Genomic DNA, 56,942 nt, shown 5'->3' on the forward strand with positions numbered 1-56,942 from the left:
CGCGCCTGCGCGCGAGCGTCAGTCCAGGGCCGAGGACAACTCGCGACGAGCCTGCTCCGAACGCGACCACTGGCGCTGCTGTCGCCGGCGAGGTCGGGAGTTGTCCTCGCAGAACGCTCCGTCGCTCCCGCTCACGGTGTTCATGGTTGGCTTCGCTCCTTCGCTACTCGCCGTCTTCCCTCCTCCGTGCTCGGCGCTGGCGCGCCTGCGCGCGAGCGTCAGTCCAGAGCGGCGAACGCTCCGTCGCTCTCGCTCACAGAAGCTTGTCGAGGGTGATCGGCAGGTCGTAGATCCGCCGGCCGGTCGCGTGGAAGACCGCGTTGGCGATCGCGCCGGCCACGCCCGTGATGCCCACCTCGCCGGCGCCCAGCACGCCCAGCGGCATCGTCGGGTCCGGATCGTCCAGGCAGAGCACCTCCATGCGCGGCACGTCCGCGTGCACGGGGACGTGGTACTCCGCGAGGTTCGCGTTCATGATCCGGCCCGTCGCGCGGTCCACCAGCGTCTCCTCGCCCAGCGCGAGCCCGATGCCCATCACGATCCCGCCGCGCAGCTGGCTCGTCGCCGTCTTCCGGTTCACCACCGTGCCGATGTCGAACGTCCCGACCCACCGCGACACCCGCGTCTCGCCGGTGTCCGGGTCGACCCGCACCTCGCAGAACTGCGCGCCCGCCGCGGCCTTCACCCAGCGTCGGCCGTCCTTGATGAACTTGGTCATGAACCGCGCCTGCTCGGCCAGCTGACCCAGCTTCGACTCCGAGCCGACCACACCGTCCACATGCGAGCGCCCGGCCCGGGCGAGGATCGCCGCGTAGGTCTCGCCCGCCTCGCCCACGAACAGGCCGCCGTCCCGCGCCTCGAGGTCCGCGAGCGAGCGGCCGTGCAGCGGCGAGTCCGAGGCCGCCAGCTCGTGCACCGCACGCCGCACCTTCGCGCACGCCTCCAGCAGGCTCCCCGCCACGCTGGCGGTCTGCGCCGAGCCGCCCGCGCCCGGCCCCACCGGCAGGTCGCTGTCGCCGTGCTCGACCCGGACCGCGGACACCGGCACGCCGAGCGCGTGCGCGGTCACCTGCGCCTGCGCGGTCGCCGCGCCGACGCCGATCTCGTGGAACGCGCACCGGACGAGCACCGAGCCGTCCGCGGACAGCCGAACCGTCACGTTCGCCGGCAGCTGCCACGCGGGGTGGTACGCCGTGGCCATGCCCATGCCCACCAGCCACCGGCCGTCGCGCATCGAACCCGGCTCCGGCGTGCGCTCCGCCCAGCCGAACCGCTCCGCGCCCAGCGCGTACAGCTCCAGCAGCCGGCGGTGCGAGAACTCCTTGCCGTCCAGCGGGTTGCGCTCCGGCTCGTTGCGCCTGCGCAGCTCGAGCGGGTCGACGCCCAGCCGGTAGGCCAGCTCGTCCATGGCCGCCTCGATCGCGTAGGACCCGATCGACTCGCCCGGCGCGCGCATCGACGAGTTGGACAGCGCGTCCAGGTCCACCTGGCGCTGCTCGACCAGCATGTTCTCGGCCGCGTATAGGTGCCGCGACTGGGACACGATCTGCTCGGGGTGCCCGCCGATGTGGCCCAGCTGCGCCACGCTCTTGTGGATCAGCGACGTCAGCCGGCCATCCGCGTCGGCGCCCAGCGCCACCCGCTGGATCGAGGGCGTGCGGCCGCCGACCGTGCGGTACACCGCCTCGCGGATCAGCATCAGCCGCACCGGCCGGCCGGTCGCGCGGGCCGCCAGCGCGGCCAGGATCGTGCCCGCCCAGACGACGCCCTTGCCGCCGAATCCGCCGCCGACGTAGGTGGAGATCACCCGCACCTTGTCGACGGGCACGCCGAACCGGTGCGCCAGGTGCCGGCGCGTCCAGTCGATGTTCTGAGTCCCGTCGTGGACGGTCAGCTCGTCGCCCTGCCAGGCCGCGGTGGTGGCGTGCGGCTCGAGCGCGTTGTGGCTGTGCATCGGCGTGGTGAACCGCAGGTCCACCGACACCGGCGCGGCCGCCAGTGCCTTCTCCGCGTCGCCCTTGCTGCCGCCGCCCGGCATCAGCATCGCGTTGCGCCGCTGCGGGTGCGAGTCCGGCGCCGCCGCCGCGAAGTCCACAGTGGACGGCAGCTCCTCGTAGCGGATCCGAACCAGCTCGGCCGCGGCGAGCGCGGCGTCCAAGGTCTCGGCCACGGCGACCGCGACCGGCTGGCCGTTCCAGTGCACCTCGTCGGTGTTGAGGTAGTTCACCGTCGTGCCGGCCGCGAGCGTCGCCAGGTTCAGCGGGGTCGGCTTCTGCGGCGGCTTCAGCGAAGGCGAGTTGTGGTGGGTGAGCACGGCGAGCACGCCCGGCAGCGCCTCCGCCTCGGCCGTGTCGACGGCGACGATGCGGCCGCGGGCGACGGTCGAGCACACGAGCGCGGCGTGCGCGATGTTCGGGTAGGAGTACTCGGACGAGTAGCGGGCGGCGCCGGACGTCTTGGCCGTGCCGTCGACCCGGTCGAGCGGGCGGCCGAGCACGCCGCCGGTCCGCCGGTGGAGGACGTCGGTCATGCCGGGCTCCCTTCGGTGGTGAGACGCAGGAGCGTCGCCGTGATCGTTCGCCTCGCCAGCTCGATCTTGAAGCCGTTCTCGCTCTGCGGCCTCGCCGCGGCGAGCTCCGCGTCGGCCGCCCGGCGGAACTCGGCCTCGGTCGCCGCAGCACCGGTCAGCACCCGCTCGGCCTCGACCGCCCGCCACGGCCGGGCCGCGACGCCGCCGAGCGCGAGGCGGACCGCGGCCACCTGGCCGTCCCGCACGTCGAGCGCGGCGGCCACCGAGACCAGGGCGAACGCGTACGAGGCGCGGTCGCGCACCTTGCGGTAGCGCGAGTTCGCCGCCACCGGCACGGCCGGGATCTCGACGGCGGTGATCAGCTCGTCCGGCTCGAGGGCCGTCTCCACATGCGGCGTGTCCGCGGGTACCGCGTGGACGTCGCGCAGCGGGATCCGCCGGGTGCCGCGCACACTCTCCACCTCGACCGTGGCGTCGAGCGCCGCGAGCGCGACGCACATGTCCGACGGGTGGGTGGCGATGCAGCTCTCGCTCGCGCCGAGGATCGCGTGCATCCGGTTGAAGCCGCCGATCGCCGCGCAGCCGCTGCCCGGCTCGCGCTTGTTGCACGGCTGGGTGCCGTCGTAGAAGTACAGGCAGCGGGTGCGCTGGAGGATGTTGCCGCCGACGGTGGCCATGTTGCGCAGCTGGCCGGAGGCGCCCAGCAGGACGGCCTGGGCGAGCATCGGGTAGCGGGCGCGGATCGTCGGGTGGGCGGCGAGGTCGCTGTTGCGCACCAGCGCGCCGACCCGCAGGCCGCCGTCGGGCAGCTCCTCGATCCCGGTCAGCGGCAGCCGGCTGATGTCGATCACCGTGTCCGGCGCCTCGATGCCCTCGCGCATCAGATCGACGAGGTTCGTGCCGCCGCCGAGGAACTTCGCGCCGGGCCGGATCTCCCGCACCGCCGTGGCCACGTCGGTCGCGGCCACGTATCCGAAGTCCTTCACCGCACCGGCTCCTCGATCTCGCGGGCCGCGCCGTGCGCGACCTCCTCGATGGCGCCGACGATCCCGTTGTAGGCGCCGCAGCGGCAGATGTTGCCGCTCATCCGCTCGCGGATCTCGTCCTCGGTCAGCTCCGGCGTCTCCTCGACGTGCTCGGTGACCGCGCTCGCCGTGCCCTCCTTGTGCTCGGCGAGCATGCCGATCGCCGAGCAGATCTGACCGGACGTGCAGTAGCCGCACTGGAAGCCGTCGTGCTTCACGAACGCGCCCTGCAGCGGGTGGTCGACGCCTTCGATCGTGGTGATCTCCCGGTCGTCGTACTGCACCGCGAGCGCGAGGCAGGACACGATCCGCCGCCCGTCGACGAGGACCGTGCACGCGCCGCACGCGCCCTGGTTGCAGCCCTTCTTGGTGCCGGTCAACTCGAGGCGCTCGCGCAACGCGTCGAGCAGGCTGACCCGGGGTTCGAGCTCGACCGCGGTGGCGGTTCCGTTGACGTTGAGTCGCACTTCGACCATGGCCGCGACATTAACAGAACAGTGTTGAACTAACAAGAGACCAGCGTTCTGTTATCTTCGCGGCGAGCGCCGGAACCGTTGCTGCGCCGCAAAGACGGCAGGGTTGGGCCGAGCGGCGCAATTCGGGGAAACGGTTGCTCGTGGGAATGCGACTGGAGCGCGCCCGGTACGCGAACCGGAACCCGAGGATTGGCGCAACGGCGATATGGGTAGTCCCGCACCAGGAGTGCCGAACTTGGAGGTGCAGGAAGCATGCTGATTCTCGGCTTGCTGCTGGTGGTGGTGAGTGGCGCCGCGGCCGCGGTGCTGATCGCGTACAACAGCGGGGGCGCGGCCGAGACCGTGTCCGCGTTCGGTCGCGACCTCACCGACGTCACGTTGATGCAGGCGTTCGTGGCCGGGATCGTCGTCGCCCTGGCGTTCTTGCTGGGCCTTTGGCTGGTCGTGTCCGCCGGGCGGCGCGGCCGTGAGCAGCGGACTCGGTACCGCGAGGCCCGTCGTGAGGCCAAGGTCGCCGCCAAGGAGCGCGACGAGCTGGCGGACCGGATCCGCAAGGACGAGGAGCACCGGTCGGACCAGGAAACCGTGGCGCTGCCGGTGATTTCGGGCAAGGGCGCGCAGGCGGGCGACTCGACCGAGACCGGGCGCCACACGCAGCCGACCGACCGGCACCAGCAGCCGGTCATCACGAACATCCACGAGGGCCAGGCGCCGACCAAGTAGCGGAGCCGGCCCTGGGGCCGGTCACGATCTTGCGCTCACCCCCGGCGCGGGTCGTGACCGGCCCTTTTCGTGTTCAAAGGACTACAGAAAGCAGCGTGGACACACGAGTGGGTTAGTCCGTTTTATCCGGACGACACGCCGTAGGGGGTATCCCGGTGAAACTCGCCTGCGGAGGGTGGATAACCTGTCACCTCATCGTGGCTGTTGATCGTCGCCGGGCGGTCAACAGATCTTGGTCCCCCACCCTGCTTTTAGCCGGAGGCATACATGGCACACACCTCGACCGCGCGCCGCCGGTTCGGCGCCGCCCTCACGACGCTGGGCGTCGGCGTCGTCGCCGCCGCGGCGCTAGTGGGCATGGCCGGTACGGCCAGCGCCCACAAGCCGGAGATCAAAGCTGAGTGCACCGACGCGGGCACCGTCCTCGAGGTTCACCTCAAGCAGTACAACGGCAACGGCGAGAACTCCGTGACTGTCATGGACGGCGAGGAGGTCCTCCTCGAGAAGACCGTCTTCCAGTCCGACTTCGACCAGAAGTTCGAGGGCCTGGACGCGACGGTCGAGCACACGTTCACCGTCGACGTGAAGGCGCACGACGACCCGAGCGGCGAGCAGGGCTTCACCAAGGTCATGACCGCGACCGCCGAGGCCTGCGTGACCCCGCCGCCGTCGTCCGAGACCCCGCCGCCGCCGCCGTCCTCGGAGGCCCCGCCGGCTCCGCCGACCACCACGACCACTGAGGCGCCCGCGCCCCAGGGTGCGGCCCCGCCGCTGGCCGAGACCGGCGCCAGCATCGCGATCCCGCTGGGCATCGGCGCGCTGCTGCTGGTCGGCGGTGGCGTGATGCTGTTCGTCGTGCGTCGCCGCGGCCGCGCCTGACGAGCTAGCCGTACGACACGAAGGGGCGGGCCCGGACGGGCCCGCCCCTTCGTCGTCGTTCGCCGCGGTTTCGTTGGCACGCGGTCAGTTGCTGTCGGTCACGCAGTTGGCGGTCATGGCGGTGCTCCTTCCTGCTGCCAGCAGGTTTAGGGCACGGCGGTTGTTCAGTGTCCGACGCTGGACGCTGAACAACGGGTTGTGAACAATGAGGCCTGTTCGAAACACTCCGCACCGTCGGCCTCATTCCTCGATGGCGACCTGTTTCGAACAGGCCTCACGGCCTCACCTGCCCCTGAGGAGGTGGCGCGGTGCCTCGTGGGGAGAGGCCGCTCGGGCCTGGCGCCGATGTGCTGGTGCGTTTCGCCGGTGATCTCCGGCGGCTGCGGGAGCATGCCGGCGGTCCCACCTATCGCGAGCTCGCCACCCGCGCGCACTACTCCGCCGCGGCGTTGTCCGAGGCGGCCGGCGGACGCAAGCTGCCCACACTCGCGGTCACCCTGGCCTACGTCACGGCGTGCGGCGGGGACCCGGCTGGCTGGCTGGCGCGGTGGCGGGAGACCGCGGCCGAGCTGGCCGGCGAAGAGGCCGAGCCCCTCGCGGACTCAGCCGGCGCGCCCTACGTCGGGCTCGCCGCGTTCCAGACCGCCGACGCGGGGCGGTTCTTCGGCCGCGACCGCCTCGTCGACGAGCTCGTCGAGCGGGTGCGCGCCGGCCGGTTCCTCGGTGTCTTCGGCCCGTCCGGGTACGGCAAGTCCTCGGTCCTGCGGGCCGGCCTCGTCGCGCGGCTGGAGCCGGACCCGGTCGTGGTGTTCACGCCCGGCGCGCACCCGATGGAGGAGTGCGCGGTGCGGATCGCCGGCCACCTCGGCGAGTCCGCCGCCGCGCTGCGCGCCGAGCTCGCGGCCGACCCGGCGAACCTGCACCTGCGCGTCCGCCAGGCGATGGGCGACGGCGACCTCGTGCTCGTCGTCGACCAGTTCGAGGAGGTCTTCACCCTTTGCGCGGACGCCGATGAGCGGGCCTGGCTGATCGACGCGCTGGTCACCGCGGCGCGGGCGGAGACGAGCCGGACCCGGGTCGTGCTCGGCGTGCGCGCGGACTTCTACGGGCACTGCGCGCGCCACCCCGAGCTCGTCGCCGCGCTGCGCGACTCGCAGGTGCTGGTCGGCCCGCTCGACGAGGAAGAGCTGCGCGACGTGATCGTGAAGCCGGCCGAGCAGGTGGGCCTGCGCGTGGAGACCGCGCTCGTGGCCCGGCTGATCGCGACCGGGGCGACCGAGCCGGGCTCGCTGCCGCTGCTGTCGCACGTACTGCTGGAGACGTGGCGGCGCCGGCGCGGCACGACGCTCACGCTCGGCGGCTACGAGTCCGCCGGCGGGCTGCGCCACGCGCTCACCCGCACCGCCGAGGACGTCGTCGCCGGGCTGGACCCCGCCGGCCGGGCCGTCGCGAAGCAGCTCTTCCTGCGGCTGTGCGCGCTCGGCGACGCGACGGAGCCGGGCGTCGTGGCGACCAAGCGGCGGGTGAGCCGCGAGGAGCTCGCCGACCTGCCCGGTGCCCCGGAGCTGCTCGACCGGCTCGCGGCGTCCCGGCTCGTCACGGTCGACCGGGACGACGTCGAGCTGGCCCACGAGGCGCTGATCCGGCACTGGCCGCGGCTGTCGGGCTGGCTCACCGAGGACCGCGACGGGCTGCGCACCCACCGCCAGCTGACCGACGCCGCGCTCGCGTGGAAGTCGCTGCACCGCGATTCGGGCGCGCTGTACCGGGGTGCCCGGCTCGACCGCGCGCAGGAGTGGGCGGCCGGGCTGCAGGACGGGGCTGGGTCGGCTCTTTCCCCGCTGGAGCGGGAGTTCCTGCACGCGAGCAGCGCCGCGCTGGCGGCCGAGCGCCGGGCCGAACAGCTGCGCGGACGGCGTCAGCGGCGGCTGGTCGCGGTGCTCGTGGTGCTGGTCGTGCTCGCGTCGGTCACCACGGTCTCCGCCGTCCTCGCCCAGCACGACGCGACCGAGCAGCGCAACGCGGCCGCCGCGCAGCGGGTGATCACGCAGGCGACGCTGCTCATCCGCACCGACCCGGCGCTCGCCGAGCAGCTGGGCCTCGCCGCGTACCGGCTGGCGCCGACCCCGGAGAACAAGGACAGCCTGCTGCGCATCGTCGCCGCGACCGGCGAGCGCCAGGTCGAGCTGGCCGGCTTCGAGCCGGGCGGGCGGATCTGGGGCGTCCACGTCGGCGAGACGTCGGTGTCCGTCGGCGACGTGACGTCGCCCGAGCAGTCCGGCGACGGGTACCCGCTGACGCCGCCCACCGACACCGACGAGGGGCCGAAGGCCGACGCGATGGCGTTCGCCCCGGACGGCCGCACCCTGGCCACGGTGACTGACGAGCGGCGGGTCCAGGCGTGGGACCTGACCGCACTGCCGGTCCGGACGCCGCTGGCGTCGTTCGTGGCGCCGGCCGGCGTGTGCGAGCCGTCGTGCTCGCAGCTGGCGGTCCACCCGCGCGGCCGGCTGATCGCCGTCGCCAGCAGCAAGGGCGGCGCGAGCCTGTGGCGGATCGGTGAGCGCACCGGCGTGCTGGGGCACGTCCCGTCGACCGGGGGCGGCGTGCGCGCGGTCGCGTTCAGCCCTGACGGCACCACGCTGGCGACGGCGGAGGACGCCGGCCGGATCCTGCTGTGGGACGTGGTCGACCCGACCACCCCGGCGCTGCTCGGCATCGTGAAGACGGGCTCGGTGACCTACGCGCTCAACGGTTCCTGGATCGCGTTCAGCCTCGGCACGCGGCTCATCGCGACCGCGGGCCCGGAGAACACCACGGTGCTCTACGACATCTCCGACCGGCGCCGGCCGCGGCACGTCGTCACGCTGGGCGGTCACGAGAAGTCGGTGACGTCGGTGTCGTTCAGCCCGGACGGCAGCACGCTGGCGACGGCGAGCGCGGACCAGACGACGGCGTTGTGGGACCTGACCCAGCCGCCGCGCCTGGTCGGCCGGCTGCGCGCGGACCTGGAGGTGCCGCACCGCGCGTCGTTCGCCCCGGACGGCCACACGGTCGCCACGGTAGGCACGGGCCAGCGACTCCTGTTGTGGGAGACCGACTTCACCCGCCTGACGGCCAGCATCTGCACCGGCGTGGGCCCGATGGACCGCGACCGCTGGAACCGCTACTTCCCGGGCATCGAGTACCGCGATCCGTGCCCGTAGAGCACGGCTGGTGCCTCGCTACGCGCCGACCGTGCCGTCGACGCCCTCGCGGAGGAGGTCGGCGTGCCCGTTGTGCCGGGCGTACTCGTGGATCAGGTGCAGCAGCACCCACCGCAGCGAGACCACCCCGCCGTGCCGCTTGTTGGGCGCCGTCACGTCGAGGGACTCCGCCTCCCGCTCGATGCGCCGCGCGTGCTCTACCTCGGCCTGCCACGCCGCGAACGCCTCCGCGCGCGTCGAGCCCGTCGGGTCGTAGGCCACCTGGTAGTCGTTGTCGGCGGACCACACGTTCGGGATGTCCTCGCCGGCCATGACCTTGCGGAACCAGGTGCGCTCGACCTCGGCCAGGTGGCGCACCAGACCCAGCAGCGACAGCGTCGACGGCGGCATCGAGCGGCGGCGCAGCTCCTCGTCGGACAGGCCGTCGCACTTCCAGGAGAGCGTCGCGCGGTGGTAGTCGAGGAACCCGCGCAGCGTCTCGCGTTCCCCGCCGGTCACGGGTGGGTCGATCCGTTCGGTGGACATGGCGTGATCCTCTCAGCCGCCGCTCGTCGAGACTTCCGACCCGCACGGTCGTTGGTGAGGTGTGAGGATGTCGGTAGTGGACGGCGACGGACCGGCCGGCCGGTCGGCGTGGACGGCGGGGCAGGTGGCACGGCACCTGCGGATCGCCGAGTCGACACTGCGGTCCTGGCACCGCCGCTACGGCGTGGGCCCGCAGGCGTCCCGCCCGGGCAGCTACCGGCGCTACACCGCCGAGGACGTCGAGCGCCTGCGGCACATGCGCGACCTGATCTCCGCGGGAATGCTGCCCTCCGAGGCCGCCGGCACGATCAGCACGCCGGTCCCGCGGCCGCTCGAAGAGGCGCTCGACGAGGTGCTCGCCGCCGCCCGCGACCTGGACAACTCCCGCTGCCTCGCCACGATCGAGCACTCGCTGGCCGCGCGCGGGGTCGTCGAGGTCTGGGAGCGGCTGTGCCGGCCGGCCATGCTCGCGATCGACGCCGACCAGCGGGCCGACTCGGACTGCGTCGACCGCGAGCACGTGCTGTCCTGGGCGATCGCCGCGGCGCTGCACCGCGTGGACCGGCCGGCGGCGGACGGCCCGCGCACGCTGCTCGCCTGCACGGAGGCCGAGCAGCACACGCTGCCACTGGAGGCCCTGGCCGCCGCGCTCGCCGAACGCCGGCAGACGGTGCGCATGCTGGGCGCCGCCGTCCCGACACCGACGTTGGTCCACGCCGTCGCCGCGGCCCGGCCCGACGCCGTCGTGCTCTGGGCGCAGAGCCCGGCGACCGCCCGGCCCGAGGCCGTCCGCGCGCTCGGCGTGTTCCCGCTGCGCCGGGTCACCGCGGGGCCCGGCTGGCCTCGTCGCCGGCTCTCGGGCACCGAGCGGTTCAGCAGTCTGACCGGGGCGGTCGCCGCGCTGACCGCTCCCACGCAGTGAGATCCCGGCGCCCCGGCCGGGGGAATTCAGCGGCGTTCCACGGGCCCTCCTGGCATCCTCTACGGTCGAACGGTAACTTTGTGTGCAGGGTCGAGAGGCGCTGCAACGGACTGATGTCCGCCACGCTCGGCCCTGGGACCGAGTTCAAGGGCGCCTCCCAGACCAATGGGAGGTGCACTGTTGAGCAAGTCCGACATCGGCGCGACCAAGGCTCTGCGACAGCTACTCGACCAGCGGATCGCGGTGCTCGACGGCGCCTGGGGAACGATGCTGCAGGGTGCGGGTCTGGAGCCCGCCGACTACCGCGGCGACCGGGTCGGCGACGACCACCCCAAGGACGTCACCGGTGACCCCGACCTGCTCAACCTGACCCGTCCGGACGTCGTGCTCGACGTGCACCGCCAGTACCTGCGTGCGGGCGCGGACATCACCACGACCAACACGTTCACCGCGACCAGCATCGGCCAGGCCGACTACGGGCTGGAGTCGCTGGCCCGCGAGATGAACGTGCGTGGCGCGCAGCTCGCCCGCGAGGCCGCCGACGAGGCCGGCGACCGGTTCGTCGCGGGCTCGATCGGCCCGCTCAACGTGACCCTCTCGCTGTCCCCGCGCGTCGAGGACCCCGCCTACCGCGCGGTCTCGTTCGACCAGGTCTACGACTCCTACGCCGAGCAGATCGCCGGGCTGGCCGAGGGCGGCGTGGACCTGCTGATGGTCGAGACGATCTTCGACACGCTCAACGCGAAGGCCGCGATCGCCGCCGCGCGCGCGGTCGCCCCGCACCTGCCGCTGTGGGTCTCGGTGACCATCGTGGACCTGTCCGGCCGGACGCTGTCGGGCCAGACCGTCGAGGCGTTCTGGAGCTCGATCGAGCACGCCGACCCGATGGTCGTCGGCGTGAACTGCGCGCTCGGCGCGACCGAGATGCGCCCGCACGTCGAGGAGCTCTCCCGGCTCGCCGCGAGCTACACCGCCTCGCACCCCAACGCCGGGCTGCCCAACGCGTTCGGCGGCTACGACCAGACACCCGAGGAGACGGGCCGGCTGCTCGGCGAGTTCGCCGACGAGGGCATGGTCAACATCGTCGGCGGCTGCTGCGGCACCACGCCGGCGCACATCGCGAAGATCGCCGCAGCGGTCAAGGGCATGACCCCGCGCAAGGTGCCCGCGATCGAGACGACCACGCGCTTCTCCGGCCTCGAGCCGTTCGAGATCGGCGCCGACACCGGCTTCGTCATGATCGGCGAGCGCACCAACGTCACCGGCTCCAAGCGGTTCCGCCGGCTCATCGAGTCCGACGACCACCAGGCCGCCGTCGACGTCGCGCTCGAGCAGGTCCGCGGCGGCGCCAACCTGCTGGACGTCAACATGGACGCCGACCTGCTCGACAGCGAGCAGGCGATGACCACGTTCCTGAACCTGATCGCCACCGAGCCCGAGGTCGCCCGCATTCCTATCATAGTGGACAGTTCCAAGTGGACTGTCCTGGAGGCCGGGCTGAAGTGCGTGCAGGGCAAGGGAGTCGTCAACTCGATCAGCCTCAAGGAGGGCGAGGAGCCCTTCCTGGAGCACGCCCGCAAGATCCGTTCCTACGGTGCCGGCGCGGTCGTGATGGCCTTCGACGAGCAGGGCCAGGCCGACACCGCGGACCGCAAGGTCGAGATCTGTGCCCGCGCCTACGACCTGCTCACCCAGCAGGCCGACTTCGCGCCCGAGGACATCGTCTTCGACCCGAACGTGCTCGCCGTCGCGACCGGCATCGCCGAGCACAACGGCTACGCGAAGGCGTTCATCGACGCGCTGCCGCGGATCAAGGAGCGCTGCCCGGGCGCGCGCACCAGCGGCGGCATCTCGAACCTGTCGTTCGCCTTCCGCGGCAACGACATCGTGCGCGAGGCCATGCACTCGTCGTTCCTGCTGCACGCCGTTCGTGCGGGGCTGGACATGGGCATCGTCAACGCCGGCCAGCTCGCGGTGTACGAGGACATCCCGGCCGACCTGCTCGAGCTCGTCGAGGACGTGCTGTTCGACAGGCGCGAGGACGCCACCGACCGGCTGGTGTCGTTCGCGGAGAACGTGCGAGGGAGCGGCACCAAGCGTGCCGTCGACCTGTCCTGGCGCGAGGCCTCGGTCAACGAGCGGCTCGCGCACGCGCTCCTGCACGGCATCGTCGACTTCATCGAGGACGACACCGAGGAGGCCCGCCAGCAGGCCACCCGCCCGCTCGACGTGATCGAGGGGCCGTTGATGGACGGCATGAAGATCGTCGGCGACCTGTTCGGCGCCGGCAAGATGTTCCTGCCACAGGTCGTGAAGAGCGCGCGGGTGATGAAGCGCTCGGTCGCCTACCTCGAGCCGTACATGGAGGAGGAGAAGGAGCGGGCGCGCCTCGCCGGCGAGCTGACCACCGACCGCGGCCAGGGCAAGATCGTGCTGGCCACCGTGAAGGGCGACGTGCACGACATCGGCAAGAACATCGTCGGCGTCGTGTTGGGCTGCAACAACTACGAGGTGGTCGACCTCGGCGTGATGGTGCCGGCCGCGAAGATCCTCGACACGGCGATCGCCGAGGGCGCGGACGCGGTCGGACTGTCCGGGCTGATCACCCCGTCGCTGGACGAGATGGTCGGCGTCGCCGGCGAGATGCAGCGGCGCGGGCTGGAGCTGCCGCTGCTGATCGGCGGTGCCACGACCTCCCGCCAGCACACGGCCGTGCGGATCGCGCCGGCCTACACGTCCACGACCGTGCACGTGCTCGACGCGTCCCGGGTCGTCGGCGTCGTCTCCGACCTGCTCAACGACGACCGCGCGAAGACACTGGACGCGGCGAACCGGGTCGAGCAGGCGCGGCTGCGCGACCAGCACGAGCACCGGCACGCGAAGCCGCTGCTCACGCTCGCCGACGCGCGGGCGAACCGGGAGCAGGTGGAGTTCGACGAGCTGCCGGTGCCGGCGTTCACCGGCGTGCACGCGGTCGAGCCGGAGCTCACGACGCTGCGCGAGCTGATCGACTGGCAGTTCTTCTTCATCGCCTGGGAGCTCAAGGGCAAGTACCCGGCGATCCTGGACACCAACCCGGCCGCGCGAGAGCTCTTCGAAGAGGGCAACGAGCTGCTGGACGAGATCATCGCGGCCGGCCACTTCCGGGCGAGCGGCCGGTACGGCTTCTGGCCCGCGCACGCGGTCGGCGACGACGTCGTCGTGGTCCAGGACGGCCGCGAGGTGGCGCTGCCGATGCTGCGTCAGCAGACCACGAAGCCGGAGGGCCGACCGAACCGGTCGCTCGCCGACTACGTGGCACCCGCCGGCGACCACCTCGGCGGGTTCGCGGTGGCGATCCACGGCGCGGAGGAGCTGGCCGCACGGTACGAGGCCGACAACGACGACTACCGGTCGATCATGGTCAAGGCACTGGCCGACCGGCTCGCCGAGGCGTTCGCCGAGCACGTCCACCTGCAGGCCCGACGCGAGTGGTTCGAGCCCGAGGCCCAGCCGGCGCTCGCGGACCTGCACGCTGAGCGCTTCCGGGGCATCCGGCCGGCGTTCGGCTACCCGGCGAGCCCGGACCACAGCGAGAAGCGGGAGCTGTTCGACCTGCTCGACGCGTCCCGTGCGGGCATGGCCCTGACCGAGTCGTTCGCGATGACCCCGGCGGCAAGTGTCAGCGGGCTGATCTTCGCGCACCCGGAGTCGCGGTACTTCACGGTCGGCCGGATCAACCGGGACCAGGTCACGGACTACGCCGACCGGCGCGGCATGGCCGTCGACGAGGTCGAGCACTGGCTGCGCCCGAACCTGGCCTACGAGCCGGAGTAGTGCTCCTGCTCGTCGTAGGCGGCGGCCACCGTCTTCGGCACGACCATCCGCCAGCCGTCGACGATCAGCTCGTGTAACTCGTCCACGTCGACGGCGTCGAGGCGCAGCCGCACCCAGTGGTAGCGCATGTCGCCCTTGGACGGTAAGGAGAACTTGTCGGGCTCGGCCGCCACGAGGGCGGCCCGCTCCTCCTTCGGGAAGGCGAAGCCAAGCGTCTGCTCGTCGCGGGACAGGGCGAGGTAGACGATCCGGCCCACGTTGAACTTCACCCGGTCCTGCACGAGCCGCTCGACCGTGCGCGGCAGGCTGCGGGCGATCCGGCGGACGTCATCGGCGGTGGCCATGCGGATACCTCACCACGACCCACCGACATTTCACGGCTGCTCGTAAAGGTCCCCGCTCAGGTATTTCAGGCCGCTGTCCACCTGGACCGTCACCACCCGGTGGCCGGGCCCGAGCCGCGCGGCTACCCGCAGCGCCGCGACCAGGTTCACGCCCGTCGACGGGCCGGAGAAGACGCCCTCGGTCCGGGCGGCCCGCCGGGCCATGGCGAACCCGTCGGCCTCCGGGATGGCCATGACCTCGTCGAAGTCGTCGGCGCGCAGCTGCGGTGGCCAGTAGCCGACGCCGCCGCCCTCGACGTGGTGCGTGCCGGGCGACCCGCCGGACAGCACCGGCGACTCGGCCGGCTCGAGCGCGACCCGGTGGAGGTCGGGCAGCTTCTCGGCGAGGGCTCGGGTCACGCCGAGGAAGCAGCCCGCGGTGCCGATGTAGCCGCAGTACGCCGCGATCGTGGGCGAGCCGGGCAGCTGCTCCAGCAGCTCCTCGCCGAGGCGGCGGTAGCCGGCCACCATGTCGGTGTTGTTGAACTGGTCGGTCTGGAACGCGCCGGTCTCCGCGGCGATCTCGCCGGCCCGCCGGATCATCGACGGGATTAGGTCGGGCGTGATCCCGCCCGGGCTGTGGATCAGCTCGACGTCCGCCCCGAAGGCACGCATCGTGCGGATCTTCTCCTGCGCGAACGCGTCCGAGGAGACGATCCGCAGCGGGTGGCCCTTGACCGCGCAGACGAACGCGAGCGAGGAGCCGGTGCTGCCGCCGGTGTACTCGACGACCGGCTGCCCCGGCGCGAGCCGACCGTCCCGCTCGGCCTCCTCGATCATGGCGAGCGCCATCCGGTCCTTGTACGAGCCGGTCGGGTTCGCGCTCTCCAGCTTGACCCACACCTCCGCGGAGTCGTCGCCGGCCAGGGTCCGTAGGCGCACGACGGGCGTGCCGCCGATCGCGTCGATGCCGCTCACAGTCGAAGGATATGCGCGCTCAGGCCGCGGCCAGCACGCCGACTCCGCACAGGCATGCCGCGATCCCGATGCGTTGCCAGCCGGCGAGGCGCTCGTGCAGCACGACGCGGGCGAACCCCATCGTCACCACGGAGTGCAGCGCGGCCAGCACGGCGACCACTCCGAGCAGGCCGATCGTCGTGGCGACCGCGTACATCGTGTCGGCCGCCGTGGTGAGCAGGCCGATGGACATCAGCAGGGGCAGGTCGGCCCGACCGGGTCGCGGGCGCGGCCGGACGAGCAGGACGCCGACCACGACGACGGCCACCGCCGCCGCCCGGGCGCCGAACAGGGCCCAGACCAGATCGCCCTCGCTGGCCACGTCCATGGCGACGTAGAACGCGCCGAACCCGATCGCGGACAGGATTCCGTAGCCGATGCTCGGCCCCACACGGCCGGCGCCGTCGGTGGCACGCGAGGCGAGCGTGACCCCGACGACGACGAGCAGCAGCCCCGCGCTCTGCGCCGGTCCCGGCACCTCGCCGAGCAGCAACCCCGCGACGACCGGCACCGCGGGCGCGGCGGCCGAGATCGGCGCGACGAGGCTCATCCGCCCGACCGCGAGCCCGCGGTAGAGCGCCGCGGCCCCCGCCAGCTCCGCGATCCCCGCGGCCACCGCGGCCAGGAGGAACTCCGCGGCCGGCGGTCCGGCTCCGCCCACGAGCGTGGCCACGGCGAGCATCGCCAGCGAGGTCGACTGCGCGACGAGCAGGACACCGAGCAGCGCGATCGAGCGGCTCTTGAGGCCCGCAAGGAAGTCGCCGGCGCCCCAGCCGAGGCTCGCCCCGAGCGCGAGCAGCATCGCGAGCAAGGTCATCCGGCGAGGGCGTCCCGCAGCGCGCGGAACTCGTCGACGAGGGCCGGCAGCTGGTAGTGGGCGTTGAGTCCGCTCGGGTTGGGCAGCACCCACACCCGAGTACTCCCGATCCGGTCGTCCTGCGCCCCGATGACCGCGTCGGGCCGCCCGAACGCCGTCCGGTAGGCGGTGATCCCCACGACCGCCAGCACTCGCGGCTCGAGCCCCCGCACCAGGTTCGTCAGCTGGAGAGCCCCGTCCCGCAGCTCGTCGCCGGTCAGCTCGTCGGCCCGAGCGGTGGCCCGCCGGACGATGTTGGTGACGCCGAGCCCGAACGCGAGCAGGTCGTCCTGCTCGTCCGGCCGCAGCTGCCGATCGGTGAAGCCGGCGCGATGCAGGGCAGGCCAGAACCGGTTCCCGGGCCGAGCGAAGTGGTACCCGGTGGCGGCGGAGTAGAGCCCGGGATTGATGCCGCAGAACAAGACGTCCAGCCCAGCCGCGACGACGTCGGGAAGGACCTCCTCCCGAGCGGCGGCCAGCTCGTCCGCCGTAGGTCTGCGCACCATCACCTCTCTCGCCCGCGGATGCCCAGCCTAGTCGGCCGAACGCAACCACCTGCCCCTCGCGACGTCCCGTCAAGGTGGGTACCAACAGGCATCTGGACTGGCAGGGCTCCTACAACGTGCGCGACCTCGGCGGGCTGCCCACGAGGGACGGCCGTCGAACCGCCTGGCGGGCCGTGGTGCGCGGCGACGAGCCGAACGGACTGACCGACGCCGGTTGGGCCGCCTTGTGTGCCTACGGCATCAGGACGGTCGTCGACCTTCGTGACCACACCGACCAGGCGGCGGAGTCCCAACCGCCCGGGCCGACGACGGTGCGGGTGCCGTTGGACGACCACGAGGACACGGAGTTCTGGCAGCGCTGGGGGAGCGGCCTGGACTGCACGCCGCTGTACTACCGGGCGTTCCTGGACCGCTTCCCCTCCCGGATCGCGCGGGTGTTCACCGCCGTCGCCGAAGCTCCGACCGGCGGCGTTCTGATCCACTGTGGCGGTGGACGTGATCGGACCGGCCTGATCGTGGCGCTGCTGCTCGCGCTCGTGGACGTCCCCGTCGAGGAGATCGCGGCCGACTACGCCCTGAGTGCGTCGCGCCTCGCCCCCGCCTGGCGCGATCTCGATCTAGGTGACCAGAACGGCCGAGTCGACGCGATCCTGCACCGCCACGGCACCACCGCCACACAGGCGGTCGGCACCGCGCTCGATGGCCTCGACGTCCGGGAGTACCTGCGTGGCACCGGCCTCACCGAGCCCATGCTTCGCGCGATCGGGGTTCGCCTGCTCGGCGAGTGAGGCGTCAGGACGGTTCGACGGGCACCCACAGCTCGCAGGTAGCGGTGCTGAAGTCGTCGGCCCGCTCGAGCACCGCGACGATCTCCGGACCGGGTCGCAGCCGCCAAGGGTTGGCGGGGAACCATTCCGTAGCGGTCGCGGCCCAGGCCGTCTGCAGCGCCTGCGGATGAGGCCCGCTGGTGCGGAAGACCGCCCAGGTGCCCGCCGGGACCTCGATGGCGTCGAGGTCGTCGGGCACTGGCGTGCTCTCGGCGATGGCGACCCCGTGCAGGTAGGTCAGCTCACAGCCCTCGGTGTGATCGGGGTCGAGGTCGTCGCAGACCGAGAGCAGGCCGGCCGGCTCGGTGTCGCCGAGGCTCTTGAGGCGTTGGTGTTCTTCGCTGGGCAGTGCCGTGATGTGCTGCTGGATGTGCGGGTTGACGCCCTCGTGGATCAGCGGCACCCGGGCCGCGTGCCCAACGAGCTTGAACGCGGCGCGCTCGGCGATGCGGGTGTCCATGGGGATGCTCCCTTCGACGGTCAGGCGGAACCTGAGCTGTGGTTGTGTGCGAAGGGGACCTCCGTCGCGGCGCACGTCGCTGGGCCCGGTGCCGTGGACGGCGCGGAACGCACGCCCGAACGCCTCGGTCGAGCCATACCCGTACCGGACGGCGATGCTCAGCAGGTCGTCCGCACCCCGAACCACGTCCGCGGCCGCAACGGTCATGCGGCGCCGGCGCACGTACTCCGACAGCGGCATGCCCGCCAAGGACGAGAACATCCGCCGCAGGTGGTACTCGGTCGTGCCGAGCGAGCCGGCCAGCTCCTTGACGTCGAACTCGTCGCTCAGACGTTCCTCGACAAGATCGACAAGCCGGTTGAGTGCCGAGATCATGAGGCCTCCTTCGACATCAACCCTCGCCGACGACCGCCCGGCAGCGCCCGACCGCAGCGAACCGATCCGATCATGATCCTGTTGGCCACGTCAGGAGAAATACGCCCGATGACGTCGGACAGCACGGACTCGGCCTTGTTGGCTGGTCCAGAACTTCGGGTGAGCTTGCCGTTGCCGAAGGCAGGGCCGGCCCGGACGAGCGCGGCGGCAGAAACGAGAACGCCCGCGCAGGCCGCAGGCGCTCCCGTACGGATGCAGTACGCGCCCCCGGCGGGAGTACCTAAGGATGGGAACAGGGCTGACCAGCGGTTTCAGAGTGGTTGCTTGGTGGTGCAGGCCAATTTCATGTTGTAGTCAGGTGACGCTCGTGTCCGGTGACGCGCTATGTGGGAGACGACGGGATGGTGCCTGCGGACCTGGTTGAAGGTGACGTTCGTCCTGGCCGTGCTCATCGGCGTCGCGGCCATGGTGTGGGGTGTCGGCTCACGGCCGTTCGTCCTCACGGTGGTGGCCGCAGTGGTGCTCGAACTACTGACGATCCGTGGCCTGCTCCGGGAGTGGGCGTTCGACGCGCGGGGCCGCTGGTGGTGGTTCTGGTGAGCCACCCCAACGCGATGACGGTCAGCGGCAGCGGGACCGTCATGACGACCACGAGCGGTCACACCGCACGCGCCGTCGACGAACGGGAGCCGTACGGGCGATGGCGGGTCTCCTGGCTGCCGGGGCGAACCGTGAGCCGCAATCAGGCGACCACCGCGCTCGTCCTCGCCGAGTTCGTCACGGCCGGCGCGACGAGACCGGCGCACCGCCACTGGCCACACGTTCAGGGCTGGGCCGCCGAGCTGGACCTGACCGGCGCTGAGGCCGTCGCCGCGGTCCGCGTCACGGGCTGACGGGGGAGCGATGATGCGCGCTCGGCTCGACAACGTCATCCGGATCGGCGTCGCGACCGTGCTCGGCGGGATCGGCGCGGCGGCCGGCTTCACTCACACCCACGACTGGGCCGCGAACCACGGGCAGACCGGTTGGCTCGCATGGGCGACCGCCGTGGTCATCGAGGGCATCGCGATCGTCGCGGGGATCGAGATCCACCACGATCGCGCCGCCGGCCGGCCCTACCGGTTCCCGATGGTCGTGCTCGTCTTCGGTGTCCTCGTACAGATGACCGCTCAGGTCGCCGAGGCGGAACGGTCGCCGGCCGGCTGGCTCGTTGCCGCGATGCCGGCGCTCGGCTTCCTCGCAGTCGTCAAGCTCCTCATGCGACGTATGCCCGAGCCGTCCACACCGGACGAACCGTCACCCTCGCTCGCGGATCCAGTGAGCACTGTGCGGGTCAAGCTGCCGGCGGACATCACCGCCCGGATCGAGGCCGCGATCTCCACGGCCAGGGCAGAGGGGCGCGAACCCTCCGTCGAGGACATCCAGCGAGTTGCGCGCGTCCCTGCCGACCTCGCGCGGCGCGTGCTCGTCACTGATCAGTAGTTCTACCAAAGGATGTGATGCCGTTTGTACACACTGGACGATCGGATGGCCGCCCGACTCCGCGCCGGCGACTACCAGGACTGGCGTGCTCGCGTCGAAGCGATCGGCGGGTGCGCCAAACCGATCAGGCTCGTTGGCGGCTCGACGCTCGTGCACGCGTTGACCGGCAAGGTCGTCGACGAGTACGGCGGGACCGCATGGGTTCCGTGCGGAAACCGTCGTAGCACGGTCTGCCCGACCTGCTCGGACCGCTACGCCGCCGACGCCTTCCACCTGATCCGCGCCGGCTTGTCCGGCGGTTCCAAGGGCGTACCGGAGTCGGTCACCGACCGCCCGCGCGCCTTCGTCACGCTCACCCCACCCTCGTTCGGTGCTGTGCACAACCGAGCCTTCAGCGCGGCCGGCCGGCAGCGGCGCTGTCCGTGTGGCGAGCGGCACCACGAGCACGACCCGCGGATCGGGACGCCGTTGGACCCGGCCGGCTACGACTACGTCGGCGCGGTGCTGTGGCAGGCCCACACGGGCGTGCTGTGGCACCGGTTCATCACCCGGCTGCGTCGCGAGCTCGCCAAGCAGGCCGGCATCCCGATCCGCGGCTTCGGACGGGTCGCCCGGCTGTCCTACGGCAAGGTGGCCGAGTACCAGCGCCGCGGGCTCGTCCACTTCCACGCCGTCGTCCGCCTCGACGGACCGGAAGGCGCGACCGATCCACCGCCCGCATGGGCAACGCCCGAGCTGCTCGCGGAATGCGTCCGCCTGGCGGCGGCCACCGTCGTGGTGAAGACGGTCCGGCCAGACGGCGAACCGCTGCGGTTGGGCTGGGGCGGGCAGGTGGACATCCGACCGATCACCCGCGAGTACGAGCTGGAGGACGACGACGGGCGGATCAGCGAGCAGCGGCTGGCCGGCTACATCGCGAAGTACGCCACCAAGGGCACCGGCAAGACCGAGGCGGCCGACCGGCCGATTCGCTCACAGCTCGACATCGATCACCTGCGCCTGTCCGACCACCACCGACGGATGATCCAGACCGCCTGGGATCTCGGCGAGCTCGACCAGTACGAGCCGCTGAACCTGCGGCGCTGGGCGCACATGCTCGGCTTCCGCGGCCACTTCCTCACCAAGTCCCGCGCCTACTCGACCACCTTCAAGACCCTCCGCGGCGACCGCCAGGCGCACCGGCTCGCCGAACGGCTGACCGCGCTCGGCATCCCGACCGACGAGCTCGCCGACATCACCGTGATCAACGACTGGGAGTTCACCGGCACCGGCTACGCCGACGACGCCGAACGCGAGCTGGCGGCGGCCATCGCCGACCGCACCAGACAAGCACGCCTCACCAGGCACCGACGAGAACAGGACCAACCATGACCACGAACAGGCTGTGGGGCGTCAAGGAAGTCGCCGAGTACCTCGGCGTGCCCGAACAGACCCTCTACCAGTGGCGCACTCGCAAGTACGGCCCACCGGGGCGCCGGGTCGGCAAGTACGTCAAGTACCGCCCGGCCGACGTCGAGCGCTGGTTCGAGAGCCTGCCCGCGGAGGTCGCCTGATGCCACGTCCACCGCTGCCGATCGGCACGTGGGGCAAGATCAACACCTACCGGATCGGACCGAACACCTGCAAGGCCGAAGCCAAATACCGCGACTTCGACGGCGTCACCCGACGCGTCGGCCGCGTCGGCGCCACAGCGAACAAGGCGGCCGACAATCTGCGCGCCGCTCTGCGGGACCGTGGCAAGCCAGTCACCGACGGCGAGATCACGCCGGATTCGCGGTTCGCCAAGGTGGCCGAGCTGTGGCTTCGCGACCTCGCCGAATCCGGCAAGGCCACCCGAACGAAGGAGACCTACACCGAGGTCTGGCACAACCTGCTGGAGCCGGCCGCGGCCGCGCTACGGGTTGCAGACTTCCGGAAGGTGTCGACGGCCGACCGGATCATCCGCGCGATCCGAGACGCGAACGGCATCGGCCGGGCTCGCCACGCGCGGATCGTGCTAGCCGGGATGTGCTCGCTCGCCGTCCGGCTCGACGCGCTCGACGACAACCCGGTCCGCGAGCTGACGCCGGCCCCGCGCAAGCGCAAGTCCGAGCGACGTGCCGATCGCAAGATCGTCCTTACCGTGGACAGCGTGTCCAAGCTGCGGGCTCACATGGCCGGGTCCACGAGCGCGGCGCGCAACGACCTCGTCGACGTGGTGGACGTGCTGACCGGCGTCGGCTGCCGCATCGGCGAGCTGCTCGCGCTGGACTGGTCGAAGCTCGAATTCGAGGCCGGCACGATGTCGATCGAGGGCACGGTCATCCGCGTCAAGGGCGTGGGCCTGATCGTGCAGCCGCACACGAAGTCTGAGGCAGGCATGCGCACCATTCGCCCGGCGTCGTGGGTGATGGAGATCGTCAAGGGTCGGTATGCCGAGCGGACGTGCGACTGGGTGTTCCCGTCGTCGGCCGACACCCTGCGCGACCCGGACAACCTGCGCAAGCAACTTCGCAACGTGGTCGCCGAGACGGAGTGGGCCGGCCTGCACCCGCACGCCTTCCGGCACTTCGTCTCGACCCGACTCGACGAGGCCGGTTGGACCGCCCGCCAGATCGCCGACTACCTCGGCCACGACCGGATCTCGACCACGCAAGACGAGTACATGGACCGGCACGTGGCAGGGGAGGGCAGCACCGAAGCGATGCCCGAGATCGAACCGAAAAGGTCAGGTAAAGGTCAGGTTGATCAAGGCGACAAGACTTGATCATGACCTGACCAGCCACAACGCGCCCCCGGCAGGACTCGAACCTGCGACCCAGAGCTTAGAAGGCTCCTGCTCTGTCCGCTGAGCTACGAGGGCATGGCGGGCCGCGCCCGCCCGAATCGGCAGGGTGCTGCCCTAGGGTCTGATCGTTCGGGACCGCTCGGTCGTTTCCGAATCGGCTCAGATCGGGGTGTGATTTTGGTCCGGCTCAGGTCCCGGCGGGGCCCGTCGAGCCTCGGACCTGCAGATCCACCCCGATAGTGACCGGTCTGCCCGGTCTCGCACCGTCGAGCAGTCGCAGCGCCAGCTCGCCGGCCTGTCTGCCCTTCTCGACGAGGTCCTGGCGCACCGTGGTCAGCGGCGGGTCCGCCCAGCTCGCGGCGGGAGTGTCATCGAATCCCACGATCGACACCTCCCCGGGCACGGACAGCCCCAGCTCCTCGGCCGCCCGCAGCGCACCCAGGGCGAGCTCGTCGGACATGCAGAGGACCGCGGTCGGCCTCGGCCGTAGCCCCAACAGCCACCTGGCGCCCTCCCTGCCCAACTCCCGGACACTCCCCGGCGCCTCCCAGAGCGGCACCTCATCGGCGACAATACCCTGTTCAGCCAGCCCTTTCAGGTAACCGGCGATCCTGTCGAGGGTCACCCGGAAGTGCCCTTCGGCGATTCGCTGCGCGCTGCTCGGCCCGCGGTGGCCGTCAGCGCTCAGGGAGAGGCCCAGGATCGCCACGCGGTGGTGGCCCAGCGACGCCACGTGCCTGGCCGCGAGCAGCGCGCCGCCGAAGTCGTCGACCCGCACCGCGGCCGCCCCGGCCACCTCCGGCTGGTCCACGACCACCAGCGGCAGGTTCCGCTCCCGCACCGCCGCCAGCGCCGCCGCGTTGTCGGGCAGCGAGTAGGCCACCACCACGTCGGTCTGCGCGCGCATCACGTTCTGCGCCCGCGGCCCGCCGTCGGCCACGCCCGGGAGCAGCAGCAGTCCCCGGTCCGGGCTGTCCACTGTGGACGCCAGGCTGTCGAGCATGATGCACAGCGCCGGGTCCGAGAACGCCGAGGACAGCACGTCGCACAGCATGATCGCCACCGAGCCCGCGCGCTGCGTGGCCAGCGACCGGGCCACCGGGTCCGGGCCGGCGTAGCCGAGCTCCTTGGCGGTCTTGATGATCCGCTCGCGCAGCTGCGCGGACAGCTGGTCCGGCCGGTTGTACGCGTTCGACACGGTCGCCCTGGAGACCCCGACCTCGCGGGCGATCGTGTCGAGGGTGGGTCGGCGTACCCGGTCCGGACTCACCGGTCAAGCCTAATTCGTGCCTGCCCGAAATATCCGTGGCGATCACTGAAGCGCTTCAGTTACCCTCGAAGCCGAGGGCGACGGGAGGAGGCCGGGGTGCTCGCCGGACGGTTGTCGGTGTTCATCGTGTTCGCGCTGAACGGCTTGGTGATCGGTGCCTGGGCGCCGCGGATGCCGACCGTCGCGGACCAGATCCACGCCGGCCCGGGTGAGCTCGGGCTCGCGTTGCTCGGCGCCAGCGTCGGCATGATCGTGGCCGCCTCGCTGGCCGGCCGCTGGTGCGCCCGGTTCGGTGCCCGCGCGCTGGTACTCACGTCTTCGCTGGCCACCGCCGTGATCCTGCCGGTGGTCGCCACCGTTGGCTCCTCGGTCCAGCTCGGGCTGGCGCTGATCCTGCTCGGCGCGAGTGTCGGCACGCTCGACGTCGCCATGAACATCGCGGCGGTGACCGTCGTGCGCCGCACCGAGCGGCCGATCATGCCGGTCTTCCACGCCGGCTTCAGCTTCGGCGCGCTCGCCGGCTCCGTGGGTGCGGCGTTCGCCGCCGGGCACGATGTCGGGCTGTTCGCCCACTTCGTCGCCACGGCGTCGTTCTCGCTGGTGGCGACGCTCGCGGTCATCCGCTGGGTGCCGCGCGAGGAGCCGGTCACCGATCCCGAGGCGCATCGGTCGACGGACCGCCGCATGCTGCGCCGGCCGGTGCTCTGGATGCTCGGCGCGATCGCGCTGTGCTCGGCGATCGTCGAGGGCGGCAGCGGCGACTGGTCGGCGCTGTTCGCGGTCCGCGAGCGGGGGATGGACGAGGCGGCCGCCGCGGTCACCTTCTCGGTCTTCTGTGTGGCGATGGGTCTCGTCCGGCTCTTCGGCGAGCAGGTGGAACGCCGCCTCGGCGCGGACCGGATGCTGATCGGCGGCGCACTCGTCGCGGGCGTCGGGCTGCTGGTCACGGCCATGGTGCCGAACCCACCTCTCGCGTTCGTCGGCTTCGGTCTCGCCGGCGCCGGGCTGGCCTTCGCCTTCCCGGTGGCGCTCAACATGGCCGGCGCGGTCGGCCGCCGCGAGGACGGGACGGGCGGCGAGCGCGAGATCGGCTTCGTCACCACGATCGCCTACAGCGGCTTCCTGATCGGCCCGCCCATGCTGGGCGGGATCGCCCAGGTCACCAACCTCGAGGTGGCCATCGGGTTCGCCGGCGTCGTCGCGATGCTGATCGTCCCGGCCGCGCTCGGTGCCGCCGCGGCTCGGCGCCGGGAGGAGAACGACGAACCCGCGCGGGTACCGGCCCTGAATCGGCGGTGACTACGCTCGGACCGTGTCCGTCGACAGCGCGCCGAAGCCGGCGACCCCTGCCGCCAAGACCGGCGCGACCGCAGGCGTCCTGCCGCTGATCGTCGTCGGGGTGCTGCTCGCGGTGCTGACCGCGGTCGCGCTGCTCTCGCTGACCGCCGGCGACTTCGGGCTGGTCAACTTATACGGCCTGACCGTCGTGCGCGTGCTCGCCGAGATCGGCAGCGTGCTGACGCTCGGCTCGCTCCTCTTCGCCGCGTTCATGGTGGCGCCGCAGAAGTCGGGCGTCCTCGACGTCGGCGGGTACGCGGCGCTGCGCACGGCCTCGTGGTCGGCAGTGCTCTGGTGCCTGTCCGCCCTGGTCGCGGTGGCGTTCTACGAGGCGGACGCGATCAACAAGCCGGTCTCGGAGCTGATCAGCTCCGACCTGCTCCTGACCCTGCTGCGCGAGCTCGAGCAGCCCAAGGCGTGGCTGCTGACCTCGGTGGTCGCGCTGGTGGTCGCGGTCGGCTGCCGGTTCGCGCTGTCGTGGGGGACGACGGCCACGCTGTTCGCCCTGGCCCTCTTCGGCATCATGCCGCCGGCCGTGACCGGGCACTCGTCGGCAGGCGGCCAGCACGACCTGGCCACCAACAGCCTCCTGTTCCACCTGGTCGCCGCGTCGTTGTGGGTCGGTGGCCTGCTGGCCCTGCTGGTGTTCGCCCGGCGGTTCACGAGCGGGGCGGGGCTGCGGCTGGCCGCCACCCGGTTTTCCGCGACCGCACTGGTCTGCTGGCTCGTGATGGCCTCCTCCGGTGTGATCAACGCCTGGGTGCGGCTGCCCGTCGACGAGCTGTTCACGACGTCGTACGGGCTGCTCGTGGTGGCCAAGATCGCTGCGCTGGGTGTGCTCGGCGTCTTCGGCTTCCTGCAGCGGCAGAAGAGCGTGCGGGCCATCGTCGAGGGCGGCACCAGCGCCGTGCTCGTGCGGCTGGCGGCGGTCGAGGTACTGCTCATGTGCCTCACGATCGGCATCGCCGCCGCGCTCGCCCGCACCCCACCGCCGGGCCCCGCCGAGATTCCCGACTCCATCGAGATCCAGCTCGGCTACACGCTCGAAGGCGCGCCCACGCTGCTGCGGCTGCTGACGTCGTGGCGGTTCGACCTGATCTACGGCACGTTGGCGATCGTCCTCGCGGTGTTCTACGTACTCGGCGCGCGGCGGCTGCGGGCCCGCGGCGACGCCTGGCCGGTCGGCCGCACCGTCGCCTGGCTGCTGGGCTGCCTGACCCTCCTGCTCGCCACCTCGTCCGGTTTCGGCCGGTACGCGCCCGGCATGTTCAGCATCCACATGGAAACCCACATGATGCTGTCCATGCTGGCGCCGGTTCTCCTGGTGCTCGGTGGGCCGGTGACGCTGGCGCTGCGCGCGCTGCCGGTCGCCGGCCGGGACGGGCCGCCCGGTCCGCGCGAGTGGCTGCTCGCGATCGTGCGGTCCCCGGTGGCGCGAGTGCTCACCCATCCGGTGGTCGCGCTCGTGCTCTTCGTCGGATCCTTCTACGTGCTGTACTTCTCCGGCCTGTTCGATGTCGCCCTGGAGAAGCACTGGGCGCACCTTCTGATGAATGCCCACTTCCTACTCGTGGGTTACCTCTTCTACTGGCCGGTGATCGGCATCGACCCGACGCCGCGACGCCTGCCGCACCTGGCCCGGCTCGGCATGGTCTTCGCCTCGCTGCCGTTCCACGCCTTCTTCGGCGTGATCCTCATGAGCATGGACACGGTCATCGGCGAGCAGTTCTACCAGGGGCTCGGCCTGCCGTGGTCGAGCAACCTGCTGGCCGACCAGCAGCTCGGCGGCGGGATCGCGTGGGCGGCCGGCGAGCTGCCGCTGGTGATCGTGCTGATCGCGCTGCTGGTCCAGTGGGCCCGCGCCGACGACCGAGAGGCCCGCCGCATCGACCGCCGCGCCGACGCCGAGGGCGACGCCGACCGGGTGGCCTACAACGCGATGCTGCGCAAGCTCGCGGACGGTCCCGCTGCTCGCTCGTCCGTGGCGACCGCCGAGCCCGCCACGTCGTCCTCCGAAGCTGCTCCCAACGGCCCCGCGCCGACGGCTGACTCCGACGAGTCCTCCTCCTCGGAACGTTCCTAGTCCGTCGGGCGGCCCGCCTAGCACCACCCACCGACATTTCCGCTCCACCGTCACCACTTCGCGGGCCACTTGTCCACAACGCCCCACTTGTCCACAGCCCACCGGCTCCCCGCCCCGCCCGTCGCCCCTCCCCGGCAGTCTGGTTCATGTCAGCGGCGCCCAACGCGCCGAGACGTCGACCGACGAGGAGCGAGACGATGTTCGAGACGAACCTGACGGTGGCCGGCAAGGTGGTCACCGAGATCACCCGGCACACCTTCCCCAACGGCGACCGCAAGACCAGCTTCCGGCTGATGGCTCGCGAGCGCCGGTTCGACCGCGAGACCCAGGACTGGATCGACGGCGACAAGGTGTTCGTCCAGGTCAACTGCTGGCGCCGGCTCGCCGAAGGCGTCGCCGTGTCGCTGGTGAAGGGCGACAACGTGGTGGTCACCGGCCGGTTCTTCGTCCGCGAGTACTTCACCGACAGCGGCGAGCGGCGCACCAGCAACGAGATCGACGCCCGCTCCGTCGGACCCGACCTCGCGTGGTGCACGGTGACGGTCGAACGACCAACACCTGGACTGGTCCCGGCGAGTATCGGCGCCGCGGCCGAGGAGGTGGTCGCCGCGGCCTGACGCGGGCAACCCCTTGTGCGGCAGGTATATCCTCCGGTGACGGCGATCCCGGCAAGATCGTCTGCCTCGTTGCGCCACACCGCGGCCAGGGCCGAGTCAGGGCCGCTCTACGATCGCGGGCATGGCCGAGTTCATCTACACCATGAAAAAGGTGCGCAAGGCGCACGGGGACAAGGTCATCCTCGACGATGTGACCATCGCGTTCTACCCCGGAGCGAAGATCGGGGTGGTCGGTCCCAACGGAGCCGGTAAGTCCAGCGTGCTCAAGATCATGGCCGGCCTGGACCAGCCCAACAACGGCGAGGCATTCCTGTCCCCCGGATACACCGTCGGCATCCTGCAGCAGGAGCCGCCGCTCAACGAAGACAAGACCGTCCTCGGCAACGTCGAGGAGGGTGTCGGCGAGATCAAGCACAAGCTCGATCGCTTCAACGAGATCGCCGAGAAGATGGCGACGGACTACTCCGACGCGCTCATGGAGGAGATGGGCAAGCTTCAGGAGGATCTCGACCACGCCGACGCCTGGGACCTGGACTCCCAGCTCGAACAGGCCATGGACGCGCTGCGGTGCCCGTCGCCGGACGCGGACGTCAAGGTGCTCTCCGGTGGCGAGCGCCGCCGGGTGGCGCTGTGCAAGCTGTTGCTGTCCAAGCCCGACCTTTTGCTGCTGGACGAGCCCACCAACCACCTGGACGCGGAGAGCGTGCTGTGGCTGGAGCAGCACCTGGCCCAGTACCCGGGTGCCGTACTGGCCGTGACCCACGACCGGTACTTCCTCGACAACCTCTCGCAGTGGATCATGGAGCTCGACCGCGGGCGAGCCCACCCCTACGAGGGCAACTACTCCACCTACCTGGAGAAGAAGGCCGAGCGACTGGCGGTCCAGGGCAAGAAGGACCAGAAGCTGCAGAAGCGGCTCAAGGACGAGCTGGCCTGGGTGCGGTCCAACGCCAAGGCGCGGCAGACCAAGTCCCGTGCCCGTCTCGAGCGGTACGAGGAGATGGCTACGGAGGCCGAGCGCACTCGCAAGCTCGACTTCGAGGAGATCCAGATCCCACCGGGGCCCCGGCTGGGCAACCTCGTGGTCAAGACCGAGAACCTGCGCAAGGGTTTCGGTGAGCGGGTGCTGATCGACGGGCTGTCGTTCGATCTGCCGCGCAACGGGATCATCGGCGTGATCGGTCCGAACGGAGTCGGCAAGACGACCCTGTTCAAGACGATCATCGGGCTCGAGGAGCCGGACTCGGGCGTGGTCCGCATCGGCGACACGGTGAAGTTGTCCTACGTGGACCAGGAGCGGGGCGGGCTCGACCCGAAGAAGAACGTGTGGGAGGTGGTATCCGAAGGGCTGGACTACATCCACGTCGGACAGGTCGAGATGCCGTCCCGGGCGTATGTCAGCGCGTTCGGCTTCAAGGGCGCCGACCAGCAGAAGCCGGCCGGCGTGCTGTCCGGCGGCGAGCGCAACCGGCTCAACCTGGCGATGACCCTCAAGCAGGGCGGCAACCTGATCCTGCTCGACGAGCCGACCAACGACCTGGACGTCGAGACTCTCGGCTCGCTGGAGAACGCGTTGGAGCAGTTCCCCGGCTGCGCGGTGGTCATTTCGCACGACAGGTGGTTCCTTGATCGGGTCGCGACCCATATCCTCGCGTGGGAAGGCAGCGACGAGGATCCCGCAAAGTGGTTCTGGTTCGAAGGCAACTTCGAGGGCTACGAGAAGAACAAGGTCGAACGCCTTGGTGAGGAAGCCGCGCGTCCGCACCGGGTCACCTACCGCAAGCTGACCCGGGACTAGGTTGGGGGCTCCGAGTGGTGGCGGCCTGGAACGAAGCACCGGCGGCCGGCGGGCTGGGTGAGTGTGCCGCACTCGTCCGCTCGGCCGAGGCGCTGCGCTTCAGCGCGCCGGAGTTGGCCGTCCAGCTGGCTCGGCGGGCGCTGATCGTCGGCGCCGCCGAGCCGTCCGGCTCGGGTGACGTCGGTCAGGCCAAGTCGCTGTCGATGCGTGCCCAGGCGGTGCTTGCTGCGGGGCTCGTTCGGATGAGCCACCACGCCGACGCGGTCGAACCGGCTTTCGCGGCGCTCGCGCTCGCGGAGGGCGATGGCGCGACCGACGTGGCGATGTCGGTCCGGCTGGACCTCGCGGCCTGTACGCGGGAGGTCGGCGAGCCGCTGCTGGGCTGCACGCTGTTGCGGCCGGTGCTGGACACGGAGCAGGCCCGGCCGTCGGTGCGGGCCGTCGCGTTGGGCCGGCTCGTCGGCTGCATCGCGCACGTCGGCCGCCGCGACGACCTCGAGGACGCGCTGACCGAGGCCGACCGCCTCCTGGCCGCCGACGACGAGCTGAGCCCAGACGGGCGGCGGATGGAGCGCGCGCGGCTGTCGGTGCGGGCCGCGGCGTATCACCGTTGGTACGGCGACACGGAGGACGCGGCCGACGCCGCCCGCGAGGGCCTCACGCAGCTGAACCGGCTGCGCGGCCGGCGCGGGGAGACGGAACGGTTGCGCGCGCAGCTCGTGCTCGAGCTGGCGTGTGCCCTGCTGGACGACGGCGCGCTCGAGGAGGCCGCCTCGGTGTCGGAGGGCGTGCTGGCCGAGCCGGTGCGCGCGACGTCGGCGGCGGCGGTAGGCAAGTTGATGCTCGCGGTGTCGACGCGGGTGCACCTGCCGGCCGGACGGGTGGAGCGCGGCCGCGGCCTGCTGGACCAGGCGGTGTGGGTGGCCGATCGCCACGGCCTGGACGGGCTGCTGGCGGACGCGCTAACGGTCGTGTCGCAACTGGACGAGACCGCCGAGCGCCCGGCGGTGGCGCTGGAGTCACTGCGTGCCGCCCGCGCGGCCGAGCAACGCCGCCTGCACGCGATGGCCCACGCGGCCCGACACCTCCTGACCGAGACGAGCCCGAACAACTGGGACGTAAAGGACGTCAACACCTTGCTGCGCAAGGTGGTTCGCGCCGCGGGCGAGCAGCCCGCCGCTCAGGCGGATTGGCACCTGGCGGCACAGCGAGTCACCCGCCAGGCGCGACTGCTGGCGGCACCCAGCGAGCAGTCGACGCGTCCGAACGAGCTACCGGCGCGGCCAAGCGACCAGTCGGCGCGCCCGGACGAGTTGTCGGCGTGGCCGAGTGAGCAGCCCATGCGGTCGAGTGAGCGCGCGGCGCGGTCGAGTGAGCAGCCTGTGCGGCTGAGCGAGTTGTCGGCGCGGCCGGACGAACTGTCTGCGTGGTCGAGCGAGCAACCTGTGCGGCCGAGCGAGCAGTCGGCGCGGCCGGACGAGTTGTCGGCATGGTCGAGTGAGCAGCCGTCGCGACTGAGTGAGCAGTCGACGCAGCCGAGCGAGCCATCGGCGCGGCCGGGCGAGATGCCGGTGCTTCCGGGTGAGCAGCCGGAATGGTCGAGCGCGCTGTCGGCGCGGTCAGGCGAGCAGTCTGCGCGACCGAGCGAGCAGTCGGCGCGGCTTGGCGAGCAGCCGGAATGGTCGACTGAACCACCGTCGCGCCCGGGCGAGCAGCCGGCGCGCGCGGGCGAGCCGCCAGAACGGTCGGACGAGCAACCGGCCGCTGTGCGAGCCGAGCTGTCGGCTGGGGAGCTGGTGTCCGCGACCGCGGAGCGGATGCACGAGCAGTCCGAAACCGACGCGGCGACCGGTCTGCTCAACAAGGAGGGCCTGATCCGCCGCCTGCGTGCGGTGCGCAACGGTGACCGCCCGGTGGCGCTGACACTTGTCCGGCTGGACGGCGGCCTTGGTCCCGGCCGGATCGCCGACCCGGGCACCCGCTCCGCGGCGACGGACTTCGAGCTGAGCGAGCTCGCCGGCCGGGTGCGCAACATGGCGCCGGAGGATGCCGAGCTGGCCCGCTCGGACGGTGCGGAGCTCGCGGTCGTGCTGCCGCACACGACGCGGGACCAGGCGGAGAAGCTGGCCGCCCGGATCGAGTCCGCGTGGCTCGGCACCGCGAACGGCCACAGCATCAGCACGGGCGTCGTGCAGTCGAACCCGGACGCCACGACGGTCGACGCGAGGGCGCTGATCAACGCCGCCCGCCACGCGCTCACCCCGGCGATGGGCATGCCCAGCACGCCACTCCCGCCGGCCGTGGACGAGGACCTGACCGGCCAGGACGCGAACGACACCCTCCGGATCGGCCGGGCGATCATCAGCTCGCTGAGCATCCCCGACGGCAGCGGCGGCAAGCGTCGCGCCGCCGACGCTGCCACCGAGGACACCCAAGAGCCCGCAACAGCCGGCAAACCGGAAGCCCCGGACGCCGCCAACGCGAACACCGACACCGACACCGACACGCGAAACCCCCGCGGCACACCCGACCGCGACGACGAGACGCGTGATCGCGAGACCGACGCGCACCTGCCCGACCGCAGCGCCGACAGGTGGGAGTTCCGCACCGACTCCGCGGCACCCGAGCCTCAAGGCGACACGAACACACGCGTGCCGGACCGCGGCACCGAAGCGTGGGACTTCCGCGGCGAACCTGCTGCGCGCGACCCCCACGGCGACACCGTCGGGCGAGAGCCCAACAGCGCCACGAACACGGGCGACCCGTCAGCCAACGCGGAGCCGCAACGCGGAGACGAGACCCCCGAACCATTCCCCGGCGCCGATTCGCACGCGTCCAGCCACGAAGCGGAGACGCTTGTCGCGGACCGGGACACCGTGCAGCTGGATGCCGAGCAGCGTGACCAGGGCGCGGAGCCCGACCGCGATACCGAGGCGCAGGAGTCCGGTCGCGGCGGCGGAGTGTCCGAGCCGAGCGGCGATCCGGGCGGAGCCGAGAAGTCGAGCGGCACGGGTGGCGAGGCCGCCCGCTCCAGCTCCTCCACCTACGAGCAGACCAAGGCCGAGCTTGCGCTGCTGATGTCCGCCTTAGCCGCCGGGGAGGTGGGGGACCGGCCGACACCACTCCCGGCGCCCTCGCGGCCCACCGATGACCACGCGCGCAACGGAAGCACCGTCCCCCGAGCGCCGCGGCAGACGATCCCCACCCCGCCAGAGCCGGACGACGTCCCCGAGCCCGAACGTCGCCCGGACATCCCCGACCCCGCCGAGCCGGAGCCCATTCCGCCCGCGCCGCCGGACCCCGGGCCCACGTCGCCCGGTGAGCCCGGTCCTCTCACTCCACCCAGCGCCGACCTGCCGCGCCGCGAGCCCCGTGCCCACACGAGTCTCGACGAGCCCGGCTCCGGCACCCCGCCCAGTGCCGACCTGCCGCGCCGCGGGCCCGGTGCCGGCTCGAGTCTCGACGAGCCGGGCCCTCTCACCGCACCCGGTGCCGACCTGCCACGGCGAGAGTCCCGTGCCGGGTCGGGCCTTGACGAGCCCGGGTCCGCGTCGCCGAGTGCCGACTTGCCTCGGCGCGGGCCTCGTGCCCGCACGAGCCGGCTCGCGGCCGCCTTCCGTGGGAACGACGAGCCGCGAGCAGCGGAACCTCAGCCGGAGCAGGCAGACCGCGGCATCGCGTGGCCGGGCGACACCACCCGGGAGCGTCCGGGCGAGCGATCTGACTCCACCACCATCGCCGGCCTGCTGGCCGAGGCCCTGGCCGCCTACCAGGAGACTTCCGACGAGGCCGAGAAAGAGCGGCAGCAGAACCAGCCGGAGCAGCACAAACCGGACGACGACTTCGATCGGCTCTTCGACTGGCGCTACCAGTCCCCGGCCTCGGGCCGGCACCGATCTCCCGAGTGAGTTTCCGCCACGGTCGTTACCCTTGGCACGACTCAGGATGCCCGTCGCGGGATTCGTGATCAGATTAGGGTGTGTGCTGCCTGTGGCACACCGACGTGCCGCCAATTGTGGAGTCGCGTAGATGACCTCGACCGGAACCCGCACCCACCTCGGCTCCGCCGCCGGCCACAAGCCGGGGGACGGTCCGATGAGCCCCGAGCAGACTCGTGACGACCTCATCGAGCTCGCCGCCGCGGCCGCCGACGACCTCGCCGACCTGATCCGTCTCTACTATCGCTACATCCCGCCCGAGGAGGTCATCGACCACGAGCCGGTCGACCTCGTGGGCATCGTCCGTTCGCACCGCCGCCTCGCCGAGCAGCGGGTACCGGGCCGCCCGGCCGTCCGGGTGTTCAACCCCGACCCGGCCTCCGAGGGCTGGTCCACCGCCGGCACGGTCGTCCAGATCGTCACCGACGACATGCCCTACCTGGTCGAGTCCGTCTCCGCCGAGCTGGTCCGCGGCGGCCTGCAGGTCCACCGCGTGGTCCACCCGATCGTCGTCGTCAGTCGGGACGTCGCCGGCGGCCTGCGTGACGTCCTGCCCAGCGCCGAGGCCGACGACCCCCCGCCGGACGCGCTCGCCGAGAGCTGGATGTCCATCGAGGTCGACCTCATCACCGACGTCGACCGCAGCCGGGATACCGAAAGCGGCCTGAACAACGTCCTCAACGACGTCCGCGAGGTCGTCGAGGACACCGCCAGGATGGCCGGCACCGCCCGCGCCCTCGCCGACCAGCTCGAGGAGCGCCCGCAGGTCGACGAGGCCCAGGCCGTGGAGGGCGCCGCCCTGCTGCGCTGGCTCGCCGACGGCCACTTCACCTTCCTCGGCTACCGCAACTACGAGCTCGTCCGCGACGACGACGAGCCCCGGCTGCGCACCGTCCTCGCGAGCGGCCTCGGCGTGCTGCGCCAGGACAGCCTCGCCTCCCGCAGCCTCACCGCCGGCCCCGACTCGGCCGTCCCGGCGTTCAGCTCCGACCTGCTCGTGCTCACCGAGGCCAGCGCCCCCTCGACGGTCCATCGCAGCGTCTACCCGTACTACGTCGGCGTGAAGACCTTCGACGAGGCGGGCAACGTCACCGGCGAGCACCGGTTCCTCGGCGTCTTCACGATCAACGCCCTGCACGAGGACGTCCTCGACATCCCCGTCGTCGGCCGCCGCGTGCGCGAGGTGATCCACCGCGCCGGCTTCCCGCTGGAGTCCTACACCGGCCAGCGGATGCTCGAGGTCATCCAGAACTGGCCGCGCTCGGAGCTGTTCTCCACCAGCCCGGACACGCTCTACCAGACCACCACCGGCGTCATCGCCCTCGCGGACCGCCGCCGGCTGCGGCTGTTCCTGCGCCGCGACCCGTTCGGCCGCTTCTACTCCTGCCTGGTCTTCCTGCCCCGCGACCGCTACACGACCACCTCGCGCCTCGCGATGCAGGAGGTCCTGCTCGAGGAGCTGGGCGGCAAGAACCTCGAGTTCTCCACGCGCATCGGCGAGACCTCGCTCGCGCAGGTGCACTTCACCGTGCACACCGTGGACCCCGAGAAGGCGGGCGACGCCGACGTCGCGCACATCCAGGCCCGGATGACCGAGGCCGTCCGCACCTGGGACGACCGCCTCGTCGAGGCGGTCTTCGCCGAGCAGCGTGAGCAGGTCGCCGAGGGCACCGTGCGGGTCGACGACGACACGATCACCGTCGGCGCGGAGTCGGCCACCGAGCAGGGCCAGCGGTTCGCGAGCGTGTTCCCGGAGGCCTACAAGGAGGACTTCACCGCCGTCGACGCCCTCGCCGACCTGCGCCGCCTGGAGGGGCTGCGCCAGGCCGGCGACATGGACATGGCGTTCTACACCGCGCCGCACGCCGAGCCGGGGGAGCGCCGGTTCAAGCTCTACCTCGCCGGGCACGGCGTCACCCTGTCCCAGGTGCTGCCGGTCCTGCAGCAGATGGGCGTCGAGGTCCTCGACGAGCGCCCGTACGAGCTGCGCCGCGAGGACGGCACGAAGTGGTGGATCTACGACTTCGGTCTGCGCGCCGACCCGTCGGTGGTCGAGAGCCGCGCCGCGGAGGAGCGCGAGGAGCTGCGCGTCGAGTTCGAGCGGGCCTTCGGCGCGATCTGGCGCGGGGACGCCGAGTCCGACCGGTTCAACTCGCTCGTCATGCGCGGCGGGCTCACCTGGCGCCAGGCCGCCCTGCTCCGCGCCTACGCCCGCTACCTGCGCCAGGCCGGTACCCCGTACTCGACCGAGTACATCGAGGACGCCGTGCTCGGCCACACCGACGTGGCCACCGCGCTGGTCTGCCTGTTCGAGACCCGGTTCGACACTCGGCTCGCGGTCCATGAGCGGCAGGAGGCGGTCGACACACAGGTCGCCGACATCACCGCCATGATCGACGAGGTCACGAGCCTCGACGCGGACCGCATCCTGCGCAGCTTCACGACCCTGGTCTGCGCGACGCTGCGCACCAACTACCGGGTGCGCGACGAGGACGGCGAGCCGCGGCCGTTCCTCGCGATCAAGCTCGACCCGCACGCCGTGCCCGACCTGCCCGAGCCGCGGCCCCGGTTCGAGATCTTCGTGTACTCGCCCCGGGTCGAGGGCGTGCACCTGCGGTTCGGCCCGGTCGCGCGCGGCGGGCTGCGCTGGTCCGACCGCCGGGAGGACTTCCGCACCGAGGTGCTCGGCCTGGTCAAGGCGCAGGCGGTGAAGAACGCCGTGATCGTGCCGGTCGGCGCCAAGGGCGGCTTCGTCGTCAAGCGACCGCCGCTGCCGACCGGCGACTCGTCGGCCGACCGCGAGGCGTTCCTCGCCGAGGGCATCGCGTGCTACCGGATGTTCGTCTCCGGCCTGCTCGACCTCACCGACAACCTGCGCGCCGGCAAGGTCGTGCCGGCGCCGGACGTGGTGCGCTACGACGACGACGACACCTACCTGGTCGTCGCCGCGGACAAGGGCACCGCGACGTTCTCCGACATCGCCAACGACGTCTCGAAGAGCTACGGCTTCTGGCTCGGCGACGCGTTCGCCAGCGGCGGCTCGGTCGGCTACGACCACAAGGCCATGGGCATCACCGCCCGCGGCGCGTGGGAGAGCGTCAAGCGGCACTTCCGCGAGCTCGGCAAGGACACCCAGACCGAGGACTTCACGGTCGTCGGCGTCGGCGACATGGCCGGTGACGTTTTCGGCAACGGAATGCTGCTCTCCCAACACATCCGCCTGGTGGCCGCGTTCAACCACATGCACGTGTTCATCGACCCGAACCCGGACGCGGCCGGCTCCTACGCCGAGCGTCGCCGGCTGTTCGACCTGCCGCGGTCGAGCTGGGACGACTACGACCGCTCGCTGATCAGCGAGGGCGGCGGGGTCTGGCCGCGCACGCTCAAGGCCATCCCGATCAGCGAGCAGGTCCGGGCGGCGCTGGGCCTGCCGGAGGGCACGGCCAAGCTGTCTCCGGCCGAGCTGATCAAGCAGATCCTGCTCGCCCCGGTCGACCTGCTGTGGAACGGCGGCATCGGCACCTACGTCAAGGCCAGCACCGAGAGCAACGCCGAGGTCGGCGACAAGGCCAACGACGCGGTCCGGGTCGACGGCGCCGACCTGGGCGTCAAGGTCGTCGGCGAGGGCGGCAACCTCGGCCTGACCCAGCGCGGCCGCATCGAGTTCGCCAAGGCGGGCGGCAAGGTCAACACCGACGCGCTCGACAACTCCGCCGGCGTGGACTGCTCCGACCACGAGGTCAACATCAAGATCCTGCTGGACCAGCTGGTCACCAACGGCGAGCTGGCGCAGGAGCAGCGCACCGAGCTGCTCGTGTCGATGACCGACGAGGTCGGCGACCTCGTGCTCGACGACAACTACCGGCAGAACGCCGTGCTCGGGGTCAGCCGCGCGCACGCGATGCCGATGCTGACCGTGCTGGCCCGCCTCGTCGCGTTCCTGGAGGAGCGCACCGGCCTGGACCGCGAGCTGGAGGCCTTCCCGTCCACGGAACGGTTCCGCGAGATGGACAAGGCCGGCGAGGGGCTGACCTCTCCGGAGCTCGCGTCGCTGCTCGCACACGTCAAGCTGGCGCTCAAGGTGGAGGTGCTGGCGAGCGAGCTGCCCGACGCGGACGTCTTCGCCCGGCGCCTGCCCGAGTACTTCCCGACCCGGCTGCGCGAGCAGTTCTCCCCGGCCATCCCGAAGCACCCGCTGCGCCGCCAGATCACCTCCACGGTCGTGGTCAACGAGGTCGTCGACGGCGGCGGGGTGTCCTACGCGTTCCGGCTCGCCGAGGAGATGAACGCGACCGGCACCGACGCGGTCCGCGCGTTCACCTCCACCACCCGGATCTACGACCTGCAGACGCTGTGGGTCGACATCCGGGCGCTGGACAACGTGGTGCCCACGGACACCGCGGACGAGATGATGCTGGAGAGCCGCCGGCTGCTCGACCGGGCGTCGCGCTGGTTCCTGTCCAACCGTCCGCAGCCGCTCGCGGTCGGCGCGGAGATCAACCGGTTCCACAAGGTGGTCGCGGAGCTCGCGCCCGGGGTCGGCTCGATGCTGCGCGGCGTCGAGCGGGAGGCGGCCGTGCGGCGTGCGCAGTCGCTCGTCGACCAGGGCGTGCCGACCGCGCTGGCCGCGCGCATCGCCTCGCTGCTGAACACCTACTCGCTGCTGGACATCACCGAGGTGTCCGAGCTGGCCGAGCGGGACGCCGGGCTCGACACGGAGCGCAACCCGTGGGAGACCGCGGATCTCTACTACGCGCTGTCCGACCATCTCAACATCGACTCGATGCTGACGTCGGTGAGCGCGCTGGAGCGGGGCAACCGGTGGCACGCGCTGGCCCGGCTGGCGTTGCGCGACGACATGTACTCGTCGCTGCGCGCGATCACGCTGGACGTGCTGCGACAGAGCGATCCCGGCAGCTCGACGGACGCGAAGATCTCGAACTGGGAGCAGACCAACGCCTCGCGCCTGTCCCGCTCGCGGATGTCGCTCGAGGAGATCCAGCGGGCGAACCAGCTCGATCTGGCCACACTGTCGGTCGCCGCCCGGCAGGTGCGCAGTATGGTCCGTTAGTGAGCGAGCTTGCGAGCGAACCATCGACACAGGGGGCCCGCCCACGGCGGCCCCGAGCTTGCGAGGGGGTGGCGTGGGAGTCTTCATTGCCGAGGTTCGGCCGCGGTGGTCCGACATGGACGCGTACGGTCACGTGAACCACGCCAACACGGTGACGCTGCTCGAGGAGGCGCGGATCGCCCTGCTGTTCGGCGAGGCCGCGCGGCACGGGGCCGAGGGCATCTCGGCCGGCGTGGTGGTCGCGCGGATCGTCGTGGACTACCACGCGCCGCTGGTCGCCGACGGCGGCGCGATGCGAGTCGCGGTGTCCCTGCGGGAGATGCGGCACGCCTCGTTCACCCTGGATTACGAGGTCCACAATGGACCATCGGCGGACGACCCGGTCGCGGTCACCGCGGAGACGATGCTGGTGCCCTACGACCTGACGAGCAACCGGCCGCGGCGGATGTCGGAGGCGGAGCGCGACTTCCTTGCCGCGTGGCGCATCGGCAGTGGAGGAAACGGTGCCTGAGCTGACCTTCGCGGAGCGAGCCGAGCGCGACGACCTCGGCGCGTTCGTGGCCCGAGCCGTGCGGCTGGAGGGCGGCACGGTGGTGCGGCTGCGCAACCGTGCCGGTGACGACGAGGACGCACCCGGCCGCCTCGACGCGTGGGTGGCCACGCCGTTCGACGTGCTCGCCACACGCATGGTGCTGGGCCGGGTCGAGCCGGGCGACGTCACCGTGTCCGGCAACGAGCTCCTCGCCGCGCTGTCGGTGTCGCGCGGCGAGCGGGTCGACCCGGGGCGGGTGCTCGACCTGCAGTGGCGCTCCGCGTTGCCACCGAAGGCGCACTGGCAGGTCGTGGAGTCGCTGCCGGCGAAGATCGTCACCGACCTCGCCGACCGCGGGCTGGAGCTGGCCAGGGAGAACATGGGCCCGCACGGCACGCCGCCCGCGTCGCTGCTCGACCAGACGGTGCTGACCGTGACCGGCGACGGGCTCGAGGTCAAGATCCCGCTGCGGTGCCTGTTCGCCATGTCCGGCATGGGTTTCCTGGGCACCGGCGACACGGCCGGCGAGCAGGTCCGGATCACCGCGACGGACGCGTGGCTGCGCATCGACGCCCGTTACGGCGCGGTCGTCCGCCGGCGACACGCGCTGCTGCCGTTGCTGGTGTAGCTTGCCGAATCCTTACATGCGGCGCGAGACTGCGACGGGTGCCGGCCGGAGGGAGTCAGACGGGCATGAGCGACAGTCACGACCCGGCCGACCAGGATCCGGCGCGCGGGTTCCTCGACCAGACCGTCCCACGCGAGGACTACTGGGAGGACCGCGAGCCCGACGATGGCCCGGCGCGGCCGCGGCACGTCCAGCACCCGACCGACCCGCAGCCGCTGCCGGACCCGCGGACCCGCCGCCGGAACGCGATCAAGAGCGCCGCGTGGACGTTCGGCCCGAGCGTCGGCTACCTCGCCGCGTCGGCCGCGTTCGCCGGCTCGGCCCAGGCTGAGCCCGCGCCCGAGTCGCGTCCAGAGTCGCGGTCGGAACCCGAGCCCGAGCCGCTCTACGACGACCCGTCCGGCGGTTTCGGCGAGGTCGGCAGCGGCCTGTAGCGGTCAGACGAGCCAGACCGACGTGTCCGGCGGCAGGTAGTTCTCGTCGAGCGGCCCACTGGCCAGCAGCACCTTGCCGGGCGGCAGCGGCACCGCCTCGTCCGAGGTGTTCAGCACGCACACGAGCTTGCCGCCCTTGCGCCGGAACGCGAAGCAGCCCGCCGGCGCCCCGTACCACTCCAGCGCCTCCCCGGCGAACGCCGCGTGCGTGCGGCGCAGCTCCAGCGCCTGCCGGTACAGCGACAGCGTCGAGCCCTCGTCCTCCAGCTGCCGCTCCGCGGTCAGCCCGGCCCAGTCCGCCGGCATCGGCAGCCACGGCCGCGACCCGGGCGAGAAGCCGAACGGCGGCGTGTCGCCCTCCCACGGCAGCGGCACCCGGCAGTTGTCCCGGCCGCGGTCGGCGTACCCGGACCGCTCCCACACGGGGTCCTGCAGTGCCCAGTCCGGCAGCTCGACGTTGGACAGCCCCAGCTCCGCGCCGTTGTAGACGAAGACCACGCCCGGCAGCGCCAGCTCCACCAGCGCCATCGCCCGTGCGCGCCGGCGGCCGCGCGCCCCGCCGCCGTACCGGGACACCTCGCGCCACACGTCGTGGTTGGACAGCGTCCAGGTGGGCGGCGCGCCCGCGGCCGCGGCGGTGGCCATGGACTCCTCGATGGCCGTGCGGACCGCGGCGCCGTCGAACGGCGCGAGCACCAGCCGGAAGTTGAAGCCCAGGTGCAGCTCGTCGGCGCGCAGGTAGTCGGCGAGCCGCTCGTTGTCGGTCACCCACACCTCGCCGACGGACACCGCGTGCGGGTAGGCGTCGAGCACCTTGCGGATCATGCGGTGGATGTCGTGCACGCCGTCGTCGTCGAACCGCGGGTCGTAGAACTCGTGGTGGCCGACGAGGCCGGCCGCTCGCGGGTCCATGTCCGGCAGCCCGGCGGGCTTGGCCATGCCGTGCGCCACGTCGATGCGGAATCCGTCCACGCCGCGGTCGAGCCAGAACCGCAGCGTGCGCTCGAGGTCCGCGCGCACGTCGGAGTTGGCCCAGTTCAGGTCCGGCTGCTGGGGCGAGAACAGGTGCAGGTACCACTGCCCGTCCGGCGACCGGGTCCAGGCCGGACCGCCGAACACGCTGACCCAGTTGTTCGGCGGCGCCGTCCCGCCCATCCGGCCGTCGCGGAACAGGTAGCGGTCCCGCGCCGGCCCGTACGGCCCGGCCGCGAGCGCCTCGGTGAACCACGGGTGCAGGTCGCTGGTGTGGTTGGGCACCAGGTCGATGGTCACCCGGATGCCGAGGTTGTGGGCCTCGGCGACGAGCCGGTCGAAGGCCGCGAGGTCGCCGAAGAGCGGGTCGACGTCGCGCGGGTCGGACACGTCGTAGCCGTGGTCGGCCATCGGGGAGCGGTAGAACGGGGTGAGCCACAGCGCGTCGACGCCCAGGAGCTCGAGGTAGCCCAGGCGGGAGCGGATGCCCTCGAGGTCGCCGATGCCGTCGCCGTCGTGGTCGGCGAAGGAGCGGACATAGATCTGGTAGAAGACCGCGTCACGCCACCACGGGACGTCCCCTCGGCGGGTGTCGTCGGGTGTGCGCACGATGGGTCATCCTGCCATTCGGAGCCGCGCCGAAGACAGAGCCAACCTGCGTAGACCGTTCAGACCCAGCTGTTCATCAGGCTGTTGGCGGCCATCTCGAGGTAGGCCCAGAGCTGCTCGCGGTGCTTGTCGGAAAGGCCCGCCTCGTCGACCGCGACGCGCATGCAGCGCAGCCACGCGTCCCGCTCGATCGGGCCGATCGCGAACGGCGCGTGCCGCATCCGCAGCCGCGGATGCCCTCGCCGGTCGGAGTAGGTGTGCGGGCCGCCCCAGTACTGCACCAGGAACATCCGCAGCCGCTCCTCGGCCGGGCCGAGGTCCTCCTCCGGATACAGCGGCCGCAGCACCTCGTCCTTGGCGACCTCGGCGTAGAAGCGGGCGATGATCTGGTGGAAGACCTCCTCGCCGCCCACGGCGTCGTAGAAGCTCTCCGCCTTGTCCGGCGTGCTGTCGGGTGTCGCCACGCTCTCCATCCTCGCATTCCCCGTCACGGCTCGGACGGCGGGAAGCCCCGCGCCACCGGGCCGCGGATGCCGGCGTCCTCGAACGCGTCCATCACCCTTGCGCGCAGCGACCGCTGCACCGACCACTGGCGGCCCGGCCGGACCTTCACGGTCACCCGCATCGTGATGCCCTCGGCGGCGGTGACCCGCTCCACGCCGAGCACCTCGGCCGGCTCGATCACGTCGTCGGACATCGGTGAGTCCTCTGTGGCCTCCGTGGTGACCCGCTGGAGGATCTCGGTGGCCTGGCCGACGTCCGCGCCGAAGCCGATCGGCACGTCGACCACGGCGACCGCGAAGCCCTGGCTGGAGTTGCCGACCCGGAGGATCTCGCCGTTGCGGACATACCAGACGGTCCCGTTGACGTCCCGCAGCGTCGTGATCCGCAGCCCCACCGCCTCGACGGTGCCGATGGCCTCGCCGGTGTCCACGACGTCGCCGACGCCGTACTGGTCCTCGAGCATCATGAACACGCCGGACAGGAAGTCCTTCACCAGGTTCTGCGCGCCGAACCCGATGGCGACGCCGACGATGCCGGCCGAGGCGAGGATCGGGCCGAGGTTCACCCCGAGCTCGCCGAGGATCATCATGAACGCCAGCCCGAACACGATGAACGAGACGATCGACTTGAACACCGAGCCGATGGTCTGCGCCCGCTGGGCGCGGCGTTCGGACAGCAGCTGGCCGAGTGCCTGCGGCGCGCGCTCGCGCAGCGGCCGCAGCACGGTGGGCACCCTGCCGCCGGTCGCGCGGGTGAGCCGGTCGATGAGCCGCCGGGCGATCGCGCGGAAGATGAGCGCGCCGATGACGATCAGCAGGATCGTGATCGGCTTGGCGATGAGCCAGTGCGACGACGCCGCGAGCCAGTCGTTGTGGGTCCAGTCGTAGATCGTGCTGCACCAGCCCTCGTCGGCCACACAGGCCGGTGGCTCCAGGGCGAGCGGGTCCAAGACGGTCACGTCGCGACCATATAGCCGCCCGTATCCGGCTCGTTCACCAGATCTTTGTGGACGTGAAGACGGACACGTTATGCAACAGACGTGCGCCACGAGGGTGATCTGTGGTCTGATTTGCCTTGCCGAAACCGGTGGAGGTGGTCGCGTGCCCGACCGACATCCGACTCCGATCGGCGCCACCCGCGCTGGGCTGGCGCCGCGGACTCAGGCGCGTCCGAGTTCCGTCAAGTCGAACCACGGTGCTTCGGAACAGGCCACCGGTCCCCCCACCACGTGGGGCCGGCGTCGGGTGTTGTTGTTGAACACGACCTTCGAGCCGCTCACCGCGTTACCCCTGCGCCGCGCGGTGGTGCTGGTCGTGTGCGGGAAGGCCGAGGTCGTGCACGGCGACCCGAGCGGGCTGGTGCTGCACTCGGCCGCCGACAGCGTCGTGGTCCCCTCGGTGATCAGGTTGAGCACGTTCGTGCGGGTGCCCTACCGGGCGCGGGTGCCGCTCACCCGGGCCGGGCTGATGCACCGTGACCGCTACCGGTGCGCCTACTGCGGCAACCGGGCGGAGACCATCGACCACGTCGTGCCGCGCAGCCGCGGCGGCGAGCACACCTGGCAGAACTGCGTGGCCTGCTGCGTGAAGTGCAACCACCGCAAGGCCGACAAGCTGCTGTCCGAGCTCAGCTGGCGGCTTCGGGTGGTGCCAAGAGCGCCCCGTGGGGTGCACTGGCGGCTGCTCGCCGGCGTGTTGGATGCCGACCCGCAGTGGCTGCCTTACCTGGGGGAGCCCGCCGCCTGAGAGGCAGCGGGCTCCGATCGTTTCCGGGGTCTTGCTTCTGAGGGCGGTTGTCAGGCGGCGGTGACTCGCGTGCCCGCGGTGACGCGGGTGCCGCGCGTGACCCGAGTGCCACGCGTGACGCGAGTGCCGGCGGTGACGCGGGTACCGCGGGTGACCCGAGTGCCTCGGGTGACCCTGGTCCCGCGGGTGACGCGGGTGCCCGAGCAGTCGATCAACTCGGACTGGTCCAACTGGGTGATGGCCATCAGCGGTTTGCTCGTAAAGCTCATGGTCATGGCGGTGCTCCTCGGCGGTGTACGCACAGAGAGTGCGGATGAGGGGTGCGCAAGGGCCGTACAGGTGAAAGCTATGAGCTGGAACTGTAACCGACAAGTCGGGTTCGGTAACGACCGGCGCGGTGGACGGGCCTTACGGCCGTTCGGCGGCAGCCGCTGGGTCCAACGCCGGAAACGACCAGCCGGCACACGACGCAGTCGGGTTACCGGAGCGCGTACCAGCGATGACCAAAGGTGATCACGGGCCTTGCGAGTTCCGCCCGCTGCCTGGACGCGGTCGACGCTCGGTAGTCTGTCGCGCGTGACCCTCGTGGAGACTCTTCTCGTCTACGCGGCGATCCCGCTGGCCATCTACGGCGTGATCGCCATGCTGACGCTGCGCGACAAGGTCGCGCGCAACCCGAGGTACCGGCCCGGTCATCCGTGGGACTACTCCCCGGTGTGGTGGACCGCCAACCCGGCCGGCGTCGGGGACCGCGCGACCGCAGTGCCGACGGGCGGCGCCAAGAGCGCGAAGCGCACGGCCAAGGGAGGCGCTCGTGGCAGCTGGTGAGATCGTCAAGGCGGATTCGCCCGGTAGCGGCCCCGGCACGGTGATCGCGGAGGACCCCGAGCACGGCTACGGCGCGGTCGTCACCGCGAGCGGCCGCATCTCGGTGGCGCAGGAATACCACCAGGCCGCGCCCGAGCTGCCGTTCGGTTCCGTCCAGCTGGCCCGCGTCGACGAGGCGCTCACGCTGTCCGCGCGCTCGACCGGTCTCGGCTTCAGCGTGTACCTCGGCGACCTGGGTGAGGACACCCGGGCCACGGCCGAGGGCCTACATGCCGCGTCGGGCGAGAACGCCGCGTCCGCCGTGCTGATCGCGGTGTCCCCGGGACAGCGCCGGGTCGAGGTCGTCACCGGCGCCGACTCCGCTCGCCGGCTGCCCGACCGCGCGTGCAACCTCGCGGTGATGAGCATGGTCGCCTCGTTCAAGGAGGGCGACCTCATCGGCGGCCTGGTGAGCGGCCTGCGCATGCTGAGCGACCAGGCGGGAACCGGACGGCGCTAGCCCAAGCCCCACGAACAAGGAACGCCGCGAGCCCGACGGGCCCGCGGCGTTCCGTTTCGTAGGGGTCAGCTCTCGCTGTCGAACTCCCGTGCGGCGAGCGCCCGGACGACCCCGGCCCGGCCCTCGGTCACGAGCCGGCGCAGGGCCGGCGGGTGGCTGTCGTCGGCGAGCCATGAGTCGGCCGCCTCGACCGTCGACGCCGCCACCGACCACGTCGGGAACAGCCCCATCGCCACCGGCTGCGCGCGCTCGCTCGACCGCCGCCGCCACACGTCGGCCACGTCGGCGAAGTACCGCTCGACGTAGGAGCCGAGCAGCCGCTTCTGGGACTGGTGCGAGAAACCCGCGATGATCGACTCGTTGATCGAGTTCGGCAGCTCGTCGTCGTGCACCGCGCGCCGCCACGCCTCGGCCTTGGCGTCCTCGGTCGGCCGCAGCGCCCGCGCCCGCTCCGCCTGCCGGTTGCCGGTGGCAGTCGAGTCCGCGCTCAGTGCCTCGTCGATCTCCCGCTCGGTGGCCGCACCGTGCGCGACCAACGCCTGCAGCAGCCGCCAGCGCAGGTCGGTGTCCACGACCAGGCCGGCCAGCGGCGCCGACCCGTCCAGCCAGCCGCGCACGACGGCGACCTGGTCCTCGCCGAGCACCGACCCGGACAGCGCGTTGACGAGTGCCAGCTGGTGGTCCGACCCCGGCTCCACCGAGCCCGCGAGCTCCATCAGCCGGTCGGTGAAGACCCGCCAACCCTCCGGCGCCCACGCCGGGTCCGCGTACGAGCCGATCGCCGTCTGCGCCTGCAACAGCAGCCGCTGCACCACGCCGACCTCGGTCTCGGCCGGCAGCCCGTGGCACACCAGCGTGACGAAGTCACGCGCCTTCAGCTCGGCCTCGCGGGTCATCTCCCACGCCGCCGACCAGCACAGCGTCCGCGGCAGCGGCTCGGTGATGTCGCCGATCCGGTCGACCAGGGTGGTCAGCGAGTCCGGGTCCAGCCGCATCGTGCAGTACGACAGGTCGTCGTCGTTGATCAACACGAGCTTGCCGCGCGGCACGCCGATCAGGTCCGCCACCTCGGTCCGCTCGCCGGTCACGTCGATCTCGGCGCGGTGCGTGCGGACCAGCTTGCCTGCGCCGTCGACAGAGGCGGAGTCGTCGTACACGCCGACGGCCACCCGGTGCGTGCGCAGCTCGCCGGCGCCCGGCTTCGCCCCGCCCTGGGTGATGGCGAACGACGTGAACCGGCCTTCGGCGTCGACCTCGAACGCCGGCCGCAGCGAGTTCAGGCCGGTCGTCTCCAGCCACTGCGCGCTCCACCAGGACAGGTCCCGGCCGGACGCCTCCTCCAGCGCGGACAGCAGGTCCGCGAGCGTCGCGTTGTCCCACGCGTGCTTGGCGAAGTACACCCGCAGGCCGGCCAGGAAGTGGTCCTGGCCGACGTAGGCGACGAGCTGCTTGAGCACGCTCGCGCCCTTGGCGTAGGTGATGCCGTCGAAGTTGACCTCGACCGCCTGCAGGTCCGGGATGTCCGCGGCCACCGGGTGCGTGGAGGGCAACTGGTCCTGCCGGTACGCCCACGACTTCTCGATGTTCGCGAAGCTCGTCCAGGCGTGTGCGTACTCGGTCGCCTCGGCCTGGGCCAGCACGCTCGCGAACGTGGCGAACGACTCGTTCAGCCACAGGTCGTCCCACCAGCGCATGGTCACCAGGTCGCCGAACCACATGTGCGCCAGCTCGTGCAGCACGGTCTCGCAGCGTCGCTCGTAGGCGTAGCGGGTGACCCGGCTGCGGAACACGTAGTCCTCGAGGAAGGTCACGCAGCCCGCGTTCTCCATCGCGCCCGCGTTGAACTCCGGCACGAAGCACTGGTCGTACTTGCCGAACGGGTAGGCCACCCCGAAGCTGCGGTGGTAGAAGTCGAAGCCCTGCTTGGTCTCGGTGAACAGCCGCTCGGCGTCCATGTGCTCGGCGAGCGAGGCGCGGCAGTACAGCCCGAGCGGGACGGTCGCGGAGTCGTCGCGGTACTCGTCGCGCCACTCGGCATACGGCCCGGCCACCAGCGCCACCAGGTAGGTCGACATGGGCTTGGTGGTCTCGAACAGATGCCGCACCGCATCGTCCACAATGGACTCGGCGGACTCCGGCGGCGCGTTCGAGATCACCTTCCACGACTCCGGCGCGGTGACCGTGATCCGGTACGTGGCCTTGAGGTCGGGCTGGTCGAAGCAGGTGAACATCCGCTTTGCGTCGGCGGTCTCGAACTGCGTGTACAGGTAGACGCTCTTGTCCACCGGGTCGACGAAACGGTGCAGGCCCTCGCCGGTGTTCATGTACCGGCAGGTCGCCCGCACGGTCAGCGTGTTCTGCTCGCCGAGCGAGGGCAGCGCGATGCCGTCCTCCTCGCGGTAGCCGGACACGTCGAGCGGCTCGCCGTTCAGCTCGGCGGACTGGACGGAGTCGGCGATCAGGTCGATCCAGCAGGACTCGCCCGATTCGCGGCTGCGGAACGAAACCGTGGTGACGGAGGTGAAGGTGCTCTCGCCGGGCTGGCCGTGACCGTTGGTGAGATCCAGGTCGATGTCGTAGGACTGCACCTCGAGCAGCGCAGCGCGCCGCTGTGCGTCGTCGCGGGTCAGGTTGGGCGGAGCCACTGGTCACCTCGTGTCGATTCGAACTGTCACGTGCCAGTCGCATCCAAGCACCCCGCCGCCCGCTGTCGCCCGCCAGACGGGTGAGAAGGGGAAGAAACTTCACCGTTGCCTTGTTGGTTAGTCACATGACTGCCGCCAACAAGACCAGCGTCGACTTCTACTTCGACCCGGTGTGCCCGTACGCGTGGGTCACCTCCCGGTGGATTCTCGAGGTGGAGCAGCAGCGGGAGATGGACCTGCGGTTCCGCGTGATGAGCCTCTCGGTGCTCAACGAGGGCCGGGATCTCGACGAGGACTACCGCAAGGGCCTGGAGCAGGCCTGGGGTCCCGTGCGCGTGCTCACCGCCGCCGCAGAGCAGCACGGCGAGGAGGTGTTGCGCGACCTCTACACCGCCATGGGCACCCGAATCCACAACGAGGGGTACCAGGACATCGAGGCGGTCATCCTCGAGTCGCTCGCCGAAGCCGGCCTGCCCGCCGAGCTGGCCGAGGCCGCGCACCGCACCGACTTCGACGACTCCCTGCGCAAGAGCCACCACGAGGGCATGGACCCGGTCGGCATGGAGGTCGGCACGCCAACGCTCCACGTCGACGGCGTCGCGTTCTTCGGTCCGGTACTGACCTCGATCCCGCGCGGCGAGGACGCCGTGAAGATCTTCGACGGGGCCGTCGCGCTCGCGGGCTTCCCGAACTTCTTCGAGCTCAAGCGGACCCGTACGGAAAAGCCGCGCTTCGACTAGTCCTCCGTGGGTGTGACAGTCTGGGAGTCGACACGGACTTCAGCGTCACATCTCGGAGGATTCATGGCCGCGCCGACCCAGGTTCGCACCGCTCACCTCATCGGCGGCGAGTTCGTCGGTAACGACTCGACCGATCGGATCGACGTCGTCAACCCGACCACCGAGGAGGTCATCGCCTCGGTGCCGTCCGGTACGCCGGACGACGCCGACGCGGCGGTGCGCGCCGCGGCCACCGCCTTCCCGGGCTGGGCCGCGACTGCGCAGGCCGACCGGGTGGCCGCGGTGCGCCGGATCAACGACGGCCTGCGCGCCCGCTCCGGTGAGCTCGCCGCGACGATCACCGCCGAGGTCGGCACGCCGATCGTGTTCTCCTCGAAGGTGCAGGTGGTGAACCCGGTCGGCATCACCGACGGCGTGCTGGCCGAGATCGAGTCCGGCGCCCTGGAGCCGGTGACGATCGGCAACTCGACCGTCGTGCGCGAGCCGATCGGCGTGGTCGCCGCGATCACGCCATGGAACTTCCCGCTGCAACAGATGGTCGCGAAGGTGACCCCGGCGCTCGCGGCCGGCAACACCGTGGTGCTCAAGCCGAGCGAGGTCGCGCCGCTGACCGCGGGCCTGCTCGCCGAGATCATCGCCGACGCGGGTCTGCCGGCCGGCGTGTTCAACATGGTGCACGGCACCGGTCCGGTCGTCGGCGAGGCGCTCGCCGCGCACCCGATGGTCGACATGGTCTCGTTCACCGGCTCGACGCGGGCCGGCCGCCGGGTCGCCGCGGTCGCGGCGGAGACGGTCAAGAAGGTCGCCCTGGAGCTGGGCGGCAAGTCGGCCTCGGTGGTCCTCGACGACGCCGACCTCGTCCGCGCGGTCAAGATCACCGTGGCGAACTGCTTCATGAACAACGGCCAGGCGTGCAGCGCGCTGACCCGGCTGCTGGTGCCCGTGGACCGGCACGACGAGGCGGTCGAGGCCGCGGTCGCGGCGGCGTCGAAGTACACGCCGGGCGACCCGAGCCAGGAGACCACCCGCATCGGCCCGTCGGTGTCCGCGGCGCAGCGGGACCGGGTGGCCGGCTACATCCGCACGGGCGTCGAGGAGGGCGCGACGCTCGCGCACGGCGGCCCGGAGCCGGTCGACGGCCCCGGCTACTTCGTGCGCCCGACCGTGTTCGGCGGCGTGCGCGAGGACATGACGGTCGCGCAGGAGGAGATCTTCGGCCCGGTGTTGTCGATCATCGCCTACACCGACGAGGACGATGCCGTGCGGATCGCCAACGGCACCGCGTACGGCCTCGCCGCGGGCGTCTTCGGTGCCGACGCGGACCGGGCGTACGCGGTGGCCGGCCGGCTGCGCGCCGGGCAGGTCGACGTGAACGGCGGCCTGTTCAACACGAGCGCGCCGTTTGGCGGCTTCAAGCAGTCGGGCAACGGCCGCGAGTTCGGGCGGTTCGGCCTGGAGGAGTTCACCGAGCTCAAGTCGATCCAGCGCTGAGCGTCCAAAGTGGACGAGCACTGGTACGGCGTGCCCACCCCGACCGTCTGGTCCAGCTCGGCGTAACCGGCGTCGGCGACTCCCGGCCATCTCAACGCGCCGCGAACACCCCGTCGGTCAGCAGCGGCACCACGTCGCTCGCGTCCACGTCGGTCGCGAGCCGCACGTCCTCGGGCACGCCGGCCTCGACCAGCTCCCGCCCGGACACCGAGGCCGCGACCAGCTCCACCACCCGTGTCTCGGCGGCGCGGTAGGTCAGCGCGGCAAGCTCGGCCTCGGCGGACGGCGCGCGCCGGCCGGTCACCGCGGCCGCGATCGCACCCGCGCCGAACAACTCCTCGATGCCCGGCCGCAGCCGCTTCTCGGGCGTGTCCCGCCACCGCTCGCCGGCCGGCAGGATGCCGATCGGTGCCTCCCCGGCGATCTCCGCCGCGGCGGCCGCGACCGCCGACGCGTTCCGCAGGCACCCGGCGAGCACGGTCGCCCCGGTCTCCGCAGCGGCGGCCGAGAGCGTCGCGCCGTTCGGCGACGAGATCGCCAGGAAGGTCCCCGCCGGAAGCTCGACCAGCGACGACGGCCGCAGCGTCCAGCCGGGCCGGGAGTCGGCCCGCAGGCCGTCCTGCCGTTCGATCCCCGCCAGCCCGCCGCGGGTCAGCGTCGCGCCGGCCGCCCGCGCCGCCTCGACCGCCCGCTCGTCGCGCCACGGCAGCGGCAGCACCCGGCCACCGCGTCCCAGGGCGATGTCGACCGTCGTGGTGAAGACCAGCACGTCGACGACGACGAGCACCGCGCACTCCGCGAGCGCGTGCACACCCTCGAGCCCCCACTCCAGCCGCAGGTCCGCGTGATCCTGCTGGTAGACCGTCACCGGCCCGATCATGTCAGCTGGCAGAATGCCGGCGTGCGCGTTTACCTGGGATCCGACCACGCGGGCTTCGAGCTGAAGGCCCACCTCGCCGAGCACCTCGCCGGGGCCGGCCACGAGGTGGTCGACGTCGGCCCGCCCGCCTACGACGCGGACGACGACTACCCGCCCTACTGCGTCGAGGCGGCCCGCCGGGTCGTCGCCGATCACGGCAGCCGCGGCGTGGTCATCGGCGGCTCGGGCAACGGCGAGCAGATCGCGGCCAACAAGGTCACCGGCTGCCGCGCCGCGCTGGCGTACAACGTCGAGATCGCCAGGCTCGCCCGCGAGCACAACGACGCCCAGGTCATCGGCGTCGGGGCGCGCATGCACAGCCCGGCGGAGGCTGCCGAGATCGTCGACGCCTTCCTCGCCACCTCGTTCTCCGGCGTCGACCGGCACGCCCGCCGGATCCGCATGCTCGAGGAGTTCGACCGCACCGGCTCGCCGCCCGCGCTGCCGAGCTAGTGCCGGAGGGTCACACGCTGCACCGGCTCGCCCGGCTGCACAAGAAGCTCTTCGCCGGCCGCCCGGTCGAGGTCACCAGTCCGCAGGGTCGGTTCACCACCGCCGCGTCCACTGTGGACGGACGAGTGCTGCGCCGGGCCGAGGCGTACGGCAAGCACCTGTTCCACGTCTACGGTCCGGACGCCATCGTCCACGTTCATCTCGGGTTGATCGGCACGTTCAGGGAGGTGCCGCTGCCGGTGACCGCGCCGGTCGGGCAGGTCCGGATGCGGATGGTCGGCGAGACCCACTTCACCGACCTGCGCGGGCCGACCGTCTGCGAGCTCGTCGACGCCGCCCGGATGACCGGCGTGCTGGCCAAGCTCGGGCCGGACCCGTTGCGCCGCAACGCCGATCCCGCTCGCGCGTGGGCGAGGCTGTCCCGCTCGCGGCTGCCGATCGCCGCGCTGCTGCTGGACCAGGCCGTGCTCGCCGGCGTGGGCAACGTCTACCGCGCCGAGATCCTGTTCCGGCACCAGGTCGACCCGATGCTGCCCGGACGCGAGCTCGACCGTGCACTGTGGACGGACATGTGGACGGACCTGGTGGCCCTGATGCGCAAGGGCGTGCGCACCGGCCGGATCGACACGGTCGACTACGAGCACCTGCCGCATGTGACCGGCCGCGCGCCCCGCCGGGACCGGCACGGCGGCGAGGTGTACGTCTACCGCCGCCACGGCCAGCCGTGCCTGGTGTGCGGCACCGAGGTCGCGATCACCGAGCTCGGCGGCCGCAACCTCTACTGGTGCCCCACGTGCCAGTCGGCGGGCTAGAAGCCGCCGAAGTCCCCGCCGCCGCCGAAGTCGCCGCCGCCGTAGTCCCCACCGCCGTAGTCGCCGCCACCGTAGTCGCCACCGGTGTCTCCGCCCGCGTCACCGCCGTCACCACCGCCGTCGCCGCTCTCCGCGGCGTCGGCCTGGCCGGCGTCGTAGCCCGACTCCCAGGCGGCCGCGTCCGGGATGCCGTACATGCCCGAGAACATCGCGCTGAACAGCAGGACAGAGCCGACGCCCCAGGCGCCGGCGACGAGCGCGGGCCGCCACCAGGGCTCGCTGTACCAGCCCTGCGGCACCGGCCGGCCGGCCACCCGGCCGCCGGGGTAGTAGTGGGGCGTGCGGTCGCCGGGCTCGGGCGAGGCTTCGTAGTCGTGGCCCTCGACCGACACGCTGCGGTCCTCGGTGACCTTGCCGGCGCGCTCGCGCTCGCGGTCGACCGGCAGCTCGGGGCCGGGGTCGAGGCCCATCGCGGTGCGGGCGGCGCGGACGTAGTAGAGGCCCTCGAGCGCGGTCTCGGTGACCAGGCGGCTCTGTTCGATCGTGGTGGCCTGCTCCATCTGTGAGCCCGCCGCGTTGTAGCGCTCCGAGGCGTCCGCGAGGGCCTGCTTGGAGGCCTCGTCGGTGCCGACCAGGTTCACGACCTGACCACCGAGGCGCTCGACCCAGCGGCGGGCCTCGGCCTTGGCGTCCTCGAGCCGTTGCTGCTTGGCGTTGGCCTGGTTGCGCGCGTACGTCGTGCCGAGCGCGACCACGGCCAGAACCAACGCGATGACCACAATGGCGGTGACCATGACACCCCTCCCGAATTACACGGTTCGTCACGACAACGGGCACGCTACGCCCGGAGTTCCGCCGCGAGCGAGCCAACCCGTCGCTGGGACAAGGGATGGGTGATTCCCACGGTCACACCGTGCGGATGGGTAGTCACTCACCGGCGGCCGGTCGTATTGTTGCCCCCCATGAGGGTCGACCTGCCGGTGCTCGTCCGGGAGGCCACCGCGGCCGACGCGACGGCGGTCGGCGAGGTGCACGCGGAGGCGTTCCGGGTGGCGCACCGAGACCTGTTCGAGGCGGACTGGCTGCGCACGCTCGTCGAGCAGCGGCGGCGCCTGTGGGCACACCTGATGGTCGGCCGAGAGCACGCACGGAACACTCTGTTGGTTGCCGAGCGCGGCAGTGACGTCGCGGCGTTCGTCTACTTCGGTCCACACAGTGACGGGTCGCGGGACGGCGAGATCTTCGACTGCTTCGCGCATCCGGACGTGTGGGGCCGGCACGTGGCGGCGTCCGTGTTGGACAAGGCGTGGGAGCTGTTGCGAGAGGCCAGGTTCCGCCGCGTTCGCCTGTGGACGATGGCGGGCGCGAACCGGGCGAGGCATTTCTACGAGTCGTCCGGCTTCACCCAGACGGGCCGCACTCGAGAACGCGACTTCGGCGACGGCCGTCCGGTACTGGAGATCGAGTACGCGCGCCGAACCCGCTAGCGCGAGAGAGCGGCGCGAAAGTCGTCCGGCATGGGCGTCTTGGTGAGCGTCTTGGGGTCGACCCACACGTGCCGCACCTCGCCGTCGGCGATCAGCCGCTCGCCGACGCGGAAGACCGGCCGCACGATCATGCTCGTGGTACCGAGGTGCTCGATCGGCAGCTCGATGTCGAGCTCCTCGTCGAACCGTGCGCCTTCCACGAAGCGGGTTCGCGCCTCGGCGACCACGATGTCGTAGCCGCGGTCCACGATCTCTTGGTACGGCCCGATCCGAGCCCGAAAGAGCTCGGTGATCGCGACGTCGTAGAAGAACAGGTACTGTCCGTTGAACACGACGCCCTGTTGGTCGCACTCGCTGTACCGGACCCGAAGCCGATGAACGAAGGGTGCCACGGCGTCGAGTCTAGTCGTCACGCCACTCCAGACCTTCTGGTCTAACGCTCTCGCTCCTTCCGTGGTATACGCGAAAGCCGAGCGTGGTGCTCGGTCGTGGGCTCCGGCTAAGGTGGCCGTCGAGTCCAGTCGCCGGCCGTTGGGACCGATGCCGTGACCGAGGATCCACAAAGGCTGTACAGCGTTAAAGAGGTGCGGGACCGGGCATCCGCGATGCCTGACCTGGCCGAGGCGCTTACGTGGAGCCAGGAGTATCTGACGCGTCCGCATCCCGAGATGGGCAGACCGGGGGCGGTGTGCCCGTACGTGCGGGGAGCGCTGGACGGCGGCACCCTCTGGTTCGGACAGGTGCGCGGCACCGAGTCGACCGAAGAGGGCGTTGCGGCGGGCATAGACAGGTTTCGTGAGCCGTTTGTCGGCCTCTGGCCGCAGAACCGGACGAGCGGTGTTCAGAAGGCGCTGATAGTGACGTTCCCGGACCTCGCGGAGGAGCAGGCGTGCGCCCTACTGGGCGGCGTAGCGCGGCGGGTCAAACTGGCCTTCGTGGAGGACGGCCTCCTGCCCGGCCCCGCCTATCCCGGCAACCCCACGCCAAGCGCCCACTCGAACTTTCCGTCTATGGCCAGCCCGGTGCCGTTGGTGGCGATCCGCCTGCTCTTCGACACGGATCTCAACTTCCTGAACCGGCCCTACGACCCGCCGGAGCTGCGAGCTCGTCTCGTGTCGTCGTTCCTGCGTTTCGTAGGCCCCGAGCTGTCGACCTCACGCCGCGAAGCCGCGGAATCAGCCCTGTCGAGCCTGACCGCCTGAGCCGCACGGCGCCCGACTCCCTGATGATCACCAACTTCCTGCTGGACAACTCGGCGATGGTGCCGGTGGTGTTGCTCCTGGTGGCGGTCGTCTGTGTGGGCGTCGGCGACGTCGTCGTGCGCAGGCAGGCCGTGCGGATGTCGTGGGCGCTGGTGACGGTGGCGGTCCTGCCGATCGTCGCCTTGACACTCGTGCCGACGTCCGCCCGGGTGGACGAGGTGGTCTGCGTCGTCCAGTTCCATGCGCCGACGTTGGGCAGGGTCGAACTGTTGGCGAACGTGGCGCTGTTCGTCCCGCCGGTCTACTTCGCCACGCTCGCCACCCGGCGGCCGCCGCTGATCCTCTTGGCCGGCGCGGCCACGTCCGCGGTCATCGAGGCCATCCAGGCAGTCGCTCCCGCCATCGGCCGAGCCTGCGACACCAACGACTGGGCGATGAACACAGGCGGCGTACTGCTCGGCGTGCTACTGGCCACAGCCACGACCGCGCTCACAAACCGTCGAGGTGCTCGCCCATGCCCTTCGCCGCCTGGCAAGAATCCGGCGCGCGAGAACAAGATGGCTGAACGAGGACGGCCTGCGACGTCCAAGCGGGACGGTCCGCAGTAGCCTGACCTGCAGGAAAAGAGTGGAGCGGGTGACGGGAATCGAACCCGCATGACCAGCTTGGAAGATCAGCACGCGATCTACGGCCCGAGCACGCAACCCTCTGACCTGCGCTTATGTTCGTCGGCTGACCGCTGATCCGTGCGATTTGACCCCTATTGACCGTGAGAAGGGGCACGCGGGGGGCACGAAATCTGTCCAGACCGGGCGGCTTACTGAGGGCGCTCATCAGGCGCGATGCCCACGCTACCTGACCCCGTGCCCACACCCCGCCGTTCCCCTCGCCCCTGCCATACCTAGCGCCGGGACGCCGGTGTCAAGAGTGGCGTCAGCCATCGCGCAGCGACGCGGAGCGCTCTTGATGCCGGTGGCCCGGTGTTAGACGCTCACTGGGCGTTGAGGGGCAGGACCACTGCCGGACTCCACTGTATGGAACCCCTGTGTGTGGCGGGGACCTCCTGTTCAGGAGGTTGCGACCATGCGGAACCATGCGTAGCATTAATGTTACGCATGACTGATCAGGAGGTGTCATGGCGACCACGCCGACCCAGTACTGGGAGGATCTGGCAGAGGATCTGCAGGATCCGGAGTTCCTGCGTGCGTACATCACCGAGAGCCTCCGGGTGGAGACGATCGATCGTCTCGTCAACGACTTGGACGACGCGCGGACGGCTCTGGGGCTGTCGAAGGCGGAGCTGGCGCGTGCCATCAGTGCTGAGCCGGCCGTGATCCGGCGCTTGCTGTCGCCGGGGCACCGCAACCCGACGATCGGCACGGTTGCTGAGGTGGCGGCTGCGCTGGGCTTGCGGGTGGCGCTGGTGCCGATGGGGGATGACGAGCGGGAGCAGGTTGCGGAGACGCTCCGCTCGGGTGCCGCGAAGGACCGAGAGAAGCTGGCGCGGGAGATCGAGGGCAAGCGCCCGTCGCAAGACCCGGTCGGGGTTTGAGTCGCGTCAGGAGATGGAGCGCGGGTTGCGCCTCCGGTACTCGTCGCCGAGTGCGCGTAC

At 71.4% G+C, this 56,942-nt stretch carries 51 protein-coding genes, 1 tRNA gene and 1 riboswitch (1 of these 53 running past the window's edge); of the genes, 32 read left to right on the top strand and 20 right to left on the bottom strand.

Going from position 1 to position 56,942, the window contains the following annotated elements; translation table 11 throughout:
* Nucleotides 1-253 precede the first annotated feature (253 nt).
* The 3 genes from ACRDSK_RS03230 to ACRDSK_RS03240 are packed head-to-tail and all read right to left on the bottom strand — an operon-like array spanning nt 254 to nt 4,031.
* The gene (locus tag ACRDSK_RS03230; protein ID WP_431438355.1) at nt 254-2,530 is read right to left on the bottom strand and encodes a xanthine dehydrogenase family protein molybdopterin-binding subunit; all 2,277 of its coding nucleotides are present in this window, start codon (nt 2,528-2,530) and stop codon (nt 254-256) included.
* Complete coding sequence (locus ACRDSK_RS03235; RefSeq protein WP_431438356.1) at nt 2,527-3,516, bottom strand: FAD binding domain-containing protein; 990 nt, start codon at nt 3,514-3,516, stop codon at nt 2,527-2,529. The genes ACRDSK_RS03230 and ACRDSK_RS03235 overlap by 4 nt, the downstream gene beginning before the upstream one ends.
* Nucleotides 3,513-4,031, bottom strand: a complete 519-nt coding sequence (locus ACRDSK_RS03240; RefSeq protein ID WP_431438357.1) for a 2Fe-2S iron-sulfur cluster-binding protein — start codon at nt 4,029-4,031, stop codon at nt 3,513-3,515. The genes ACRDSK_RS03235 and ACRDSK_RS03240 overlap by 4 nt, the downstream gene beginning before the upstream one ends.
* A gap of 252 nt (nt 4,032-4,283) precedes the next feature.
* Between ACRDSK_RS03240 and ACRDSK_RS03245 the strand changes: the two genes are divergently transcribed.
* From ACRDSK_RS03245 to ACRDSK_RS03255, 3 genes are all read left to right on the top strand, one after another.
* Entirely contained in the window at nt 4,284-4,754 is a 471-nt protein-coding gene (locus ACRDSK_RS03245; protein WP_431438358.1) for a hypothetical protein, read from the top strand.
* 267 nt (nt 4,755-5,021) lie between these two features.
* On the top strand, nt 5,022-5,633 hold the full coding sequence (locus ACRDSK_RS03250; RefSeq protein WP_431438359.1) for a hypothetical protein: 612 nt from the start codon (nt 5,022-5,024) through the stop codon (nt 5,631-5,633).
* Between the two features lie 308 nt (nt 5,634-5,941).
* A complete protein-coding gene (locus ACRDSK_RS03255; RefSeq protein WP_431438360.1) occupies nt 5,942-8,839 on the top strand; it encodes an XRE family transcriptional regulator in 2,898 nt (965 codons plus the stop codon).
* Between the two features lie 18 nt (nt 8,840-8,857).
* Here ACRDSK_RS03255 and ACRDSK_RS03260 read toward each other — a convergent pair whose 3' ends face one another.
* Nucleotides 8,858-9,364 carry a DinB family protein gene (locus tag ACRDSK_RS03260; protein WP_431438361.1) on the bottom strand — a complete coding sequence of 169 codons (507 nt, stop codon included), beginning with the start codon at nt 9,362-9,364 and terminating at the stop codon, nt 8,858-8,860.
* Between the two features lie 67 nt (nt 9,365-9,431).
* Between ACRDSK_RS03260 and ACRDSK_RS03265 the strand changes: the two genes are divergently transcribed.
* Both ACRDSK_RS03265 and metH read left to right on the top strand, forming a co-directional pair.
* Entirely contained in the window at nt 9,432-10,286 is an 855-nt protein-coding gene (locus ACRDSK_RS03265; RefSeq protein ID WP_431438362.1) for a MerR family transcriptional regulator, read from the top strand.
* Between the two features lie 86 nt (nt 10,287-10,372).
* Nucleotides 10,373-10,449: riboswitch (S-adenosyl-L-homocysteine riboswitch) on the top strand.
* A gap of 32 nt (nt 10,450-10,481) precedes the next feature.
* Nucleotides 10,482-14,102: a methionine synthase gene (gene metH / locus ACRDSK_RS03270; protein WP_431438404.1), complete on the top strand. Its 3,621-nt coding sequence runs from the start codon at nt 10,482-10,484 to the stop codon at nt 14,100-14,102.
* On the opposite strand, the gene ACRDSK_RS03275 is transcribed toward metH, so the two are convergent.
* Genes ACRDSK_RS03275 through mug form a run of 4 tightly spaced genes read right to left on the bottom strand, consistent with a single transcriptional unit; the run spans nt 14,087 to nt 16,804 of the window.
* Nucleotides 14,087-14,446: an MmcQ/YjbR family DNA-binding protein gene (locus ACRDSK_RS03275; protein ID WP_431438363.1), complete on the bottom strand. Its 360-nt coding sequence runs from the start codon at nt 14,444-14,446 to the stop codon at nt 14,087-14,089. The genes metH and ACRDSK_RS03275 overlap by 16 nt on opposite strands.
* 30 nt (nt 14,447-14,476) lie before the next feature.
* Nucleotides 14,477-15,403, bottom strand: coding sequence for a PLP-dependent cysteine synthase family protein (locus ACRDSK_RS03280; RefSeq protein ID WP_431438364.1), 927 nt, complete (start codon nt 15,401-15,403; stop codon nt 14,477-14,479).
* A 19-nt stretch (nt 15,404-15,422) separates the two neighbouring features.
* Nucleotides 15,423-16,259 carry an EamA family transporter gene (locus ACRDSK_RS03285; protein ID WP_431438365.1) on the bottom strand — a complete coding sequence of 279 codons (837 nt, stop codon included), beginning with the start codon at nt 16,257-16,259 and terminating at the stop codon, nt 15,423-15,425.
* The gene (gene mug, locus ACRDSK_RS03290) at nt 16,256-16,804 is read right to left on the bottom strand and encodes a G/U mismatch-specific DNA glycosylase (RefSeq protein ID WP_431438366.1); all 549 of its coding nucleotides are present in this window, start codon (nt 16,802-16,804) and stop codon (nt 16,256-16,258) included. Before mug ends, ACRDSK_RS03285 begins: the two co-directional genes overlap by 4 nt.
* Before the next feature lie 74 nt (nt 16,805-16,878).
* Between mug and ACRDSK_RS03295 the strand changes: the two genes are divergently transcribed.
* Complete coding sequence (locus ACRDSK_RS03295; RefSeq protein WP_431438367.1) at nt 16,879-17,592, top strand: tyrosine-protein phosphatase; 714 nt, start codon at nt 16,879-16,881, stop codon at nt 17,590-17,592.
* A gap of 4 nt (nt 17,593-17,596) precedes the next feature.
* On the opposite strand, the gene ACRDSK_RS03300 is transcribed toward ACRDSK_RS03295, so the two are convergent.
* Nucleotides 17,597-18,466 (bottom strand): AraC family transcriptional regulator, encoded by an 870-nt coding sequence (locus ACRDSK_RS03300; RefSeq protein WP_431438368.1) that lies wholly within the window; start codon nt 18,464-18,466, stop codon nt 17,597-17,599.
* A gap of 384 nt (nt 18,467-18,850) precedes the next feature.
* Between ACRDSK_RS03300 and ACRDSK_RS03305 the strand changes: the two genes are divergently transcribed.
* Genes ACRDSK_RS03305 through ACRDSK_RS03330 form a run of 6 tightly spaced genes read left to right on the top strand, consistent with a single transcriptional unit; the run spans nt 18,851 to nt 22,694 of the window.
* Nucleotides 18,851-19,066 (top strand): hypothetical protein, encoded by a 216-nt coding sequence (locus tag ACRDSK_RS03305; RefSeq protein WP_431438369.1) that lies wholly within the window; start codon nt 18,851-18,853, stop codon nt 19,064-19,066.
* Nucleotides 19,063-19,359 (top strand): hypothetical protein, encoded by a 297-nt coding sequence (locus ACRDSK_RS03310; RefSeq protein WP_431438370.1) that lies wholly within the window; start codon nt 19,063-19,065, stop codon nt 19,357-19,359. Before ACRDSK_RS03305 ends, ACRDSK_RS03310 begins: the two co-directional genes overlap by 4 nt.
* A 13-nt stretch (nt 19,360-19,372) precedes the next feature.
* Nucleotides 19,373-19,948, top strand: coding sequence for a DUF2637 domain-containing protein (locus tag ACRDSK_RS03315; RefSeq protein WP_431438371.1), 576 nt, complete (start codon nt 19,373-19,375; stop codon nt 19,946-19,948).
* Nucleotides 19,949-19,993: 45 nt separating this feature from the next.
* Nucleotides 19,994-21,319, top strand: coding sequence for a replication initiator (locus ACRDSK_RS03320; RefSeq protein ID WP_431438372.1), 1,326 nt, complete (start codon nt 19,994-19,996; stop codon nt 21,317-21,319).
* Nucleotides 21,316-21,501: a helix-turn-helix transcriptional regulator gene (locus ACRDSK_RS03325; protein WP_431438373.1), complete on the top strand. Its 186-nt coding sequence runs from the start codon at nt 21,316-21,318 to the stop codon at nt 21,499-21,501. Before ACRDSK_RS03320 ends, ACRDSK_RS03325 begins: the two co-directional genes overlap by 4 nt.
* Nucleotides 21,501-22,694 carry a site-specific integrase gene (locus ACRDSK_RS03330; RefSeq protein ID WP_431438374.1) on the top strand — a complete coding sequence of 398 codons (1,194 nt, stop codon included), beginning with the start codon at nt 21,501-21,503 and terminating at the stop codon, nt 22,692-22,694. Before ACRDSK_RS03325 ends, ACRDSK_RS03330 begins: the two co-directional genes overlap by 1 nt.
* Before the next feature lie 23 nt (nt 22,695-22,717).
* Here ACRDSK_RS03330 and ACRDSK_RS03335 read toward each other — a convergent pair.
* Together ACRDSK_RS03335 and ACRDSK_RS03340 are read right to left on the bottom strand one after the other, a co-directional pair.
* Nucleotides 22,718-22,790, bottom strand: a tRNA-Arg gene (locus ACRDSK_RS03335).
* Between the two features lie 112 nt (nt 22,791-22,902).
* Nucleotides 22,903-23,985: a LacI family DNA-binding transcriptional regulator gene (locus ACRDSK_RS03340; protein ID WP_431438375.1), complete on the bottom strand. Its 1,083-nt coding sequence runs from the start codon at nt 23,983-23,985 to the stop codon at nt 22,903-22,905.
* A 96-nt stretch (nt 23,986-24,081) separates the two neighbouring features.
* Here ACRDSK_RS03340 and ACRDSK_RS03345 point away from each other — a divergent pair, with 96 nt between their 5' ends.
* The 9 genes from ACRDSK_RS03345 (at nt 24,082) to ACRDSK_RS03385 (ending at nt 40,424) form a co-directional block, all read left to right on the top strand.
* Nucleotides 24,082-25,284 carry an MFS transporter gene (locus ACRDSK_RS03345; RefSeq protein WP_431438376.1) on the top strand — a complete coding sequence of 401 codons (1,203 nt, stop codon included), beginning with the start codon at nt 24,082-24,084 and terminating at the stop codon, nt 25,282-25,284.
* 13 nt (nt 25,285-25,297) lie between these two features.
* A complete protein-coding gene (locus tag ACRDSK_RS03350) occupies nt 25,298-27,406 on the top strand; it encodes a cytochrome c oxidase assembly protein (protein ID WP_431438377.1) in 2,109 nt (702 codons plus the stop codon).
* Between the two features lie 197 nt (nt 27,407-27,603).
* Nucleotides 27,604-28,023, top strand: coding sequence for a single-stranded DNA-binding protein (locus tag ACRDSK_RS03355; RefSeq protein WP_431438378.1), 420 nt, complete (start codon nt 27,604-27,606; stop codon nt 28,021-28,023).
* A gap of 121 nt (nt 28,024-28,144) precedes the next feature.
* Nucleotides 28,145-29,821, top strand: coding sequence for an energy-dependent translational throttle protein EttA (ettA, locus tag ACRDSK_RS03360; protein ID WP_431438379.1), 1,677 nt, complete (start codon nt 28,145-28,147; stop codon nt 29,819-29,821).
* 17 nt (nt 29,822-29,838) lie between these two features.
* Entirely contained in the window at nt 29,839-33,729 is a 3,891-nt protein-coding gene (locus ACRDSK_RS03365) for a hypothetical protein (protein WP_431438380.1), read from the top strand.
* A 121-nt stretch (nt 33,730-33,850) separates the two neighbouring features.
* Nucleotides 33,851-38,830, top strand: a complete 4,980-nt coding sequence (locus ACRDSK_RS03370) for an NAD-glutamate dehydrogenase (RefSeq protein ID WP_431438381.1) — start codon at nt 33,851-33,853, stop codon at nt 38,828-38,830.
* A gap of 115 nt (nt 38,831-38,945) precedes the next feature.
* Nucleotides 38,946-39,341 (top strand): acyl-CoA thioesterase, encoded by a 396-nt coding sequence (locus ACRDSK_RS03375; RefSeq protein WP_431438382.1) that lies wholly within the window; start codon nt 38,946-38,948, stop codon nt 39,339-39,341.
* Complete coding sequence (locus tag ACRDSK_RS03380; RefSeq protein ID WP_431438383.1) at nt 39,334-39,990, top strand: hypothetical protein; 657 nt, start codon at nt 39,334-39,336, stop codon at nt 39,988-39,990. The genes ACRDSK_RS03375 and ACRDSK_RS03380 overlap by 8 nt, the downstream gene beginning before the upstream one ends.
* Before the next feature lie 65 nt (nt 39,991-40,055).
* Nucleotides 40,056-40,424 (top strand): hypothetical protein, encoded by a 369-nt coding sequence (locus tag ACRDSK_RS03385; RefSeq protein WP_431438384.1) that lies wholly within the window; start codon nt 40,056-40,058, stop codon nt 40,422-40,424.
* Between the two features lie 3 nt (nt 40,425-40,427).
* Here the strand turns inward: ACRDSK_RS03385 and ACRDSK_RS03390 are convergent, their stop codons facing one another.
* The 3 genes from ACRDSK_RS03390 to ACRDSK_RS03400 are packed head-to-tail and all read right to left on the bottom strand — an operon-like array spanning nt 40,428 to nt 43,458.
* Entirely contained in the window at nt 40,428-42,005 is a 1,578-nt protein-coding gene (locus tag ACRDSK_RS03390) for a glycoside hydrolase family 13 protein (RefSeq protein ID WP_431438385.1), read from the bottom strand.
* Between the two features lie 59 nt (nt 42,006-42,064).
* Complete coding sequence (locus tag ACRDSK_RS03395) at nt 42,065-42,478, bottom strand: globin (protein ID WP_431438386.1); 414 nt, start codon at nt 42,476-42,478, stop codon at nt 42,065-42,067.
* Between the two features lie 14 nt (nt 42,479-42,492).
* Nucleotides 42,493-43,458 carry a mechanosensitive ion channel family protein gene (locus tag ACRDSK_RS03400; protein ID WP_431438405.1) on the bottom strand — a complete coding sequence of 322 codons (966 nt, stop codon included), beginning with the start codon at nt 43,456-43,458 and terminating at the stop codon, nt 42,493-42,495.
* Between the two features lie 295 nt (nt 43,459-43,753).
* On the opposite strand from ACRDSK_RS03400, the gene ACRDSK_RS03405 reads away from it, so the two are divergent.
* The gene (locus tag ACRDSK_RS03405) at nt 43,754-44,254 is read left to right on the top strand and encodes an HNH endonuclease (RefSeq protein WP_431438387.1); all 501 of its coding nucleotides are present in this window, start codon (nt 43,754-43,756) and stop codon (nt 44,252-44,254) included.
* Nucleotides 44,255-44,304: 50 nt separating this feature from the next.
* On the opposite strand, the gene ACRDSK_RS03410 is transcribed toward ACRDSK_RS03405, so the two are convergent.
* A complete protein-coding gene (locus ACRDSK_RS03410; protein ID WP_431438388.1) occupies nt 44,305-44,529 on the bottom strand; it encodes a hypothetical protein in 225 nt (74 codons plus the stop codon).
* A 301-nt stretch (nt 44,530-44,830) separates the two neighbouring features.
* Here ACRDSK_RS03410 and ctaJ point away from each other — a divergent pair, with 301 nt between their 5' ends.
* Nucleotides 44,831-45,082 (top strand): aa3-type cytochrome oxidase subunit CtaJ, encoded by a 252-nt coding sequence (ctaJ, locus tag ACRDSK_RS03415; RefSeq protein ID WP_431438389.1) that lies wholly within the window; start codon nt 44,831-44,833, stop codon nt 45,080-45,082.
* The gene (locus ACRDSK_RS03420; RefSeq protein WP_431438390.1) at nt 45,069-45,581 is read left to right on the top strand and encodes a DUF5130 family protein; all 513 of its coding nucleotides are present in this window, start codon (nt 45,069-45,071) and stop codon (nt 45,579-45,581) included. The genes ctaJ and ACRDSK_RS03420 overlap by 14 nt, the downstream gene beginning before the upstream one ends.
* A gap of 65 nt (nt 45,582-45,646) precedes the next feature.
* Here ACRDSK_RS03420 and pepN read toward each other — a convergent pair whose 3' ends face one another.
* Nucleotides 45,647-48,226: an aminopeptidase N gene (gene pepN, locus ACRDSK_RS03425; RefSeq protein ID WP_431438391.1), complete on the bottom strand. Its 2,580-nt coding sequence runs from the start codon at nt 48,224-48,226 to the stop codon at nt 45,647-45,649.
* Between the two features lie 125 nt (nt 48,227-48,351).
* Between pepN and ACRDSK_RS03430 the strand changes: the two genes are divergently transcribed.
* Nucleotides 48,352-48,966 (top strand): DsbA family protein, encoded by a 615-nt coding sequence (locus ACRDSK_RS03430; RefSeq protein ID WP_431438392.1) that lies wholly within the window; start codon nt 48,352-48,354, stop codon nt 48,964-48,966.
* Between the two features lie 63 nt (nt 48,967-49,029).
* Nucleotides 49,030-50,457 carry an aldehyde dehydrogenase family protein gene (locus ACRDSK_RS03435; RefSeq protein ID WP_431438393.1) on the top strand — a complete coding sequence of 476 codons (1,428 nt, stop codon included), beginning with the start codon at nt 49,030-49,032 and terminating at the stop codon, nt 50,455-50,457.
* 91 nt (nt 50,458-50,548) lie between these two features.
* Here ACRDSK_RS03435 and ACRDSK_RS03440 read toward each other — a convergent pair whose 3' ends face one another.
* Nucleotides 50,549-51,325, bottom strand: coding sequence for a 2-phosphosulfolactate phosphatase (locus ACRDSK_RS03440; protein ID WP_431438394.1), 777 nt, complete (start codon nt 51,323-51,325; stop codon nt 50,549-50,551).
* A 33-nt stretch (nt 51,326-51,358) separates the two neighbouring features.
* On the opposite strand from ACRDSK_RS03440, the gene ACRDSK_RS03445 reads away from it, so the two are divergent.
* Nucleotides 51,359-51,829, top strand: coding sequence for a ribose-5-phosphate isomerase (locus ACRDSK_RS03445; protein ID WP_431438395.1), 471 nt, complete (start codon nt 51,359-51,361; stop codon nt 51,827-51,829).
* Complete coding sequence (locus ACRDSK_RS03450; RefSeq protein ID WP_431438396.1) at nt 51,829-52,641, top strand: Fpg/Nei family DNA glycosylase; 813 nt, start codon at nt 51,829-51,831, stop codon at nt 52,639-52,641. The genes ACRDSK_RS03445 and ACRDSK_RS03450 overlap by 1 nt, the downstream gene beginning before the upstream one ends.
* Here ACRDSK_RS03450 and ACRDSK_RS03455 read toward each other — a convergent pair.
* Complete coding sequence (locus ACRDSK_RS03455) at nt 52,638-53,435, bottom strand: hypothetical protein (RefSeq protein WP_431438397.1); 798 nt, start codon at nt 53,433-53,435, stop codon at nt 52,638-52,640. The two genes, ACRDSK_RS03450 and ACRDSK_RS03455, sit on opposite strands and share 4 nt — an antisense overlap.
* Before the next feature lie 168 nt (nt 53,436-53,603).
* On the opposite strand from ACRDSK_RS03455, the gene ACRDSK_RS03460 reads away from it, so the two are divergent.
* Complete coding sequence (locus ACRDSK_RS03460; RefSeq protein ID WP_431438398.1) at nt 53,604-54,128, top strand: N-acetyltransferase family protein; 525 nt, start codon at nt 53,604-53,606, stop codon at nt 54,126-54,128.
* Here the strand turns inward: ACRDSK_RS03460 and ACRDSK_RS03465 are convergent.
* Nucleotides 54,125-54,520, bottom strand: coding sequence for an acyl-CoA thioesterase (locus ACRDSK_RS03465; protein ID WP_431438399.1), 396 nt, complete (start codon nt 54,518-54,520; stop codon nt 54,125-54,127). The two genes, ACRDSK_RS03460 and ACRDSK_RS03465, sit on opposite strands and share 4 nt — an antisense overlap.
* A gap of 153 nt (nt 54,521-54,673) precedes the next feature.
* On the opposite strand from ACRDSK_RS03465, the gene ACRDSK_RS03470 reads away from it, so the two are divergent.
* From ACRDSK_RS03470 to ACRDSK_RS03480, 3 genes are all read left to right on the top strand, one after another.
* The gene (locus ACRDSK_RS03470; RefSeq protein ID WP_431438400.1) at nt 54,674-55,330 is read left to right on the top strand and encodes a DUF6875 domain-containing protein; all 657 of its coding nucleotides are present in this window, start codon (nt 54,674-54,676) and stop codon (nt 55,328-55,330) included.
* Nucleotides 55,331-55,353: 23 nt separating this feature from the next.
* The gene (locus tag ACRDSK_RS03475) at nt 55,354-55,938 is read left to right on the top strand and encodes a VanZ family protein (protein ID WP_431438401.1); all 585 of its coding nucleotides are present in this window, start codon (nt 55,354-55,356) and stop codon (nt 55,936-55,938) included.
* A gap of 527 nt (nt 55,939-56,465) precedes the next feature.
* Nucleotides 56,466-56,882, top strand: a complete 417-nt coding sequence (locus ACRDSK_RS03480; RefSeq protein ID WP_431438402.1) for a DNA-binding protein — start codon at nt 56,466-56,468, stop codon at nt 56,880-56,882.
* A 6-nt stretch (nt 56,883-56,888) separates the two neighbouring features.
* Here the strand turns inward: ACRDSK_RS03480 and ACRDSK_RS03485 are convergent, their stop codons facing one another.
* On the bottom strand, nt 56,889-56,942 hold the final stretch of the coding sequence (locus tag ACRDSK_RS03485) for a hypothetical protein (protein ID WP_431438403.1). 426 nt of this gene lie beyond the right edge of the window; only the last 54 of its 480 coding nucleotides appear in the window; the start codon falls outside the window, past its right edge; its stop codon occupies nt 56,889-56,891.

It is taken from the genome of Actinophytocola sp., from assembly GCF_050699915.1.
Classification (GTDB): Bacteria; Actinomycetota; Actinomycetes; order Mycobacteriales; family Pseudonocardiaceae; genus Actinophytocola.

What these genes read in the sequence shown, in the direction of transcription:
- ACRDSK_RS03320 (WP_431438372.1), top strand. Translation starts at nt 19,994, where the DNA reads ATGGCCGCCCGACTCCGCGCCGGCGACTACCAGGACTGGCGTGCTCGC.
- ACRDSK_RS03355 (WP_431438378.1), top strand. Translation starts at nt 27,604, where the DNA reads ATGTTCGAGACGAACCTGACGGTGGCCGGCAAGGTGGTCACCGAGATC.
- ACRDSK_RS03275 (WP_431438363.1), bottom strand. Translation starts at nt 14,446, where the DNA reads ATGGCCACCGCCGATGACGTCCGCCGGATCGCCCGCAGCCTGCCGCGC.
- ACRDSK_RS03480 (WP_431438402.1), top strand. Translation starts at nt 56,466, where the DNA reads ATGGCGACCACGCCGACCCAGTACTGGGAGGATCTGGCAGAGGATCTG.
- ACRDSK_RS03230 (WP_431438355.1), bottom strand. Translation starts at nt 2,530, where the DNA reads ATGACCGACGTCCTCCACCGGCGGACCGGCGGCGTGCTCGGCCGCCCG.
- ACRDSK_RS03265 (WP_431438362.1), top strand. Translation starts at nt 9,432, where the DNA reads ATGTCGGTAGTGGACGGCGACGGACCGGCCGGCCGGTCGGCGTGGACG.
- ACRDSK_RS03455 (WP_431438397.1), bottom strand. Translation starts at nt 53,435, where the DNA reads ATGGTCACCGCCATTGTGGTCATCGCGTTGGTTCTGGCCGTGGTCGCG.
- ACRDSK_RS03285 (WP_431438365.1), bottom strand. Translation starts at nt 16,259, where the DNA reads ATGACCTTGCTCGCGATGCTGCTCGCGCTCGGGGCGAGCCTCGGCTGG.
- ACRDSK_RS03330 (WP_431438374.1), top strand. Translation starts at nt 21,501, where the DNA reads ATGCCACGTCCACCGCTGCCGATCGGCACGTGGGGCAAGATCAACACC.
- ettA (WP_431438379.1), top strand. Translation starts at nt 28,145, where the DNA reads ATGGCCGAGTTCATCTACACCATGAAAAAGGTGCGCAAGGCGCACGGG.
- ACRDSK_RS03430 (WP_431438392.1), top strand. Translation starts at nt 48,352, where the DNA reads ATGACTGCCGCCAACAAGACCAGCGTCGACTTCTACTTCGACCCGGTG.
- ACRDSK_RS03315 (WP_431438371.1), top strand. Translation starts at nt 19,373, where the DNA reads ATGCGCGCTCGGCTCGACAACGTCATCCGGATCGGCGTCGCGACCGTG.
- ACRDSK_RS03475 (WP_431438401.1), top strand. Translation starts at nt 55,354, where the DNA reads ATGATCACCAACTTCCTGCTGGACAACTCGGCGATGGTGCCGGTGGTG.
- ACRDSK_RS03435 (WP_431438393.1), top strand. Translation starts at nt 49,030, where the DNA reads ATGGCCGCGCCGACCCAGGTTCGCACCGCTCACCTCATCGGCGGCGAG.
- ACRDSK_RS03245 (WP_431438358.1), top strand. Translation starts at nt 4,284, where the DNA reads ATGCTGATTCTCGGCTTGCTGCTGGTGGTGGTGAGTGGCGCCGCGGCC.
- ACRDSK_RS03250 (WP_431438359.1), top strand. Translation starts at nt 5,022, where the DNA reads ATGGCACACACCTCGACCGCGCGCCGCCGGTTCGGCGCCGCCCTCACG.
- ACRDSK_RS03325 (WP_431438373.1), top strand. Translation starts at nt 21,316, where the DNA reads ATGACCACGAACAGGCTGTGGGGCGTCAAGGAAGTCGCCGAGTACCTC.
- ACRDSK_RS03460 (WP_431438398.1), top strand. Translation starts at nt 53,604, where the DNA reads ATGAGGGTCGACCTGCCGGTGCTCGTCCGGGAGGCCACCGCGGCCGAC.
- ACRDSK_RS03375 (WP_431438382.1), top strand. Translation starts at nt 38,946, where the DNA reads ATGGACGCGTACGGTCACGTGAACCACGCCAACACGGTGACGCTGCTC.
- ACRDSK_RS03305 (WP_431438369.1), top strand. Translation starts at nt 18,851, where the DNA reads ATGTGGGAGACGACGGGATGGTGCCTGCGGACCTGGTTGAAGGTGACG.
- ACRDSK_RS03240 (WP_431438357.1), bottom strand. Translation starts at nt 4,031, where the DNA reads ATGGTCGAAGTGCGACTCAACGTCAACGGAACCGCCACCGCGGTCGAG.
- ACRDSK_RS03385 (WP_431438384.1), top strand. Translation starts at nt 40,056, where the DNA reads ATGAGCGACAGTCACGACCCGGCCGACCAGGATCCGGCGCGCGGGTTC.
- ACRDSK_RS03300 (WP_431438368.1), bottom strand. Translation starts at nt 18,466, where the DNA reads ATGATCTCGGCACTCAACCGGCTTGTCGATCTTGTCGAGGAACGTCTG.
- ACRDSK_RS03260 (WP_431438361.1), bottom strand. Translation starts at nt 9,364, where the DNA reads ATGTCCACCGAACGGATCGACCCACCCGTGACCGGCGGGGAACGCGAG.
- ACRDSK_RS03370 (WP_431438381.1), top strand. Translation starts at nt 33,851, where the DNA reads ATGACCTCGACCGGAACCCGCACCCACCTCGGCTCCGCCGCCGGCCAC.
- ACRDSK_RS03395 (WP_431438386.1), bottom strand. Translation starts at nt 42,478, where the DNA reads ATGGAGAGCGTGGCGACACCCGACAGCACGCCGGACAAGGCGGAGAGC.
- mug (WP_431438366.1), bottom strand. Translation starts at nt 16,804, where the DNA reads ATGGTGCGCAGACCTACGGCGGACGAGCTGGCCGCCGCTCGGGAGGAG.
- ACRDSK_RS03410 (WP_431438388.1), bottom strand. Translation starts at nt 44,529, where the DNA reads ATGACCATGAGCTTTACGAGCAAACCGCTGATGGCCATCACCCAGTTG.